This is a genomic window from Aequorivita sp. IT1282 (assembly GCF_058068205.1).
The window spans coordinates 346,029-403,699 of sequence record NZ_JBYRHR010000001.1 but is presented as its reverse complement, the minus strand read 5'-3'; the positions used below and the strand labels follow the sequence as shown (position 1 = coordinate 403,699).

Here is a 57,671-nt window from a genome sequence, read left to right as displayed (position 1 = left end):
GCGCTCATTAGTTCCTTGGTGGTTTGCGCTCAAGAAACTGGAACCATTAAAGGATTAATTACAGATGCTAACGGCGTGCCTTTATCTGGAGCAACTGTATCAATAAAAAGTTTAAATAAAGGCACAATGACCGATTTTGATGGAAAATTCAACATCGACAACGTTGAAGTAGGCACGTATAATGTGGCTATTACATATATTGGCTATTCATCTTCTAGCCAGAGCATTTCGGTATCTTCAGGAAAGGTAACCCAATTAAATACCTCTTTAAGTGAATCAGACACGGTTTTAGATGAAGTTATTTTAACCGCAAACAAACAACCCCAAAAAATTACAGATGTACCAGCAACGGTAAATGTAATTACCTCCCAAGATATTCAGGAATTTTCAAGTTTCAATATTGGCGAACTTGCAGCAAGACAAAAAGGTGTTGATTTTGTAAGAAGTGGTGTTTTAGGTACTGGTATTAATATTCGAGGATTTAATTCAGCCTTCAATTCTAAAAACCTTCAATTAACAGATGATAGATTATCCACATTGATCGCAACAGGTTTGCCAATGGGTTCTTTTACCACTGTTACTAAAGATGATATTGATCGTGTTGAAATTTTATTGGGACCAAACGGAACGCTTTATGGCCCTAATGCGCACAATGGTCTTGTGAGCACCATCACAAAAAATCCAAGAACTTCTGAAGGAACAACTTTTGCTTTAGGAGCTGGAAATCAAAACGTGCTAACTGCAAGGTTGAGACATGCGCAAGTAATTAATGACAAATTTGCCTACAAGGTGCATTTTGAAAGATCTCAAGGTACAGAATACGATTATGTAGATAGTGTATATGTTGGAACGAAGGCATACACAGAACTAGATTTAGATCGCGACTTTGATACTCAAAAATATGGCGCTTCCTTATTTTATAAGCCAACCTCAAGTTCAGAAATTAATGGATATTATGGACATAGCAATAACAACAACATTGGTATTACAAATGCTGGACGTAACCAAATTAAAGACTGGACTATAGATGTCGCACAATTAAAATATGTTTCTAAAAACTTTTTTGCTAATACCTACTACACTTGGAGTAAAACAGATGAAACCTATGCAATAAACCAGAGAACACAGAATTATGTGTCTTTTATTGAAAATGGTTTTTCTGAAGAAGAAGCACGCGAACGATCGCTTGCAGAACAATGGTTCCCAACTGGTCCTGACACAGGAATTTCACTAAAACGGGGCGCTCTTTTTAGAGATGATTCACAACGTTTTAACGCAGAAGGACAGTACAATAATAACTGGAGCAATTTCTATTTAACATTGGGTGCACAGTATCAACTGGACATGGCAGATTCTAAAGGCACTTACCTTTTAGATGAAGACGGAATAGATTTAGGTCAGACAGGTATTTACACACAATTAGAATATAAACTCCCACAGACTGGATGGGGATTTTTAGCTGGAGGACGAGTTGATAACCACGATTTATATGGTACCAACTTTATACCAAAATTAGCCGTTACTAAAAAAGTAAATAGCGGCACCTTCAGAGTAACTTACGGTAAAGGGATTGCAGTACCATCTATTTTAAATCTTAAAGGAAACCTATTTGGTGGATTAGTACTAGGTAATGGAGAAGGATTTACACTAACGGATGGTACTAAAATCTCAAAATTAGACGTAGAAACCATTGACTCATACGAAATTGGTTACAAAGGAAAACTATCAGATAAATTATTTATCGATGCGAATGCCTACTACAATCAATCTAACAATTTTATTAGCCCATTGCGTAACATTGCAGATGCTGCCAACGGAAATTTTGTAACTCACATAGGCGATCAACCTATTGGTGACGTTGTTGAAGGTTCCGATGGTTCTTTTATATTAACCTATTTAAACTTTGGCCACGTAGATACTTATGGAGTTGATGTTGGGTTAAATTATTATTTCAACGACGATTTTAGAGCCGTATTTAACTATTCATATTTTGGTCGCAATCTTGATAAAAATGATCTTGGTAACGATGGTAATTTAGATGGTAAAGTATTAGAAAGTGAATTACCAATCAATACGCCAAATAACAAATTTAGTTTAGGATTTCACTACAATAAAGGCAAATTTTATGGCGCTATGTATGGAAGATATGTAGAGAACTATGATTTCTTCTCAGGAATAAATGTTGCTGCAAAAACGCAAGATTTAGATGGAGACGGCGTTAATGAAATTGTTGAAAATGCTCAAAATGGAAGAACTTGGAACTACGGCCAATTAGGTGGATTTACAGTTGATGCAAATGCAGGATATAATTTTAATGATAACCTTTCATTAGGTCTTAGTGTTACAAACCTATTTAATGCTAAAATCAGAGAATTTGTTGCTTCGCCAATAATTGAAACACTAGTTTCCTTTGAGTTGAAATATCACATGAATTTCTTCAAAAAGAATTCAACAAGTATTAATTAAGCTTCCAAACCATGTCAATAATACAAGTTAATGAAATTGAACTTGACTATGAAGATTATGGAAAAGGAAACATTCTTCTATTTCTTCATGGATTAGGATCCACAAAAAAGGATTGGGACTCACAAGTCCCTTTCTTTTCTAAAAAATATCGTGTTATCACATTAGATTTAAGAGGTCATGGAATTTCTACAAAACCATTAAATGAGTTTGGCGTAGCATTAATGACGGAAGATGTAAAGCAGTTTTTAGATCAATTAAATATTAAAAAAGCAACAATCGTTGGCTTTTCTATGGGAGGTGCAGTAGCCTTTCAAATGGCGGCAAGTTATCCGGCGTATTTAGATAATTTAGTAATTGTGAATAGCGGCCCAGACTTTAACGATATGGGTGAAATTGGGGAAGAGCTTTTACATAACAGAACCCAATTCTTAGAAACAAAAGGCTTAGAACCATTAGCCAAAGAAATTGCATTTAATCTGTTTCCCGAAGATCATCAAATAGCCCTCAGAAATGATTTTGAAACCAGATGCAAAAATAATGACTACAATGCGTATTACAAATCATTCGTAACCTTGATGGCTTGGGGTTTAGGAGACAAACTAAAAGATATTATCGCAAGAACACTGGTAATAGCATCAGATATGGATTATACGCCTATTTCGTTCAAGGAAGACTATGTGAAAAATATGCAAAACGCAACTTTAGCTGTAATTGAAAATTCTAGGCATTGCGTTGTAATGGATCAACCGGAAAAATTCAACATAGAACTCGAAAAATTTTTAACACATGAATAAAACAGTACTTATTACAGGTAGCACCAGTGGTATTGGTTTAGGCCTTGCAAACCAGTTTGCCAAAGAAGGTTATAATATTATGTTTCATGGTTTAGAATCTAATGGCGCAGAAATAGCAAAAAATATTGGCGAAAAATACAATGTAAAAGTTGCGTTTTCTAATGCCAATTTATTAAAATCTGAAGCTATAAAGGGTTTGGTTGCAGAAACCATAAAAACCTTTGGAGCGCTACACGTTTTAGTAAATAACGCAGGTATTCAATTTGTTTCGCCCATTGAAGAATTTCCAAATAGTAAATACGAAAATATTATAGCAATAAATATGAACGCCGTTTTCTATGCCTCAAAGGCCGTTTGGAAACAAATGAAAAAACAACAATTTGGAAGAATTATTAATGTTTCATCGGTTCATGGATTAAGAGCATCAGAGTTTAAATCTGCATATGTAACAGCTAAACACGGGGTAATTGGTTTAACAAAAGTGTTAGCCTTAGAAGGAGCACCATTTAATATTACGTGTAATGCTATCTGTCCCGGTTATGTAAAAACCCCTTTAGTTGAAGGCCAGATAAAAGATCAAGCAATAGCACATAATATGACAGAAGACGAAGTTATAGAAAAAGTAATGCTGAAAAAGCAAGCTGCAAAACAATTTGTACCTATTCAAGCAATTGCAGACATGGCACTATTACTCGCCAAAGAAAGCTCAACAACCATTACAGGATCTTCCTTTGTATTAGATGGAGGTTGGAGCGCTCAATAAATTAATTGAAATAGCGGTTTAATTAAAATTAGGCATCAGAGAATTTTTAAGTGTTAATTGAAAATTCTGATGCCTTTTTCACTTAAATTAAAAGGCATTATGCGGTCTTTCCCACCTCGCTAAAGTGGAGTTTACTACAATTTCATTCGCTATTCCACTTTCAGCTTTAAAGCATCTGGTGAGTTAGTTTTTATACCTATCAATCCGTATTTGGTTTCTCCAGCTTTTATCAAAGTGCCGTTAATATTATATACCAACAAATCTGATTTAAAATTCTTATTCGCTGAACTTGCGACAATCATATTTGTACCTGCTATTCCCGGACCTAAAATTAAACCAATGGGAATATTGGTTTCGTCTTGGGTTATGTATCCACCACTGCTAGTAGTTTTAGCCGTAGTCAACATTATTGGTGATAGTAAGAGGTAGAGTAAATACGAAGCTGGACTTTGTTTTAGCGTTTTATAAACCCTATCGTTTTCCATAACTGGGACTTCCGTACTATTTTCGTAGGTTAATTTAATATCCCTCCCAAACATTACATCTTGATCGGAATCGTTAGTTATTTTAACTGCAACCACTTTTACGCCCTTCTTTGCTTCTTTCTTTTCGTACTTCTTGTAAAGTACATCGTATTTATATTCCAGTTTTATTCCTTTATCTGAATTATTAGAAAGAAAATTGATTGTTTTAGGTTGAATAGCTTGATAACTGGAAGCACAGCTTGTTAAAGAAATAATGGCAAGTAAGAGCAAAGTAATTTTGAAAAATTTCATAGGTTAGGTCTTAATATTTTGTTAATATAAAAAACGCTAAAATAGAATAATTTTCAAAAAATCAAAGACAAAATTACTTTTTGAAAATTAATTTTGAAATTCGGTTATTGCCCGAGGCAAAAGCTACACTCTCATTAATAAATTCCAAAGCGAAAAAGCCCTTATTTGAATGTTCTTTTCAGTTTTCTCCCCCGTCGCTACAGTAGGAAATTAATTAGTTCATTCCGACCTACCACTCTTATTGTATCTCAGTTTTTATTAAAAAAAAAGCTGCCCTCAAATGAGGGCAGCTTTAAATTTTAAAAGGTAATATATACTAATTACTTCTTTAAAACTTTGAAGTTTTCAACTTGTCCGCCTTCAAAAGTAACACGGAATAAGTAAGTGCCTGTTGGTAAAGCAGAAACATTTACGCTTCCATTGTCAAAACGATTTTCACCCATTACTTCTTGTCCAAGTAGGTTATAAGCCGAAACCGTCTTAATAACTTGAGTAGCAGAAATGTTTAATACATTTTCCACTGGATTTGGGTAAAAAGTTAAGTTAGATGCTACATAATCATTAACACCAGCTACACCGTCAACGGTAAGAGTGTAATCCTCAGTTTCACCAAACCCTTGTGTTTCATCACAAGACATATCCCAAGTAGCTGTAGTTTCATCTACTGCCGCTACACGAACTCTCATTCTATAATCTCCGTCTACAACAGAGGAAGGAATAGAAATATCTCCAGTTAAAGCTTCGTCGCTTCCCGTTCCAATAAAGTAGAATTCACTTTCTTCAAAAGTTTCACTTCCGTCAAAATCAATCCAAACAGAAACAGACTCGAATGCCCATCCATCACCAACGGATACAGAAATTGGGAACGTCCCACCTGACTGAACAGTAGCTATCATAGATGTATTATCTTCGTATCCATTAGGACTACAAGTAGTAGTATTATCTATTTCTTGGAAAGTAACGTTTGTAATCATATCGTTATCTGTACAATCTAATACAGGTTCACAGTATCCACCAACAACAACTTCTTCAACTTCCACTGTAAAGTCTAATGCTTGTCCAAAGCTTGGAAAAACACCTTGACCGAATGGATTAAACTGAATTCCACAAGGATTAATTTCCACAGGCGAATCAGCATCAAAGTATGTTTTTGTAATTCTAGCACGAGTTTGTCCTAAAACTGCATCTACTGGAACTGTTATATCCATGCTCACAGAAACTCCATCAGCACCTGTACTATTTTCTAAAGTACCAAGCTCGTAAATTTCGCCTGCATCGTCTAAAATTTCATTTTGATTCCAGTCGATAAAAGCAACGATATTGTTTGTAAAATCGCCATTAGTATTACCCTCAACTACTAACGTATAAACTCCAGCAGCGTTAACTGTTACAATTATATCAGTTTTGTTAACCAATACAGAAGTTACATCATCGTTAGTTATAGTTGTTGCAGCAAATTCTACAGAAGTAATTTCCTCAACAGTAACATCATCAGCATCTTCTATTTCACAATAAGGACTTGGGAAACCAACTCCAGCTACTACGTTTACAGTATAGTCTTCAACTTGACCATAGGTATTTGATCCACAAGGGTTGGTTGATGCAGCATTAAAGTTTTTTCTAACACGCATACGTGTTTCTCCTAAAACGGCATCACTTGGTATTACAATATCCAATGTTGCTTGTTGTCCATCTGTTCCGTCAGAACTATTAATAGAACCAATTTCATAATATTCAGTCGCTTCAAATTCACCGTTGTTATTCCAATCTATCCAAGTAGAAAAGAAGTTCGTGAAATTTCCATTAGTATCACCTTCAGCAGTAAAGCTGTACGTGCCATCAACTTCAACTTCTGCAATAATTGCAGTGAAATCTTCATATGCGTCTGTGCTTGCTACTGGAGAAGCATTATCAATTCCAGCAAAAACAATTCTAGTAATAGCTTCAATTGTATCGCTATCAGCATCACAATAGGAAATTACTGTAGTAAATGTTGCCACATCTGAAAATGATGTTTCACTAGAAGCAGTACAAGTTAAAGCTAATCTCCATTCTACTTCAACTCCAAGGTTCATAGGTGCTGTTGCAGCGAATGAGGAATAAGTAGCTGTTGCAGTACCTTCATCTACCCAACCTGCGCCATCAGTATTTGATTGCCATTGAAAAGACATTGCAGTTGCAACAGTATACCCTTGAGCGCTTACGTTATACATTGCACCTGGATTACCAGACGCTGGATTAACTAAAGCAATTCCTGCATCTGGAGTACCAGTACAATCTAATGGGTAAATTACTTCGAATTTATAATCTTCAAATTCACCATAAGTGAAGCCAGTTTCACAAGGATCAATATCTCCTGAATTACTTAACCAGTGGCTCACAATTCTCATTCTAGTTTCTCCTTCCAGAGCATCTGCAGGAACTTCAAAAGAACCAGTGTGTGCAGCACTATATGCAGATGAGCTATAAGCAACCTCAGTAGTTGCGTCAAAAATATCATCTTGATTCCAGTCAATCCATATTCTAAACCCCGCTGTTCCTCCTACAATATCAACTGAAAAATCAATTGACTGTACTAGACTTTGGGAAGCAGTCTGGGTATCATAAAAATCACCATATCCAGCTACAGAAAAACCACTAGCAAGGTTTGCAATATTTGTAGCGCCCGCAGTAGTAGTAAAGTTATTAATATAACGAGCCTGATTTGTAGCCTCAGGTACGCAATATTGTGCATTCATAGTTTGAGTAAAAGCTAAACACATTGTTAATGCTACTAGCAAAGACCCTTTTTTAAGTAATCTGTTGTTCATAATTTATTAGTTTTTGTTAAGATTTCGCCAAACATACCTAAAATAAAATCTAACTACAAACCTCCGAAGTCTAGGTTTTGCAATAGATGACGCCAATATGCGACCAATAAAATTATTTAAAAATACAAGATATCACAGACAACATTCTTTGCCTCAAATTCTTATGGCTCCCTTTTTTAAGAACAACTGTTTTATTAAATGCTGAGTTTTTAAACTCAAAATATTTTTAAAAAAACTTATCTAAGAAATTACTGGATTAGATTAGTTCTTTACAGAAAAATAGATCCAAAACAAAAACCCGACTACAAAAAGAAGGTCGGGTTTTAGTGTATTTTATTGAAGAATTTCAAATATTAAAATTGAGTCTAATTGAAATTAATAAAAACTATGAATTTTTAAATATTCTATTGGGCTAACTTAAAGGCATTTGGTCCCTCCCAACATCAAAAGTCTGTGCGCAGCGAAACCACCTACTAGAAAATATTCGTGTATTCGTAGTGAAATAATTACTTCTTAAAAGTTAATTTTGAAATCCGGTTATTCCCTGAGGCAAAAGCTACACTGTCGTTCACAAATTCAATTGCGAAAAAGCCCTCTTTTGAAAGCTCTTTCCAGTTTTTTCCGCCGTCGCCGCTAAAGGAAATTCCCGGTGAACCAATCGCTACAATCCCCTGCCCTTCTGTGCCCGGAATATATTTAACTGAAGAACGATACCCAGGTTCTTCACCATTTGCAATAAGCTTCCAAGATTTTCCACCGTTTTTTGTTATCGCTTTATTGCCTTCGTTATATGCTTTGTCTTCCCAGTTTCCACCGAAAATAATACCGTTTTTATCATCCAAAAAATCGATGCTATAAATACCCGTCATTGCTTTTCCTTGCACGATTGGTGTATCAAAAATCTCCCATGTTTTTCCTTTATCGGCAGTATGCATTACTCGCGATTTCTTTCCTCCCGTTGCTACCCAAGCATTATCGCCAAATACGGCAATATTACTGTTGCTTGCTGCAAAAGCCGCTTCGCCCTTTTCAACTTTTGGAAGATTATCACACGGCAATTTTGCCCAAGTATTTCCACCGTCGCGGGTAATGATAACAGACATGCAGTTCGCCACTGGATCGCCAATAGCAATGCCTTCGTTTTCATTCCAAAATTTCATAGAATCGTAAAATACATTCTCGCCTTTTTCAGTATAAACCTCTTCAATATTAGTTGCTTCTGTACCGTTGAAACCTATTTTATAAAGAACCGCCGGATTTGAAATACTCAATACAAACACAGCTTCTTTGGTAGTTGCGATAGAACGAAAATGAAGCAGCGAATCGCCGTATTTTATAATTGCAAGTTTTGGAGTGTTGCCATCAACTAGCCCTACTTTACCTTTGTCTGCCGCAAACCAAACTCGGTTTTCGTCCAAAGGCTGTATAGCACGAATGCTTAAACTATCAATAAATACAGGAGTAATTTCTACGGAACTAAATTCCACTTCTGCTTTATTTTCGCAGGATAGAAGGACTAAAACGGCGGCAATGGCAATTATAAAACGCATAGATTCAATTTTTGCCAAAAGTAACAATAACTTTAATTGTGAGAGATGATAATTCGGAAATGAATGATTTTCAATTTTCGTATTTCCTGCTTCGTATTTAGTATTTTGTATTCAAAATTCTAATTTTAAAAAGATACCTTTGCAACCGCAAAATGCAGACAATGAAACTACACAGAAATTTGGTATTCGCCACCATAGATTCCCTTCACTTGATTTTTAATGAAAACAAGCAGGCAGACAAAGTACTTAAAAATACTTTGAAGCGCGATAAACGTTGGGGAGCTCGCGATAGAGGCTTTATTGCTGAAACCACCTATGATATTGTACGATGGAAACGCTTGTATTCTGAAATTGCTGAAGTGCGCGAACCGTTTGACCGTCCTAATCTTTTTAGATTATTTACTGTTTGGGCAACTTTAAACGGAATTGCAATCCCAGAATGGAAACAGTTTGAAGACACGCCAACCCGCCGTATTAAAGGTAGGTTCGACGAACTTTCTAAAATAAGAAAAATGCGCGAATCTATTCCAGATTGGTTGGATGATTTAGGACATAAAGAACTCGGCAAAAAATGGGACAAGGAAATTGCGGCCTTAAATAAGCAAGCCGATGTAGTTTTGCGCGTAAATACTTTAAAAACTACTGTTGAAAATCTGAAGAATGAATTAGCAGATTTAGAAATTGAAACCGAAATCATTAAAGGTTATCCAACCGCATTAAAGTTGAAAGAGCGTTCAAATGTTTTTACTACTGATGCTTTTAAAAATGGATTTTTTGAAGTGCAGGATGCTTCTTCGCAAAAAGTAGCAGAAATACTTAACGCTAAACCGGGTGAACGCATCATTGATGCTTGCGCTGGAGCTGGCGGAAAAAGCCTTCATATTGCAACAATGATGGACAATAAAGGTCAGTTGATTGCAATGGATATATACGAAAACAAGCTAAACGAATTAAAACGTCGTGCACGCCGAAACGATATTTTCAATATTGAAACTCGCGTAATTGATACCACGAAAGTGATAAAAAAATTAATCGAGAAAGCAGATAAAGTTTTAATCGATGCTCCTTGTTCGGGCCTAGGTGTTTTAAGAAGAAACCCAGATGCCAAGTGGAAATTACAACCTGAATTTTTAGATAGAATTCGCGCCACTCAAAAAGAATTGCTAGATAGCTACTCGCGTATGGTTAGACCAGGTGGGCAGTTAGTTTATGCTACTTGTTCTATACTTCCTTCGGAAAACGAAACACAAGTAAAAGAATTTCTTAAACGAGAAGAAGGAAAAGATTTCACACTTGTAAATGAAGAAAAAATAATGCCAAGTAAAAGCGGTTTTGACGGCTTTTACATCTCTCTTATGCAGAAAAAAGAGTAATGTAATTATAAGTTTATATCAATAAAAAAGAGCGGGCAAATGCCCGCTCTTTTTATTTTTAAAATGTTTATAACCTAGAATTATTTTACAATAATTCGTCCGGTTTGGTAAGATTTAGCGTCTTTTCCACCAATTCTAACAAGATAAACGCCGCTTGAAACTTCGCTCATATCAAGTCTTGCTTTAAACGAATCGCCCATTTTGTCCAGCAATTTTATTTTAAGTTGTTGACCCAACATATTGTAAACTGCCAAGTAAGCTATGCCTTCATATTTTGTAATAAAGTTTACATCAAACTCTTTGTTGTTTTCTGAAGTAATAATCAAGTCGCCTTTTCTAATTGAAAAATCATTAACACCAAGTGTACCGATGTTCGCTGTATAATCTTCAGTTTCACCGAAACTTGTTTCTTCGCAAGCATCTGCAGGCACAGGACCATTCCAATTTGACTTAGCTCTCATTCTGTGAGCTCCATTAGCAACGCCAGCAGGAATAACTAAATCCATTGTTTCAGTAAATACACCCGCACCTTGTCCCGGAGCAATTTGAAAATTATTTACTACAAGCTCGTTAGCCGAAAAAGTAGAATCATCATTATAATCAATCCACACTTTTATATATTGACTTCCGTAATTAGTTGTAATAGTCAATGCGTTTGTACTGTTAGGTGCTAAATTTGCTACCATATTTGTAAAATCACCATAACCCTCACATCCAGATGGATTGTTTATTTCGGCTATAGATAATAATCTGAAACCATCACCAAGAGTACAATTAAGATTCGGTTGACATAATAGATTTTCTATAACTGTTGAAACAGCATCATTAGCAGCATTTCCGTCGCCCACCAATGAAGTAGATACAGTAACATTGTAAGTACCCAATGCACTAAAATCTGCAGTTTGCGTAAAACTGTAGTTTAGCTCCTGTTCTGAAGCAATTGGTCCAGCAAATGTTTCAACCACTGCAGTACCACCATTAACCACATACTGCACATTAAAATTTGATTGGGTAGTAGCACCAAAGTTTTTAATCGTAGCAACAATAGTTTCATTTCCTAATCCAGACCCTGAAACTGGCGCAGTAATTTCTGTAGCTCCTACATCATTTGCCAACAGGTTCGTAATATTCTTTGTATAGGCATCATTCGCTGGAAATTCATCTCCAGCCAAGTTGGTTTTTATTTGAAGAGAATATGTTTGTCCAGGATTGGAAAGATCTACGGTTTGTGCAAATGTGTATGTTGCCGTGGAATTCGCAGCTACACTTCCTGCATAAGTTTCTGAAGCCACTAAATTGCCATCAACTCTTAGTTCTAATGGAATATTTGCTTGTGCTGCAGATCCAAAATTTCGGATACTTACTTCTACTGTTTCAGCATTGGTTAAAATTCCGTTTACAGGTTGAATTAATGCATTCACACCCACATCCTTCGCAAAACCGCTAGATAATGTAAAGGCTGCTATTTGTGTTCTCCAGTTATCATTTGAAGAAAAGTATTCTGCAGTATGCCAAAAAGTGAAATTATCTGGATCCATTGTTAAATTTGAATAATCTCCAAATCTATTAGTAAATGTCTGCACACCCACACCTTGAATTATTTCAGTTTCAGCGACTGTCATTTGCCCAATCGGATCACCGTCATACCTTCCAGTATAGCGTATTGCAGCTTTAAGTGTTCCGCTGGCAACATTAAATGCCAAACCTATATTACCGGCTGCATCCATTCCGGCACTTCCCATAAAACGGCTATGGCCATCTGCTGGTGCATAAGTACCTTCTTGAAAAATAGACCACGGATTAGCTGCATCATTCCTCAGTTCAATCCACCTAATTCCAGAAGTATCGTTATTATCAATATCTGTATTAAATGTAATTACCCAACTGTTATGACCTCCAAAACTTCTATAATTAGGGGCGTATGAAATTATACCACCAATCATATCTATTTTTTGATTCGTTCCGGGTTGAGCAACGTCACCACTTCCAAAAGGAGCAAATACTGAATTAAAGGGAGCTGTAGGTATTTCTAATGGCGCCGATATTGTAGAATTATTTGTAGTAACCCAATCTAATTCTATTTCCCAAACTTTTAAATGATCGAAAGTAACTCCAGCCCAGCCATCATCTTGTAAATAGGTAACGTAACCCGGAACGTTTGCAGGAAAAGTAGTTCCTAAAAGGTTTGCTGGTTCTGGACTTAAAACGGTATTATTATTTTGAACCATTCCTGGAAGTGGAAATCCAATTATTTTCGGACTTGCGCCTCCTGCAAGCATTACATCTCTTTCAACGGCATAAGCCTTATTTGTAGTTCCGATGTTTGCAGTAAGATAATACGCATCGTGCCATACACTATAATGAGGATAATCAGGAAAACTTCCGAAGGTGTATTGATACACATTGAAAGCACCCGTAGGATCATTTGTCTCAGAGACTCCTATGGCTAATGAATTATTAGAAGACCCAAACTGGCTTACAAACCAACGGTCTGCCAGCTGATCGTACATTATAATTGGATCTCCAGAATTGGTCCCTATGCCTAAAAACGCTCCCAAAGAAACCGGACCAACTAATAAAGTTCCCGTTTTATCGAATATTTTAACAAGTGAATTTACAGCGTGTACGTAGTGATTAGGTCCAGCCGCTCCTGTAGGATCTGGTGGAACAAATCCTGATTCTGAAGAGGACGAACCAATAAAATTTTGCTCAATGGCGCGGGTCTGAACTACACCAAATTCGTTTTGAACGGTTTGGTCTAAACCATTTGGCAATGCAGAAAAGTTTACTTGCTCCTGAACACGCGAGCGGTTTTGCACAACTTTAATTTCTTTTACACTTTGATTTTGGTCATCTTCTGAAGTAACAAAATCGCGTAATGGGATTGTTTTACCCATAAAAGTTCCAACAATAACTTCATCTGGCGGAAAAGTTTCTTGTGCATACACGCCCAAACCAAAGAGCGATATTGTGGCGAATAGTAATGTTCTAATTTTCATGTTTTAATTTTTAAATTTCGAAATGGAAAGGTAATTTATTAAGATTAAATTTTACCCGCACAGAACCAGAAGTTTACAATGATGCAATAAATTGGATTGCCTCTAATTTTTATGATTTAAATTCCTTCAAATTTGCTTACTTTTGCACCTTCAAAAAACACCTAATATTCAAAAGATGATTCACTTTTTTGGGAACATTGAAAACACAGTTTTCGCAGTCCAGACCCACGGAAATATTTCAGAAGAAAACAGTAAAAAGTTAGAGTGGCTATTCGGCGACCAACCTAAAATAACGCAATCCGTCCTGTCTACAAACGCGACGGATTTTTTTATTGGTCCGCGCGCCGCAATGGTTACTCCTTGGAGCACAAATGCTGTTGAAATCACCCAAAACATGGGTATTCCTGAAATTATTCGAATTGAAGAATTTCATAATAGCACAGTTGAAAAAGGAACTTTTGATCCTATGCTTTCGCAGAAATTTCTAGAATTAAATCAGGATATTTTTGATATTCATGTACAGCCGGAAGCTATTTTGAAAATTGATAATATTTCAGAATTCAACCAAAAGGAAGGCTTAGCTTTAAATGCGGAAGAAGTTGAATATCTGGAAAACCTTTCAAAAAAACTTGGAAGAAAACTAACAGATAGTGAAGTTTTCGGGTTTAGCCAAGTAAATAGCGAGCACTGTCGCCACAAGATTTTTAACGGGGTTTTTGAAATTGACGGCAAAGAAATGCCCTCTTCCCTATTCAAATTAATTAAAAAGACTTCTGCCGAAAACCCAAACGATATTGTTTCGGCATATAAAGACAACGTAGCTTTTGTAAAAGGGCCGACTGTAAAACAATGGGCACCAAAAAGTGGCGACAAGCCAGATTGGTACGAAGAAAAAGATTTTGACAGCGTAATTTCCATAAAAGCTGAAACACACAATTTCCCAACAACAGTTGAGCCTTTCAACGGTGCTGCAACTGGAAGTGGTGGCGAAATTCGCGATAGATTGGCTGGCGGAAAAGGTTCATTGCCTTTGGCTGGAACTGCGGTTTATATGACTTCCTATTCACGATTGAACGAGGAACCCTTCGACTCCGCTCAGGGCAAGTCTTGGGAAAAAGGAATGAAAGAGCGCGAATGGTTGTACCAAACGCCGCTCGATATTTTAATAAAAGCTAGTAATGGCGCTTCCGATTTTGGAAATAAATTTGGGCAACCTTTAATCGCTGGTTCAGTTTTAACTTTTGAACACGAAGAAGACGCGCGCAGATTAGGATACGACAAAGTAATAATGCTAGCTGGTGGAATTGGTTATGGAAAAGCGAGTCAAGCCATAAAAGACAAACCAAAAGAAGGTGATAAAATTGTTGTTTTAGGTGGCGATAATTACCGAATTGGAATGGGTGGTGCTGCGGTTTCATCTGCAGATACTGGTGCATTTCACAGTGGGATTGAATTAAATGCAATTCAGCGTAGTAATCCTGAAATGCAAAAACGTGCCGCAAACGCTATTCGCGCAATGGTTGAAAGTGATGAGAATCCAATCGTATCTATTCACGATCACGGTGCTGGTGGACATTTAAACTGTTTAAGTGAATTAGTTGAAGATACCGGTGGACGCATTGAATTAGATAAACTTCCCGTGGGCGACCCTACCCTTTCTGCAAAAGAAATTATGGGTAACGAGAGCCAAGAGAGAATGGGCTTAATCATCAATGAAAAAAACATAGATAAGCTGAAAAAAGTTGCAGATCGCGAACGTTCCCCAATGTATGAAGTTGGACAAGTTACAGGCGATCAGCGTTTCTGTTTTGAAAATAAGAAAGGCGAAAAACCAATGGATTTCGCTTTGGAAGATATGTTTGGCAGCTCGCCAAAAACCATAATGAAAGACAAAACCATAAACAGGAATTACAAAAATCCTGATTATGAGGTTTCAAAAATAAAAGATTACGTAACACAAGTACTTCAATTGGAAGCCGTAGCCTGTAAAGACTGGCTTACAAATAAAGTAGACCGTTGTGTTACAGGTCGCGTGGCAAAGCAACAAACTGCTGGACCGTTACAATTGCCATTGAACAACTGCGGTGTAATGGCGCTAGACTACCATGGTAAGGAAGGCGTTGCAACTTCAATTGGGCATTCGCCATTAACAGCTTTGATTGACCCTGCGGCAGGTTCGCGCAATGCAATTACCGAGTCTTTAACTAATATTGTTTGGGCGCCGTTAAAAGATGGTTTAAAAAGCATTTCACTTTCTGCAAACTGGATGTGGCCTTGTAATAACGAAGGCGAAGATGCACGATTATACGAAGCTGTAAAAGCAGTTTCTGAATTTTCAATCGATTTGGGAATCAATGTTCCTACTGGGAAAGATTCGCTTTCTATGAAGCAGAAATACAAAGATGGCGAAGTAATTTCTCCGGGTACTGTAATTATTTCGGCGGCTGGAAATTGTAACGATATTAAAAAGGTTGTTGAACCAGTTTTACAGAAGGGCGGCGGAACTATTTACTATATAAACATTTCGCAGGACGCGTTTAAATTAGGTGGATCTTCTTTCGGCCAAATTTTAAATACTGTTGGAAATGAAGCGCCAGACGTAAAAAGTGCGGCTTACGTAAAAACTGTATTCAACACTTTACAGGAATTGATTAAAGACGGAAAAATCCTTGCTGGGCACGATGTTGCTTCGGGTGGATTGATTACCACTTTATTAGAAATGTGTTTTGCAGATGTGAATTTAGGCGCCAATTTAGATCTTTCAGGTTTAGGTGAAAGTGATTTGGTTAAATTACTATTTGCTGAAAATGCTGGGGTTGTAATTCAAGCTTCGGATGATACTTCAGTTGAAAAATTACTTAATTCAAACAATATTGATTTTAAAAAGATTGGAACCGTTTCAGAAAATGAAACGCTTTCAATAAAGAATAATTCCGAAGAACTTAGTTTCAGCATTTCTGAAATGCGCGATGCTTGGTATAAAACTTCGTATTTATTAGATAGAAACCAAAGTGGCGCCACGCTTGCAAAAGAGCGTTTTGATAATTATAAAAATCAGCCGTTAAAGTTTGAGTTTCCGAAGGATTTCACCGGCAACCTCTCGACTGCGCTCGAGGGGACAATGTCAGGTCGAGCGCAGTCGAGACCTAAGGCTGCGGTTATCCGTGAAAAGGGAAGTAATAGCGAGCGCGAAATGGCTTATATGATGCACCTTGCAGGTTTTGATGTGAAAGATGTGCATATGACCGATCTTATTGAAGGTCGCGAAAATTTGGAAGACATTAAACTGCTTGTTGCCGTTGGTGGTTTCAGTAATAGTGATGTTTTGGGAAGTGCGAAAGGTTGGGCCGGCGCATTTTTATACAATGAAAAAGCCAACACTGCATTAAAGAATTTCTTCGCAAAAGACGATACGCTTTCACTTGGTGTTTGTAACGGATGCCAACTATTCGTGGAACTTGGATTGTTAAATCCGGAAGATGAAGAAAAGCCAAAAATGCTTCATAACGATACTAATAAGTTTGAATGTGTGTTTACATCGGTAAAAATACAGGAGAATAATTCTGTGATGCTTTCTTCAATGGCGGGAAGTACGTTGGGAATTTGGTCTGCGCACGGGGAAGGAAAATTCAGTTTCCCGAATAAAGAATCGCATTACAATATTGTTGCAAAATACGGTTACGATGCTTTACCAGCAAACCCGAACGGTAGTGATTTTAACACTGCAATGATGACCGATAAAACGGGTCGCCATTTGGTAATGATGCCGCATTTAGAACGTTCTACCTTCCCTTGGAATTGGGGAACCTACCCGAAAGACAGAATGAACGACGAGGTTACTCCTTGGGTTCAAGCTTTGGTGAATGCTAGAGAGTGGATTGAAAAGAAGTAAAAAATAGATTTATAATTTATAAAAAAACCGTTCACGATTATTGTGGACGGTTTTTTGGGTTTTAATTGGGGGATGATTTATTTATGGGTGGGATGGTTGTGTTAGCGGGGGTAATATCTTCTCTTGGTTCATTTTTCAAATTGTAGTCAACATTTGTGGATTAGGAATGTTGCGGTTCTGTTTAAGCTAAATTATGCAATGTCTTTTAAACCATGTTGGAAGTAGTCTTTATTTCGGTATTCCTAACAACGTAGCTATTTCGTCTATTGTATTTCTAGATAGATTGGATTTAATTTTTTTAGCTCGATTGTCAATATAAATTTGGTAAGGTGTAAATTTATTTGGTAGATTTCTATAATCTTTTATGAATTCTAGATAGCCATTAAACAAATTATTCAATTTTATTTTTTTGTCTCTAAATAAATCTTGGTATTTAATGAAGTCGTCCAAGTCTATAATGATTAGATTTTTAATTTTAGTATTCAAATCTACACTTTGACTTTCTAGAAATTCACGAAATTCTTTATTAAGCATATAATTCACACAAGCTGTATTAAATGAATAATCAGTAAAAACTATTACTGGATAAATAATTGTTTCATCGAAATTATAGTCGTCAAATTTATTAAACTCCTCATCTCTAATTTTCTCAATAACTGCAGTTAATTGTTTAATTCCTTTAGGACTACCATTTTTGTTTTCTACAAGTTTTTCATAAATTCCGTCTTTAATTTTTTCATAATCTAGAGAGTGTTTAATTTTTCCGGCAAGAAAAACGTTTTTGAATTCAAAAAGATAAACTTTTGCTTTGTCTCGAATATAATAATCTGGCTCTCCGTCAGTAATTATTTCCTTTATTTGATTACCATTAAATATAGTATAATTTAATTTTTCAAAACATTCTTGCATTATGTTATAAAACAAGCCTGATTCTGAAAATTCATCTCCAAAGATGCTTAAGAATTGTACTCTTGATTTAATTTTTTTACCTTTAAAAGTAGCGGTATTGTCAACTAATACACGTGCAAAATCAAATTGAATTCCTTGATATATTTTGTCGACAAAAAAATTGAGATTTAAAAAAACAAAGTGAGTTTCATTTAATCTATAAATTGGTTTTTCACGAAGCTGAAGAAAATCATCTGTTTTAGAAAATCCCTCGATTTCGATACTTAATAGTGCAAGAAAGTTTATTTGTTCTTTATGTTCAGATTCAATTTTTATTACCGAAGGTGTTTTAAGCCTTTCAAATTTTCTAATGTAAAGAGAAAGTATATTTTTTAAGTATGTAGCCCAGGAGTCTAATCCATATTCTTTTAAAAAAATATCTAAATAAACTTTGAATTCTTCATCTGTTTCACAAAATTGGAAGAAGTGTTTTGCTTTTATAAATTGCGTTCTGAAATCTTTAACTGTATGAAATTCATCAATGGCTATATGTGATGGAAGATACGTTTTGACAAAATCCATATCATTTTCAAAAGGCTTGATATTGAAAAGAATTTTACCTTGTTTATCAATCCAAGTTTGCGTGGAAATTAAATAAGCTTTAAAGAAATTTAATTCTTGTTCAGGTGTTAAGTCGTCTAAAGGTTCTAATTCGTTGTAATTTTCTAAAATTGTTTCTATAAATATTAGACCAGATAAATTATTAATAAAAGTGAATTCCGTTTTTTTGTCTTTTACAGTTTGTATTGTAAATTCTTGGATTCGTGATTTCAAAATTGCAGGCAGTCTTTGAGACCAAAATTCAATTAATTCAACTTGTAATTTTTCGTCTATCTTTTCTAAATGTATTTGTGCTAAAAAATATCCAATTAATTTGACAGAATTTATAGTAGGTATGTCGGCAAGTAGAGCATTCACATCTACAGTACAATAGTCATCAAATAAATCTTTGTAAGTGATTGAAACACTATATTTCATATGATGAATGTGGTTTTTTTAGATTACTGCCAACATAAACATATCAGCCATCAAAAAGTTAAACATAGTTATAAATATACTTCACTATAAATTTTTAAAACAACCAATCTCACAGAAGCCATAACAGCCTTCGAGGTTTAAATTAAAAGGGGAGAAAAAAAGCGCTCGGCTTTAAAACCAAATATATTGATTTACTTTAGGTAATTAACATTTTACCCATAAATAACTTCAATTTTTTTCAAAATATATAACAACATATTTAACTTTTACTTATTGTTGTTTCATATAAATTAATATCTTAGTCCTGTATCCCCAAACCTAACCGCTCCATGAATAATGAGATTGAAAAGCTTAATTCTGTATGGAAAAATTCGCAACAAACTGCTACTCAGAATACCTAACTGCCTACCATAAAATTCGAGGAAATTATTGGGTCGCTTATTAGCACCGGGCCTTTCTACTACTACATTGTCGATTTTTATGATATGTCGCTTTCCAATGTAAGTCCCACTATTACAGAAATTCACGGTTTGGATCCGAAAACCGTAACTTTTTTCGATATTTTAGATACCATCCACCCAGACGATATGGAGTTTGTTGCCCAAGCAGAAAAGGCAAATATTCAATTTCTGTATGGCACTTTGGGAAGAGGCAAAATTTTAGAATACAAGTCAAATTTTTCATTTAGAAGTAGAATGGCAGATGGCGAATACGCCATGCTAAATCACCAGGCATTGGTTTTAACGCTAGACGATAATGGCAATTTTGGAAAGTCGCTCAACATACATACCCGAATAGACCATTTAACCAAAAGCAACACCAATCAGGTTTCATTAATAGGCTTAAATGGGCTTCCTTCTTTTATGAATATTAAATTAAATGATGGTTTGGTGGAATCTACAAAATACACCAAAAGGGAAATAGCAATTCTAAAATTAATCTCTGATGGAAAAACAAATGAAGATATCGCCGATAAACTTTTTATTAGTCCGCTTACTGTAAAAACGCATCGCAACAACATTCTTAAAAAAACGGAATGTAAAAACACTTCGCAATTAATTAAACAAAGTATTTTACAGGGATTGATTTAAGGTGCAATAAATACTCCTTTTGGTGTATGTTCTACGCCATTTTTAATGATTTTATTTGAAAAAATTGAATTAAATTTACTAGACTCTGTTCGTCAATTAATTCACATTATGTATGAAAGCTTTCAACAGTAAACTTTTCATATTTCTTGCCTTCATAGTAGCAAGCACTACCTTATCTGCCCAAGACGAAAACAAGCTATTTGGAACATGGCAACTACAGGAAATTTCATATAAAAATACAAGGGTCAATGCGGCAACGAGTACAGATTCTATATTGGCCATTTTTAATGAAGCCCTTTACAGAAAGCTTTCGGCAGAAGAGCGATTGTCTATGGGTGCGTTAGAGCAATCTAAGATAGAAGCAGAATCACTGCTGAATAAATATTATAAAACTACAATAGAATTTACGGCCAATGGCGCTTTTTATAATAGCTCACCTTTGCTTGATAACAGCCTTTCTGGTGAATTTCTTCAGCATAAAAAAAAGTTATTCATGGAATGGGAAACAGCTGAGAAAAGCACTTTTAAAATTATAAAAATTAATGCTTCGGAACTCGTCTTGAAAGACGTGGATTTGAAGATTACCTATCGTTATACTAAATCATAAAATAATTAAATTATGAAACACACATTAGTAATTTTGCTGCTATTTACTTCTGGATTATTTGCACAGATCAATACTAAAGCAATCGCAGGCTATAGTGATTGGGACACGTTTAAAAATCCTTTTGAAGCCTTGCAAATACGCTACAAATTAGAAAAACAAGATGGCGATATAGGATATTTTTCGGCACAACTTAGAATAAATTATGATGAACCTACTCGTTGCGTTGAAGCCAGATGTAAGGGATATGCATTATCTTTTGGTCTGCCTCAATTAGACGGTAAAGATGTAGTCTATCTGCACTACAAAATTTATTATCCGTATAATGAAATACATACCATCCCAGAATTAATCCCTATGCAAATGTCTTTTCTAGATGGGTCTAAAAGAATGCTAAAACAGGATGGGTTTTATTTTGCTGTTAATGATACTGCCGAGCCCGTGTATTTACAATACTTCTTTATTAAATCAGCCGATTTAATATTAGATGGCTCGCCTTTAAGGTTCAGAGATTTTGTTGAGGCGGAAGCGGTTACTTTAAAATAGAAATTACACTAAAGCAATTTAGAATATATAGATGCTATCTAAAATTAGACTCTATATATCAATTTCCAAACTAATGATGACTTTCGAAGAGGCCTATAAAACCTATATAAAAGACAAAAAGATCATCTCTTGGGGCTTTCAGCAACCGGTAAAAACGTTATTGCCCAATGGATATTATGCCTACCCTGCCGGGTATTATACAGAGTTCGAAAACAATTATCGAATGATTTTTAACGGCGCCTCCCTTGAAAAAGCTGATGTACAAGAGGCTATGATTTTAGATCCAAAGGGGTTGCCAGTTGCAAGAGATACAGAAACTATTTATTATTTTGAGTAAATGTATATTAGCGTAAACATTCTATAATGAAACTCTCCAAAGACGAAAAAAAATTCTGGCAACGCCATTTTGATATATCTGCACTTTCAGCCATTCCTACAGAAATGAAAGGATTTAAGGCAATTGATGAAAGTACGGACGATGAATTTTTCTACTATCTAACAATGAGAGTATCCACCATTTTTGAAATTCATTTAAAAAGAACACTAGTTACCGATGCAGGGGTAGCCCACATTTGCAAGATTCAGCAGTTAAAAGAACTTACCTTGCGCAGTCACCCAAATATTACCAAAGCCAGCATCCCCTACTTCAACGAGATGCCGCATTTAGAAAGGCTAAATATTACCAGAACTCAAATTACGCTTTCCCATTTATGTGAAAGCTTAAATAATCAGAATTTAAAAGAAGTCTTTTTAGATTCCGAAGAAGATGATACAGAGGATGAAATTCTTAAAAAAGGTTTTCTACTAAAAGAGCGCATGCCCAATTGCAATATTTATTTAGACGTTTCGCATACCGAATATATTCCGGGTGTCCCTGAAAAACCTATTTTTTAAGAAATATTGCGCATTAAGTTTATAAAGCTTTAACGGGACATCCAATAGCCTTAGTAAAATTGGGGTCAGGTTTTTTACCGTTATCTAAAGCGTTTATAGCTTCTTCTACGTACTTCACCTTAACATCTGCGGCAGCTCTTGCATTATCGTCAATAGTGCCTATGTATTGTACCTCTTTGTTACTATCCAATAAAAATACATGTGGCGTTCTAACGGCTCCGTATTTAGGGAATACACTATGCTTCTCATCAGCTAAATAAACGAAGGGAAAATCTTTTTCTGCGGCTCTTTTTTGCATTGCTTCAAAATTTTCAACTTCATTATCTTCACTCACGTTAGGATTAATGGCAACCACAGCATATCCCTTTGGAGCATATTTATTATGAAGTGCTATTAAACGGTCTTCATACATTTTAGAAAACGGACACTCATTGCACGTAAAAACAACAATATATCCCTTGGCATTTTTAATATCGGAAAGAGAAAATATTTTCCCATCAACATTCTTCAATTCAAAATCTGTAGCTACATCTCCAATTTTATAACCGCCAATTTCTTCTAATGTTTTAGTTTGCTCCGGACTGTGATTTCCTTTTGGGGGTCCTTTTCGATCACCACTTGGTGGAGGTCCATTTCTATCTTGGGCCAATGCAGAATTGCTTAGAAATAAACCGCTTAGCAGTATCATTGAGGCGAAGAATATATTACTTTTTTTCATAGTTGTTTTTATACTTTAAATTTTTAATTTCATTTTCAAGGTCATTGATATTTTCAAACATTCGTTCATGGTAAGAACGCTTTTTATTGTTGAATATAATTGTAAACGGTATTGCCCCGGACCAATTAGGGTCTATCTTATCTATCCAACTGTTGGAGTCTGGATCGTCCAAAAGAACCACCTTTAAATTAATTCCCTTCTTCAATAAAAATGGTTTTAGTTTTGTTTCTATGTCTTCAGGAAAATCAAGACTTACCAGAGTAACTTTTACATTGGGATTATTGTTTTGATATTCCTGCAGTATTGGCAACTCTTTTACGCAAGGCGCACACCACATAGCCCAAAAGTTGATAATTTGAATTTCTTCGGAATCTGTATAAAGAAGCGGTTCTAAACTTTCAAAATTTAAAATTTGAATCTCTGAATTGATAGATTTTACGCTTGAAATATTTGACTCACTTTCGGTTGTAAAACCAAAAAATAGAAAGGGAATTATTAATAATATACTTCTATACATCATCATATTTGACCGACTTTAATTTTGATAGTTTAAAGGTATTTTTAGTTCTTTTATCAACTATCTGAAATAGACGGTTAGCTGGATTTTATCGAGGAATGTACATTCTCAATAGATGGAGAATATTCTTACCGAGATGCATCGAACCAAAAATCAATTGTCTTTAAATTTTGCTGTATACTTTGCCCTTGGGTTCTTTCACCATTATTTTGTCCACCTCTTCCTCCTCTGCCTCCTGATCGTTGTCCACCGCCTCTCGACTTTGATCCAGACCCTTTTGAACTACTATCGCCTTTCGGTCTTGCATCTTCCATTTGGCCAGTTTTTACTCCAATAACCAATTTTGAGAAGTCTTCTTTTACGTTTGCATTTATTCTATTCTTAGGTATTTTTAACCGATATTCAAATAGACCTTTTTCAACATTGTAATTATAAGAAAGTGAAACATCTAAGGAATTTAAAAAAATATTAAACCGCTCTTGCGATTCGTAATAATTATATAATGCCTCTTTAGGTAAATCGCTTTCAACACGTGTGGCTATATTCTGTTTCAATTTAACCTCATCTTCCCAGGATTCACCGTTTGTAGAAGGAGCTTCCTCTTTATTAAAACTTGGTTTAACAGATTCAAGCGGATATTTTAAAAAAACATCTTCATTCTTTTTTCCTTTAACATCAAAATATACCGTTAGCCCTAAACGAAGCATCGATTGTATAATGTCATTATCTGTTGTACTTATATTAATATGCAGGTTTGTTTTGTCTTGAAATACTTTGAACACTACATTTTCATTATCAATGCTTATGGTATCAGATACAATTGTAGTTTTTGAATTTTTTGCACTTAAAGAAAATACACTGCAAAGCAAGGCTAATATTATTACTGTTTTTTTCATAATTAATTCATTTCTATAATACCAACAACTTCATACGCTCTAGTTCCATCTATTTGAACTTTTTCATATAGAATATTGGCGTATTCATAATAATTTTGACCGTCTATTGTTACTTTTTCATAATCTTCTGGAAGTTCATAGACAATGGTTCCCACCTCAGGGTCTACCACTTCATATACATTATTTGTATAGACATAAAAAATACCTTGAACATTATAATAATCATAGGTATTATAGCGTACCCTTTTGTAATTAGTTGGTATCTGTTTTACTTTAAAGCCTACCTTGGGCGCAATTGGTATATAACGTCCTCTAGATTGCGTGTAATACTTATTATTAGCGTAATAATAGTTTTGGCCACTATATTTTACGACGGTTTTGTTTGGAACATTTCTAACAGAAACTACTTTTTTCTGCGGTGTTTTATAAGTTACTTTGGTACTCGACACCCTACTATTTATTGTATTTTTAGTAGTTGTTTTTGATGTTCTATCGGTTGTTTGTGTCGTTTTATTAATTGTGGCTGAACTTCTATTTGTTTGGGAAGTAACCTGTGCGGTAAATGCCATTATAAATAATGATGGCAATACAAATGTTTTAATGAATGCTTTCATAATTTCTAAATTTTAATAATTGAAAACTCTTTTCGCTAAAAACAGAATACGTTTATTAGCATTGATAGTTTAAAAGTAATTCGATTATTATGGCGAAAAAATGAATATAGAAGATCTCCTAGATTGTATCTACAAATACCGTGATTTTATAGATTTGAAAAAATGTAGCTTAAGAATCAAGCGAATTATTATTTACAAACTCCAAGAATTTAGGTTTGTATTGTTCTGAGACTGTAATGCGCTGCTTATTGATTATGATTTGGCTACGCTCAATGGTTTCCACATTTTTTAAGGAAACAATAAAAGAACGATGTACACGCATAAAATGAGCTTCGGGAAGTTCTTCTTCTAATGACTTTAGGCTCATTAACGTTAAAATAGGTTTCGGATTATCCTTCAACCAAATTTTAATATAATCCTTAAGGCCTTCAAAATACAATACATCGGCTAGTTTAATACGCAATTGTTTGTATTCAGATTTTACAAATAGAAAATCTTTTTCTTGTACCTCCGCTAAAGCTTCGTTCGACACGCGGGCAGAAATGGTAGCTTGCTTCTTCCCTTTTGTCAATTCAAACCAAGTATGAGCTTTGTTAGCTGCGGCAAGAAATTCAGCATAATCAAAAGGTTTTAAAAGATAATCTAAGGCTTCAACTTTAAAACCTTCTAAAGCATATTGATCAAAAGCTGTTGTGAAAATTACCCTCGTTTCTTTGGGAAGCATTTTTGAAAATTCAATCCCTGTTAAATCTGGCATTTGAATGTCTAGAAATAGTAAATCGACGGTTTCGGATTTTATAAACTCCATAGCTTCTATAGCGCTACTACACTTCTTTTTAAGCACCAAAAAAGGTGTTTTATTTACATAGCTTTCAACTAGATTTAATGCCATTGGCTCATCATCTACTATAACACAACTTATCTTTAGGTTACTCATAACTTATGTGGTTTCAATTTCTAAATGCGCTATATAACGATTGTTTTCTACTATCGTTTTAAAATTATATTTTTCTGGGTATAATAATTTCAGACGTTTTTTATTATTAGGAAGTCCAATTCCAGAACCACTTTTATCGTCTGTTTTTTTAGGAAAATTATCGTTTTCAATAGTAAACACTACTGTTTTCTTTACGTAATTCATATTTATTTGAATTGTACTTTCTTTACTTGCAGAAACCCCGTGTTTAAAGGCATTTTCAATTAATGATATGAATAATAAAGGTGCAATTTTAATACCTGTTTCTTCTGAAGGAAAATTATAATTTATCACCGTTTTATCTGAAACACGCAATTTCATCAAATCGATATACTTTTTCATGAAATCGATTTCTTTAGTTAAAGGGATTGTTTCAACATTGGTTTCATATAACATATAACGCATCAGTTTACTTAAACTATGGATAGAGGTTTTAGCTTGCTCTGGCGAAATATCTACTAATGCATAAATGTTATTCAATGAATTAAAAAAGAAATGTGGCTGCAACTGGTAATGCAAATGTTGTAATTCTGATTGTAGTTTAAAATTAGCAGCTTCCTTGCGTTCTGCCTCTGTTTTTACCCAGCGTTTGGTGCTTTTTACAGCTATAGAAAATAATAATGGTGCCAAATATGATAGGGTCTGAACATAAAGAAATATTTTAAAAGGGGGACCATTACTAGTATCTCGATTAGTACGTTTTTCAATGAATTCGGCAAAATATGAAGTTTCTATAAAGTCTTTTAGCATTAAAAAAAGAACAATAATTGCAGCATTTATTAGTATAAATGCAAGCATTTTTTTTTGAAATAAAAACGTATCTATCAGCACAAAATAATTAAGATAAAATAGTACTGCCGAAAACAATAATGGAATCCAATAGTGAACAAATAAACGGTTAATTTCCTGCTCTTGTCCGTAAGACAAAAAGTACGGCATGCTAAAGAGTACTAACCAAACAAGGAAATGCGAAAAGAGGGTTATTTTTTTGTTTTTTTCCATTATTAATTTATTCATAACGCAAAGCGGTTATAGGATCTAAGGCCGATGCTTTTCTTGCAGGATACCATCCAAAAAAGATGCCTGTTACGGCACATACAGCAAACGATATAACAATAGAATACAATGCCACACTTGTAGGCCAATTTAAGAATTTCTCAATAAATACCGTAGAAGTGAGTCCTAAAAGGACGCCTAAAGCACCACCAGTTACACTAATTAAAATAGCTTCTATTAAAAATTGCATTAAAATATCAGCTCCTTTTGCTCCTACAGCCATTCTTAATCCAATTTCTTTGGTCCGTTCTTTTACTGAAACGTACATAATATTCATAATTCCAATACCTCCAATTAATAACGAAATACTAGCAACTGCCACTAATAATAAAGTTAACATCTCACTTGTAGAACTAAAAGTAGAAATAAGCTCTTCCATAGACTGTACACTAAAATCGTCCTTACTTGGATGAGATATTTGATGTTGAATTCTCATAATTTCTGAGACTTCAGTAACAGCATTTGGCGCATCGTCTTCACTTATTGCCGAAGCCATAATTTGACTGATATAATCAATAGCCAAAATACGTTTTTGTACGGTTGTATATGGTGCAATAACCACATCATCTTGGTCTTGACCAAAGGTGTTTTCTCCTTTTACTTCTAATACACCAATCACTGTAAATGGAATATTATTAAAACGAATCATCTGTCCAATAGGATCTTGCCCATCAGGAAACACGTTGTCCACGACCGTTTGCCCAATAAGTGCCACTTTAGAAGCCGTTTGTACTTCGGCATCTGTAAACATACTACCACTTTGCAAATCGACTACTTTAATTTTGAGATAATCTGGATTTACGCCATATATATTTGATGGCCAGTTGTTAGAACCATTTATAACTTGTCCTTTACCAGTAACCAATGGTGTTGCATAACTTAAAAAGGTGGCTTGATCTTTAACGGCTTCATAATCTTTAAGGGTAAGTGTTTGCATCTCATCTGCACTTGCGCGAACACCACTACTTGAAGCAGAAGCAGGTCTAATAGTAATAATATTAGAGCCCATACTTGAAATGTTTTCGCGAATACTTTCTTTAGAGCCTTCACCAATAGCGAGCATTGCAATTACCGATGCCACACCTATAATGATGCCTAACATAGTTAGTAAAGTTCTCATTTTATTAAGAACGATGGCTTTAAAAGCGATTTTAAATAAATTTAATAGTCTCATAATTAATCGTCTTGTTTAGGTAATTTTGCTAACTCTACTTTTGCCGATTGTACATTTTCATTTTTGTAATCTTGAATGATATTTCCATCTTTTAAAACAATGGTTCTACTACTAAATGTTGCAATATCTTCTTCGTGTGTTACAAAAGCGATAGTAATACCTTGTTCGTTTAACTCTTGAAAAATGGACATAATTTCATAGGCAGTTCGTGTGTCCAAGTTTCCTGTTGCTTCATCGGCAAGTAACATAACAGGATTATTAACTAATGACCGTGCAATGGCAACACGTTGTTGTTGCCCTCCAGAAAGTTGTGAAGGTGTATGGTCTAATCTTTCGCCCAAGCCTACTTTTTGCAAAGCTTCAATAGCACGTTTTCTGCGTTCTTCTGTGGAAACTTTACTATTATATAATAGCGGTAATTCTACATTTTCGATAGCAGATGTTCTTGCCAATAAATTATAGGATTGAAAAATAAATCCGATTTTTTCATTACGTATGGTTGCTAACTGATTTTTAGTAAGGTCTTTAACCTTAACACCATCAATTTCAAAGTTGCCAGATGTAGGTTGGTCTAAACAACCCAAAATATTCAACATAGTACTTTTTCCAGAACCAGATGAACCCATAATGGTTACAAACTCGCCTTCTTTTATATCAAACGAAATACCTTTTAACGCGCGTACCGTTTCGGATCCCATGGTAAATTCGCGTTTTAAATCTTCTATTTTTATAATTGCTTTGCTCATAGTATTATCTTTTTCCTCCACCTCTTGTGGTTGATGGCATAAATGGATTTTCGCTTTTATCTGTTGTTTTTGTTCCAGAAGCACTTACGCCTTCTAAGCTATATACTAATTTGTCACCTTCAGAAATTCCTTCTAAAATTTGAACGTTAACACCATCGCTTGCACCCAAAGTGACTTTTTGAGATTTTATTTCTCCATTGCTACTGTAAACCCACACAACGCTACCTTTGTCTTCATATGTTGGTCTTTCTGTTGATCTTTCTGTTGATCTTTCATTTGTTTGTTGTGCCGTAAGATTGTGTTGTTCATTATAAGCTGTTAACTCTAGACGTGTTGGTTTAAAGTTAATGGCTTTGGCTTCGGCAGTTAATACATCATTTAATTCCAAAGTGTAGATTGAAATGATTGCTGTTAAGCCTGGTTTTAATTTTAAATCTGGGTTATCTGCTTTAACCACTACCGTATAGGTTACCACATTTGAGGTTACCGTTGGGTTTAATCGTACTTGTGTAACAACGCCTTCAAATTCTTCTCCTAAATAAGCATCAACAGTAAAACTAACACGTTGCCCTTCTTTTACCTCTCCTATGTCTGCTTCATCAACATCAGCTTCTACCTGCATTTCTTTTAAGTCTTGAGCAATTGTAAACAAGGTTGGTGTGCTTAAACTTGCGGCTACAGTTTGACCTTCGTCAATGGCTCTCGATAATACCACACCATCAATTGGCGAATAGATATCGGCATAACTTAAATTGGTTCTCGCTTTTTGTAAATCAGACAAACGTTGAGTCACTGTGCTTTTTGCAGTTTCATAATTGAAGTTTGCATCATCAAAATCAGACTTACTTATTACTTGACTGTCGTATAATGTTTTTTGACGGTCATAAATAGTTTTGGTGTAGTTCTTTTGATTTACAGCATTATCATAAACAGCTTGTGCCTGCGATAACGTAGCTAACAGATTAGTTTTGTCTAATTCGGCAATCAGTTGTCCTTCGGTAACCACACTGTTATAATCCACATATATTTTTTCGACTACACCAGAAACTTGTGTTCCAACCTCTACTTGGGTTATAGGTTGAATGGTTCCTGTTGCCGTAACCATAGTGGTTACGCTCCCTTTTTTTGCTGCGACTGTTTTTGCTTCTATAACAACGGCATCTCCGCTATTTAAAAAGCTGTATCCTACAACGGCAAGAACAACCAGTATAAAGCCTCCTATTATAAATTTCTTTTTATTTTTCATGATTGTATTGATTAAAGTTTAATGTCGTTTCCTTGATAAAATTGTAATAATTGATGGTATAGAATATTTAGGTATTTGGCCTGCAAATAGTTTTGTTGGGTATTGGTATAAGTATTTTGGCTAATCACTAAATCTGTAGTGCTTAAACTTCCCAACTCATACTTTTTTTGCGCGAGCTTGTACGATTGTTCTGCTGCTGCTTTTGAAGACTCCGCAGCAATTACTTGCTCTTGGGCGGATAATGCATTTTGGTAAGCTGTTTCTACTTTTTTATAGACTTCCTTTTCAGTGGCTTGCTTTTGTATCTCCGCTTTATCAATATTTATAGTTGCAGTTTGGACGGCAGCTTTGGTTTGATTTCTATTGAAAATGGGGATGCTTAAAGACAAGCCCAATCTTTGATTAAAATTAACATCAAACTGATCTGTAAAAGTATTATCGTTAATACTTGTATATCCTGAACCAATGCTTCCAGTTAATGATAGCACTGGTAAATAACCGCCTTTTGCTATATCTAATTCCTTTTCGTTTGCAGCAACATTTAGACTACTCGCTTTAAGCTCTGGTAAAAACCCCAAAGCATTGTTATAAACCTCGTTTTTATTAAGTTCTAGGTTTATTAAATCCATATTTTCATCTATGGTTTCAATTTCTAAAGTGTCAAGAGGTTGGAGCTCTAATAATTGTTTTAGAACAATTATGTATTGTTCGTAATTATTTTTAGCTGCAATTACATTGTATTTGTTAGTCGCGGCTTGACTTTGCGCTTCTGTATAATCACTCAATGCAATTGTTCCGGCGTCTAAACGAGCTTTAGCCCTTAATACTTCTTTTTCTGAAACTTCTAAATTATTTTCAGCAATAGTGATGCTTTCTTTACTGTATAAAGTTTGTAAATAGGTCTCTAAAATGTTTAGCACGATGTCATTTTTCGCTACTTCCTCTTGAAAAACACTTTGTTGTAATCGAATTTCATTTTGCTTAATTTGATTGGTGATTTGGTTTCCTTGAAATAGAGTCATATTGCTGTTAATCCCAACATTTGTACTATGTATCTGGTCTGTTACATAGCTACTTGTAATAGGATCTATTGAATTTCCATTAGAAAAATTTTGGGAAGCGCTACCAAACAAATTGGGCAATCTTGAGGATTTAGCCTTGCTATAATCTACTTCTGCACTATTTGTATTTAATGCAGCGTCTTTAACCGTAATGTTATTTTCTAACGCGTAGGTTATACAATCTTCCAAAGACCATATTTTTTTTGAAGCATTAGTAGCTTCTTGTGCGAAAGAAAATTGCACTAGTAAGAAACTTGCTATGATTAGGAATGGTTTCATTTTATGAGTGTTTTTAATTAACACTTCAAAGGTGAAACTATATACTACCTTATTAAACTGTAATAGATGTTTGAGGGAATTGCCTATATAAAAGACGTTATTTTATCGATGAGAATTTTTCGTTTTTAGCTGATATGTTTCATTACACCACTATAGACTTAATTTCACAAAAAAAGGAACCATCTTTTATTGATGGTCCCTTCTAAGTTTTTTTTTGCAATAACAGAGGTTATTGTAGCTATGATTTACTCAGTTTTCAACGTTTTGATATCTGTAACCAATTGCGCAATCGAAGCTCTATTTAAACCATTATAAATTCCTCTAATATGCTTGTTTTTATCAATAAGCAAAAAGTTTTCGGTATGTAGAAAATCATCTATACTTTTTGTAACTCCAAAATCATTTTCAACAAAATATTGATTTCTGCCGAGTGAATAAATTTCATTTTTATCACCAGTTACAAGATGCCATTTATTAGCTATCGCATCATGGTTTTCAGCATACTCTTTTAAAACCGCTACCGTATCTGTAGATGGCATTACCGAATGTGAAAGCAGAAGTACGTCATCATCCTCTTTAAATTTATCTTGTAACTGAATCATACTTTCCGCCAACTGCGGACAAATACCTGGACAATTTGTAAAAAAGAAATCTGTAACATAAATTTTATCTTCAAAAGTTTTTTGAGTAACCGTATCGCCTAATTGATTGATCAATTTGAAATCTAATATTTTATGAAAACTCTTTTCTTCTGGAGAACCGGGAGTTAACCAATTTGGCGTAAACGATTCATCGTTATAATAGGGTAAGTGATCCACTCTGCTGGTTTCAACAATTATGATATCTTCCTTTTTTTGCTCATTTTTACAGCTCGTACTTAAAAATACCAGCATTAAAATTAAAAAAGAGCTATATTTTTTTATCTTTAATAACAACTTCATTTTTTAGTTTATAACATGAATTAGCTTTCCGCATCCCAAAAATGCGTCCGTTTTTGGCTTCATAATTAACATATAAGGTTCCGTTTAGCAACCAAGCTTTCTGCAATCCCTGCTCTTGCCCATCTATAAGATATCGCTGTTTAGCTATTTGTCCCGTGGGGTACCATTCTTCTTCAATACCTTGCTTAATACCATCTATATAATTTGATTGTGACGATAATGCTTCATTATCCCACCAAGTTTTATAAATGCTATCTAAACGGTTATTCTTATAATAAGATTCTACACGAAGTATTCCTTGTTCTGACCACTTTCTTGCAATACCCTCTCTTTTGCCATTAATAAAACCAAGTCTTTCTGATAAAGTATCGTTTGCATAATAGCTAATCGAATAGCCGGAAAATGGTTTGCTCTTGTAGTACCATTTTCCTTCTATTTGATTTAAAATTAACTCCTTTTTTAGTACCTCAACATCTTCAATAATAAGAACATTTTTAGAAGGAACAGTCTCAACAAGTTCTGAAGTATTCACTAAATTGTTAGTACAATTAGTAAAAAGAGAAAATACGAGAGGTATAAAAAAAAGAGTTTTCATTGTTTAGTATTAATATCCTTGGTAAGGCCCTGCGAATGCTAAATATGAACCTGTATTAGAATATAATTCATTTATAATATGATAGTGATATTCTTGTTCACCTAAAGTATATTGTGTAGTAGTTGTGTGCCCACCTGAGGCATCCAAGTCGGTTGGATAAGTACCTGTGGCGTTACATTTTCTTCCGTATAAAAATACGCCGTCAAGCAAGATTCCAGCTAATTTGTCATCATCATCTGTAAAAGCTTTTGGCTCTAAATGATAATGGTATACGCCTGGGCCAATGTGTGCTCCAGTCCAATCTAAACTTGCAGCTGCCTGATCTAAAGGCCCACCACCTTCCTGATCGTTAAAAATTGAAGCACCACTTACGGCAATTCCAATAGTATTTAATTGAGTAGCCACCGTAGCGCCAGTTAAATTAGGAGTAGCATCCACAGTTATAGTCGTTGCATTATTGTTGCTGGACATAATGGATGGGGTTACTTGAACATCGGGCTCTTCTCTATATAATGGATGGCCCTCTCCCCAATACACTGTTTCGTGATTTGGCAATCCTGTAGTTTCTATAACCACCTTAGTTCCATCTAAATAAATTGTGGTTGCTTCTGAATTAAATGCCGCAAAGGCTGCGTGTAATACTGTTACAACTTCTTCGTCTTCTACTTCTTCTGTGGTTGAATCATCGCTTGAACAAGCCATAAAAGCAGAAGTTGCGATTGTTGCTAAGGCGAAAATTTTAAGTGAATTTTTCATAGTTTTTATTTTGAATTATTAAATATGTGTAAAGGTTTTGTTTTAGGTTCATTTGCCGAAAAACCAGACCCCGCCGAAACGAAATGGTTGTTAATCGATAATGGTTTTGCTAGTTTCATAATTTTATATTTTTCTATATAGCATCAAATGTAAGCACCATATAAACACCAAAATTTTCTATTCAACGGATACCCATAATATTTCAGTGAATTAAGGGTTTTGTTCAGTAAGTTGAAATTAACGAACTTCTAAAAGCCGCATTTTTCGGCGTTTAAAGATGTTTATTATTAAAAACCCAATCCCTATAATACCTAATAATGAAGCCACCATTATTGAAGAAAATAGATTTGCGTTTTGTTCCACTACTTGCGTAAACTCATTATTATTTACTTGCAGAGCCACGAAATAATCATTCGTATTATTTAAGATAAAATGCTTTTTTTCGAAACCATCTTTTAATAATACTACAGCACCCTGACTATGGTGTATATCTTTAAATGAAGTGTTTTTAATTTCTACCGAATGTATTGAAGTTGGAATTCCAGTTACTTCAAAAACAACGTTGGTTTCGTGCCCTAGTTTTACAAGCCCTTTACTAAATGTTACGGCTTCTTCTCCATTGAAGTTTATTTTAAGATTGTTCTTTATGTGTTCTAGTACCATTTGCTGAAACTCTTCCGGAGTTTTATACGGTGTTTCAGAAAAATGGGTTCGTATTTCTTGCTGAAATGCCGTTAATGAGGCACTTATTTGCAACACCCAAACATTATTTTCTTTCTCAACCAACATTGTGGTTGAAACATCGGGATTATGCGCAAAACTTGCCATAGAAAACAATCCAGCTAGTATTAAAGTGATAAATTTTTTCATAATTTCTATTATTTAGTTTACGTAAGCGCCTTTTAAACCATTTATAAAATTGTTGTTTCCTGCTTTATCTACGTGATAATGGTATCCGCGAGTTTCATCGGAATGGCCACGTAATTCATCCAAATCTGTGGCTGAATTTCCGGCTGCATCTTCTAATTCATATATTCCCAGACCGTCTAATGCATAGCCTATCAAGGCTGCGTGTCCATCTGTTTGAGCTACTTGGGTGCCAAATCCTGTTGCGGCGTGATAGTGATAACCTTGATGTACATTAATGTGTCCACCAGCATCATCAACAGGGGCTAATGTGTAAGCAGCAAGAATCATATCTGTAGGCGCTGGTGCGGAAAATTCTATACCATTAAGCGCTATACCACGCGTTGATGGAGCATCACTTCCTGGGCCACCTGGACCTCCTGGGCCTGTTGCAAAAAGCACGGAATTGCTTTGAAGCACAGGTGTTATAGGTATTAAAAAGGTTTGCGTTAAATCTGTTATATATGCAGGTAAGCATTCTACACAAAAGTTTTCATATTCTTCGCCCACGTCTGGATTTGCAGCGTTTATACAATCTTCTTCGGTTTCGGTAACATACACATCTCCATTGGCATCATACATTAACCAATTATTGTCGTTATAAAAAGTTGCCATATTTGCAATGAAAGCTCCATCTACATCATATACTTCTCCGCCTTCCATCCATAGACCACCAGCTTCCGCACTATCGGTTATGTTTTGTGGACACCAAGGCCCCATTTGGTGATCTGAAGGTGTGCTGCTCGTAACAATTTGATAGCATTCAGTAACTGTACCATCAGATAGTGTACAAGGAACTGTAGTTATTGTTACAGAACCTGATGTGAAATTGCTTTTTTCAACATTTACAACCATTCCTAAATCAGTTTCTGTTTCAGCGGCGGTATCATCGCTTGAACAGGAATTACAACTTAGCAATCCCATAGAAAGGATGGCTAACCCTACAAAAGATAATTTTGAAATTTTCAATTTAGTAATAGGTAAATATTTGTTTTTGAATTCGTGAAACATAGTTTTCATAATTTTAATATTTAGTGAATAATATTTGCGTTTTATCTAATAACTTTTTTCAGCTTGAAGTTGAATTAACTCCTTATTTCAGGCTTCAATTTAATAGCTAATGATTCTGTTTTTTTACGAAGTTTTTTCGCTAGCGTTAATTGAATTTCAGTTTGTAATAATCTGTCAATAACACTGTTTTGATATTCTCTGCTATTCAGTAATTCGGCATAATTTGATTGTTGTCCGAATGTTTTAATTTGAGAGTATTTTATATTCTTTTCTGGAAGCATATCTATTAACGAAATGTGTTTTTCGATAACTGGCTGCAAGCGATTGGCTACGATATTCTTAATCTTCATTTCTTGATTTTTGAATACGCTTATTTCATTTGGATAGCTAGCAATTAATTCTTTCAAAGTTTCATTTTCTAGAAATTCAAATTTGTTTGTATTGTTAATTGAATTCAGCGCATCGTCTCTCAAATTGGAATCGCTAAATTTTACCTCCACAATTATATCCTTTGCTTCCTGTGTTAATTGGTCTGGCTGTAATCCAACAGAGTGAAGAGAGCTTTGCATTGCTAGCACACTAGTGTCGTATCTAACAATGGCACTGTCTAAAACATTAAGGTTTGTACGTAACTCTTCGTATAGACTCTCATATATTTTTACCTCAACTATTCTGTTCTTTCTAATTTCGTTTAGATTGCTGATCTTCCACGCAATTAATATCCCGATCGTAATTAGTAGAATTTCACCAAATGCATACAAGAGGTAATTTTTAACCTTCCCTGAATCAACTAATTTTCTTCTAATGTTTCTGAATAGCCTCATCGCGTATGGTTTTGTGCTTTCGTTTTAAATTTTTGGTTAAAAAAAAGCTTCGCAAGGAACTACGAAGCTTTCATTAACACTGCTAATTAACCAACCAAAATTATTATCTATTCTTTTTTCGCTCTCTTGCTTCTGGTTTCGGAGCTTTTTTAAATTCCGCTTCTGAAATAAAGCCGTCTTCATCTGTATCAATCTTACTAAAGCTATCTTTCAAAGGACCTTTTACTTCATCCTTAGCAAGTTTACCGTCGTCATTTGCGTCCATCTTTTCCATCAGTTCGCTAAATGTTGGCGGTTTTTGTTGTTTATCTCCTTTTGACTGTGCGTTTGAAAGTGTAATTCCGAAGCACATTACTACTGCTGTAAAAACTATCTTTTTCATAATATATTTGTTTTAAATTCATACTTATGACCTCAAAGGTAGAGCATAGATTCTTGCAAAAAATGGGTTTTAAGCGAACTAGCCCTGCTATTCAGTCAGTGGATGTTTATAGTCTGTTAAGGTCTTACGGAGCTATTAAAACATAGGGTTATTTCATTAAAATCCCGTGATCGCTTTCGTGTAATCAGCAATGAAACCGCTATTCTTGATTGCTTATTGAGTGACAAAAAAAAACTCCGCGAAACAAATCGCGGAGCTTTCATCAACCATTATTGATATCAAAAAAGAGATTAGGGATTAATCTTTAAGTATCTTAATAACGGCACTATTATTTACGGAAACAAAATAAGTTCCTTTTGCGAAATTTGAAAAATCTACTTGTATTGTTGACGAGTCATTATAGGTTTCTGAAAACAACAATTGTCCTGTAACTGCAACCACTTTTACTGAGGTAATACCGCCATCAGAATTGGCTATATTTAAGATGGATTTTGTTGGATTTGGGAAATAATTCAAATACTGTTCGGTATCAAAAGAATTAACAGCTAAAATGGATTCATTATCTTCTCCAAAAGTTGGTCGCTTAATAACGAAGTCGCCAGTACCGTTTGGTATTCTTGAATAGCTCAAATCTGTTTCCTGTTGGCCAAATTCAATATTCTCGATAATGGTTCCATCTGCATAAGATAGAATAGCACTTTCACCGCCAGCAGAGAATTTTATATCTGCGTGTAATCCATCTTGATCTAAATCTTTATCGCACCAAACTATTAAATAACTATTGGGAGCTAAAGTAAGTCCATCAGGAAATTCCCACTGTAATAAATCTGATGGATCGTCAGATAAATATAAGCCATCAAGGCTTAAAGTTGTATTTGTGTTATTGTAAAGTTCTATCCAATCTTCGTATTCTCCATCTTGATCTGTTATAATTGTTTCATTATCGGCCATTAATTCATTTATCACTAAATCGCCAACAGATAATGGAATATATGATGCGTTAAGCGTATAATATTCGTGTTGTGCCCGTGCTGGTGAAAATGCGCCTATGTTCGTATTTTCTGCGTAAACGTAGTAATGTGTGTAGTCATTGGTTATCGTTAAATCTATTCCGTAAACATTATCACCCGCCGCGCCATCGTTATGGACACCGTCATCAAACATTTCAATTTTTGTGAAGGGTGCATTTTCGTCTGTTCTATAACCAAAAAACACTGCATTTCTATTAATTACAGTAGCAGTAAATGTAACAGCATCGCCAACTTCGGGGTCATTGCTTGAAGGAGTTACGTTCGAAATTGTAGGCTGAGTAACCGTAAAATCTGATAATGCAGACAAGTAGCTTCCGCGTGCGTTCATTAAGTTAGCGATACCCGGCGCTGTATTCTGGCCAAGATTATAATCTGTATTAATATTCCCAACAAATTGTGCGTAGGTGTAAAACTTATTATTGTCTGCTTGTACTGCGGCAGAAATAAGGTTTTGGTAGTCATTAGCCAAAGTCAAGTAATTTGATGTGGTAATATTTTCCGTTAAAATAGTTTTGTAATGGGCTAAGTACATTTTTTTGTAACGTGGAACTGCCAATAATTTTGAAATCAATGGAAATTGAGAACTATTTAAATGCAATAAATGGCTCACTTGTGCCTTTTGTGTAGTAGAGTTTAATGGTTGTCCTTCTCCTGTCATATTGAAGGTTCCAAAAGACATATTTAAATCCCAAACCACTGAATTAAATACTCCAGAGTCGGTTTGATACAAATAATAGTTTTGCTTAAACTGCCCAATATAGCTGTCAATATTTACAATAACATTATCAAAAGCTAGCATCCATAAAGCTCTGTCAACATCAAGAACAGTCTCAATGTTTGTAACATCGTTGTTAAGGATGTTTGTTAATTCAATTAACTCATCCCAATCGTCGGTACCATCAGATTTAATTTCATAAGCATCCTCATAGCTGCTGCTGTTAGTTCCTAAATATTCCAAGTTAGGATAAGCATTCGATCCTGGACCAGCTCCATCTGGAGGGCTACAGCTAAAAAAAGCATTTGTTTTGGAACCAAACCTGTTGTCCACAAATGTTTTGGTAATTGCCTCGGTATTTGTGTACAAACCAATCAATGTTCCGTTTACATACACGTTAGTGTAATTTGCTTTTGGCGCATCCATATACTGCCCAGCAATATTGTATGAAATCGTTTCACGAACAAATGACGGATCAAAAATTACGTTTGCCAACTTGATATCTTTATAACCTTGGTAATCCTGATCTATATAAGTATCCAATTCTATATGAAAAGGATTCTTGGTATAATTGGGGTTATAAGAACTATTCCCTTTATATTTCACGCCTACTGTTTCAAAAAGTTCTCCGTTAATGGTAACAGATTCAGCTTGGGTGTAATTATTATCGCCTGCCATTTCAATATCTAAAAGCTCATCCCAGTTAGATTGTGCAAACACAATTTCAATAGTCTGTATGGTGTTGATATCATAAAAATCTTGCGAAAATGATTTCTCACTTGCTACAATGGTCAAAAGCACACTTAAAGCAAGTGTCCATAATTGGTTTATTTTAAGTCTTTTTAGCTTCATGTTTCTTTATTATTAATTGAATTTCTGTAGCAAAGGTGCCATTATCGACTTTATTGATTTTATGTTTTAAGCGAAACGGTCAAAGTTTTAAGCGAATGCCCTTTTGGTGAAGGTCAATCGTACTTATCTCCCCTCCCAAAACAGGTTAAATTGAAACAGAATGAAAAAATTTGTGTTTTATTTGTGGAATGAAAATTAGATTTCACATTATAGTCCAAATATTATTATGGGCTTTGGTATGGTTTATAATGAGCCTAAACCAACAGAATACCGCCCAATTTCTAATTAGAAATTCAAGTGCCTTTGGATTCCAAGTTTTTGCAATATTAGCGGCATCCTACTTTGTAGCACCAAAATTATTATTTAAAAAGAAGTATGTAATTTTTCTATTTGTTTCAATAGCGTTTATAGTTGTGAGTGCCTATCTCTCTTCTGAATTAGCTATGAAACCACCCCGACGAATAGGACCTCCTGGCCCCAATGGACCTACTCCGCCTTCAGCTTTTTTAATTCAATTGCTACTAATTTCGGTGAGTTATATTTTAAGTGTATTGGCAGAAACCTTTCTCTTTGCACAAAAGAAGGAAGAAGCCATCGCTAAACAGACAGCGGCACTCGCAGAAAGCGAGCTTAAATTTCTTAAAATGCAGATTAATCCACATTTTCTATTTAATTCTCTGAATAATATTTATGCGCTTTCTATTTCAAATTCAGAAAAAACGCCAGAAAGCATACATTCACTTTCAGAAATGTTGCGTTACGTAATATATGACTGTGAAAGACCGAAAGTGCCAATAGAAAAAGAAATACATTATATTGAAAACTTCATCGAATTATTTAAGTTGCGAAGCAGTAAACCCTTCAATATATCTTTTATAAATGAAGTGGAAAACACTTCAATAGCGGTTGCACCTATGCTTTTTATTATCTTTATTGAAAATGCTTTTAAACACAGCGGAATTGAAAAAAGAGGCGACTCTTTTGTAGCTATTAAATTACAATCTGTAAACAATAAAGTGATTTTTAGTGTTGAAAATAGTTTGCCGAAAGAAAAGATCAGTAAAGATAAAAGCAGTGGTATTGGATTGCAAAATGCTAAAAAGCGTTTAGAGATAAGTTATCCAAACCAGCATGATTTAGATATTGAAAATGGCGCTACTTTTAAGGTCCTTTTAAAACTTTACCCAGATGCATAAAATAAAATGTGTAGTTGTAGATGATGAAGAATTGGCCAGAGAGCTAATAAAAACCTATATCCAAAAAGTAGATTTTTTGGAATGTGTTGCAACCTTTGAAAACCCACTAGAAGCACTAACGCTATTAAAGTCTTCTAAGATTGACCTGTTGTTTTTGGATATACAGATGCCCGATATAAAAGGCACTGAATTTGCCGAACTCATAAATACAACGGACACGCGCATCATTTTTACAACAGCTTATTCGGAATACGCCTTAAAAGGATTTGAACTAAACGCCCTAGATTATTTGGTGAAACCTATAGCCTTCAAAAGATTTTTGAGTGCAGTAGAAAGATTCCCGAAACAAGAAGGAAGTGAAGAAAATTTCATTGTTATAAAATCTGGCTACGACCTTCATAAGGTGCTGTATCAAGATATTATTTATATAGAAAGTGATAGTGAATATGTAAATTATCATCTTGAAAGTGGGAAGAAAATAATGGCAAACCAATCACTGGGAAAGTTGGAATCCTTATTGCCAAATACATTTTTAAGAGTTCACAGATCTTATATTGTGAATAAAGAAAAAGTAACAGGTTTAAAAAATAGAGAGCTTTTACTTACAGACGAAAAAATTCCTGTGAGCGACAGTTATTATAACGCTGTTAAAAAAGATTTGTTCAATAATTAATTGGCAATTTTACTTTTCGATCATAAATATTGACAAGCAATAATAATTTTCACACTTATAAGAAAGTTATCAATAAAGTAATATCTTAGACATAGATTCCCAAATCATACTCCCCCATGAAGTCTGAGATTGAAAAGCTTAATTCGGTATGGATAAATTCGCAACAAACTGCTACACAGAATACCCAACTGCCAAAAATAAAGTTTGAAGATATAATCAGTTCCCTTATTAGCACTGGTCCTTTTTACTATTACATAGTAGATTTTTTTGATATGTCGCTCTCCAATGTAAGTCCGTCTATTGCTGAAATTCACGGTTTAGATCCAGAAACGGTAAGCTTTTTTGATATTTTGGATACCATTCACCCAGACGATATGGAATTTGTTGCCAATGCGGAAAAGACAAATCTCGAATTTCTTTATGGCACTTTGGGAGTAGACAAACTTTTAAGTTACAAATCTAGTTTTTCATTTAGAAGTAGGATGAAAGATGGCCAATATGCCATGTTAAACCACCAAGCACTTATACTGACCTTGGACGAGAACGGGAATTTCGGAAAATCGCTAAATATACATACCCGCATAGACCATCTTACCAAAATAAATACCAACCAAGTTTCGCTGATTGGGTTAAATGGGCTGCCTTCGTTTATGAACATTCAAGTAATTAATGGCATAGACGAATCTGTAAAATATACCAAACGAGAAATTGATATTCTTAAACTGCTTTCAGACGGACAAAGCAATGCTGAGATTGCCGAAAAATTATTCATTAGCCCACTTACGGTAAAAAAACACCGCAACAATATCCTTAAAAAAACAGATTGCAAAAACACTGCCCAATTAATTAAACAGAGTATTTTACAGGGATTGATTTAATCTGAAAAAATACTCCCTTTGGTGTATTGCTCACGACTTATTAATTGAATTTATTTGAAAAAATTCTATTAAATTTATAAGTGTTTAGTCATCAATTAACTCCTACGATTTATGAAAGCTTTAAGCAGTAAACTTTTCATATTTTTCACAATCGCATTAGTAAGCACTACCCTATTCGCCCAAAAAGATAACAGCCTTCTTGGAAGGTGGCAATTGCAGAAAATCTCCTTCAAAAATACTACAGTCGACGCTGGAACTAATAAAGAATTGGTACTTGCCATTTTTAATAAAGCCCTTTATAAACAGCTTACAGCAGCGCAACGATTATCGTTGGAAGCGCTAGAGGAAAGCAAGGCGGAAGCTGAATCACTACTTTATAAATATTATCAAACTTCAATTGAATTTAAGGCCAAAGGTGCTTTTTACAACAGCTCATCACTTCCAGATAAATCTCTTTCCGGTGAATTTCTTAAAAACAAAAAGAAATTGCTGTTAGAGTGGGAAACGGCTGATAAAAATAAATTCAAAATTTTAAAGAACACATCGGATACGCTTGTTTTAAAAGATACTGAATTGAATATTTCGTACCATTATTTAAAGTTCTAATAATGAAGAAATATCTTCCCCACATCTTAATTTCTTGGGTTTTCACAAGCTCTGCCCAGCAGACAGAAAATTTGCAGCAAGCCGTTAACTATATACAGGATTACTATTCCTCCTTTACAACTGGCTACGACTATAATGGCAGTTATGTTGCACTTACCGAAAATTATAGGGCAACCTTTTCCGACTCCATTTTTACCCAAAGTTATGATATAGTGGACGCAGACAAAAAGTATAAAAACCATACTGTAACCATTAACCTAAAAAATGTGCTACGTATTGAGCCCTACGGTACAGATGTGGTAGAAGTTTTGGGCAATGATCCGCTGATACTTCCCGTGTGCGGCAAATTAGCCTTTATAACGAACACTGAAATTTTTGAAATTAATATTTATTACGAAGTAGATGCCAATGTTGAAGACTCGGAAATCTACAAATCCTTTAACCAATTAATTAAAACCTATAAAAACTGATACTCATGAAAAAAAACAAAATCGCGCTATTGGTAGTTTTCCTCCTTATAGCAACCCTGGCTAAAGCCCAAAATGGAAATTCTTCAAATAGCTTTCCTCCTATTCAAAAATATATGGATAAAATTAAATTTGCAGATAATTATACAGAGCCCACCAAAGTTTCGCAAACGCTTACTGCCACAACATATGTTGTTACTTTAGAATCTGTTGATATGAAATGGAAAGAAACCTATTCTGGCATCGATTGGAGCGATTTTTCGCAATATAGATATAACGAATTTAAAGACTATTTCGTGGTCGAATTCTATTTTTATGAAGATATAGCCTACAAAATGGATGATGAGGAATTTGGTATTACAAATGAAGAAGTAGATTCCTTTAAATGTAAATTTTTGCCAGAAGATAAAGATAAAGTTTTGGAAGTTTTGGAAGTCTGGGAAGATAATCGCTAGGATTAAAAGAGGAAGATTTCAATGCTAATAATGCCAATTAAAATTAGGGATATGAAAACAAAACTAACCGTTGTAATTATAGCGCTTTTTTGCAGCATACAGGTAAATTCACAAACAAGGCAGGAAGTTTTTGGCAGTATCCAAAAATTGGTAAGCAAAACCGAAGGCCAAAAAGTAAAGTCCAACAATGTATTCGCAAAAAAAGACGATAAGCTGGGCAAACAGGTATTTAATGAAAAAGTGATAAGTGTAAATAAAATACCCGAGGGAAAAAGCAGTTATGAATGGGTATACCGCGCAACCGAAATTTCGTGGAATGATTTTTTTGATTATTTAGTCTATACCGAATTCAACAATGACAAGCTTCAGGTTGTAAGGCTCAATTTCAATAAATCTTTTAAGAAAGAACACTTTACAAACGATAATGACAGCGATACTTCGCCATCAACTTCTGATTATTTCGAGTTTTATGTTTTAACCAGCGACGAAGATGAACTTATCCAATTGTTGAAGCGCCTTGAAAGTTTAAAGGAAAAGAAACCAGAATCTGAATTCAATAAAGAGATTGCAAAATTCAGTAAAGAACAAACCATTTCCTGGTTAACCGAAAAATTAAAGAAAAATATTGCTGGCGATAGTTATACTAGGGGTTTAACTCTTGTAGATATAGACGCTTGCAAGCTAGTTTTCGATTATTCAAATATGGTTGGGAGAAAATATCGGGAAATTATACCTACCGATATAGCGTCTATCAATAAATACAGTCAATTTACGTACAATGATGATGTCTGTATTTCAAAATCGTACGCATTTGGAATTATTCAGCATGAGGATGAAATAACCTATAAGAACATATCTTTTTTGAATATCGATACCACCGATGAAGATTTAGTATCAAACATAAACTTCGCCATGAAGCATTTGGCGGGGTTTTGCAATGGGACGCATTCCACTAAAAATACAATATCCACAGCCACTAATAGCAGCTCTAAAAAAAATGAAGACCAGAATGTTAATCATGTTTTCGATTTAATTGATGTTGACTCTGCATTAGCATTTTATAATGCAATGAATAAAGACACAAATTCATTTTTTGTTGGCAATACTAAATATTCCATTGAAAATGCTACCGATTTCGCGAATTTCCTAAACAAAAACTGCTATGCAGCACTTCATTGGCAGGGAAACGACCATTATCAATTTGATGAAGTTGGAAAAACGGATTTCAGTAAAAAATCTATAGAACTCACCGTTAAAAATGACCGGCTTCATTTAAAATCAAACATTCCCTTAAATGGAAATTGCGATTACGGATTGAAGGAATTTCCAGTGGTTGACAGCAATAGTTCTGAAACTCGCGAAACAACGGAAACAAAATATTACTATTTCACCTTGAATTTTGAATACGAGTGTAAGGGCGTAAATTATAAGTATCTAACTATATTTATAGAAGATAAAACATTGAGTTCTTACGCTAAAGTAAAGGAGTTATTTACTACTTATAGCAAGGGCTAATTTCAATTCGGCATTTAAATTTTTAGTTGCAAAATGAAAATAATTGCGTTTGAGCAATCTTTCAAAATAAATCCTGATAAAATAATAGTACTTTTTTAATGACCCACACAAACCGCTTTCAAGACGAAAATCTCACGCTAAACGATTTCTATAAGGAAACTTGGGTAGTTTGTCCATCCTGTGAAAAAAAGGCTTTAGCCAAAGCAGATTTCGAAAGTAACACCGTTCGCATATTCTGTGTACAATGCGGTTATAATAAGGAAACTTCAACCGCTTTAGCGCCAAGCGGAACAATAAAAATGGCAGCCCATCACTATTTTAATGCGGAACTTTGGCTTCAAGCCAATTTTAAGAATGAAGTTTTTTGGGCTTTAAATGGTGCGCATTTGGAGTATTTGGAACGCTACATTAGTGCTAGCTTACGGGAACACAAAAACAGAACCCATTTTACCCTTTTGGAAAAACTTCCAAAATTTTACCACGAAGCAAAAAACAGGGAAGATCCATTGAAAATTATTTCAAAACTTAAGAATAAATGAATTTTTCCAAAGAAGAAAAAAAATTCTGGCAACGCCATTTTCGAATCGAAAAACTGGAAGATATCCCAAAAGAATGGGGCACTTTTAAAAGAATAGATTCGGAAGAAGATGATGAATTTTTCTATTTTCTTAGCTTACGTGTTACTTCCATTTTAGAAATTCATCTAAAGCAAACCCGCATTACTGATGAAGCTATTAAGCATATCAGCAAATTTCAAAATTTAGAAACCCTTTATTTAAGAAGCCACGAAACTATCACCAAAGAAAGTATACCGTATTTCAATACAATGGAATCTTTAGAAAGTTTAAACATCACAAAAACAGCTATTACCTTACCGCATTTATGCGAAACATTAAACAATCAAAGTCTTAAAGAGGTTTTTTTAGATTCAGAAGAAAATGAAAAAAACATAGACGAAAAGGCCATTATTCTAAAAGAACGCATGCCAAATTGCGACATTTATTTAGATTCAAATTTTACAACAGACGTCTTTGGCAATCCAGAAAAACCAATCTTTTAAATAGTTCGAATTCTACAAAGGATTTAAAGCCATTGGAATAGAAAGTTGAAAAGTTTCTTTAATTTTATAGGCACGGCATTGGGACCATTCCTTTTTTCTTTTCAGAAGGAAACTGAATTAATTTTGTTATTTTCACTCACTCAACAATACTATCATGACAGATCCAAAAAGACTCTTCGATTTTCCATATTATCAATTGGAAAAATATCCTCAGAAAAAAGCATTCAACACTAAATATAACGGAACGTGGAAGGCTACTTCTACCCAAGAATATATAGATAAAGCCAATGCAATGAGCAGGGCTTTAATAGCAATGGGCGTAAAACCCAATGATAAGGTGGCGATCATCTCTACCAACAACCGCACAGAGTGGAATATTTGCGATATTGGTATTATGCAAACTGGCGCGCAAGATGTGCCCGTTTACCCAACAATCTCCGAGTCTGAATACGAATACGTTCTCAACCACAGTGAATCAATATATTGCTTTGTTTCCGACAAAGACGTTTATGATAAAGTGATGGCTATAAAAGCTAATGTTCCATCTTTAAAAGAAGTTTACACTTTTGATGAAATTACTGGCGCAAAAAACTGGAGCGAAGTGTTAGAAAAAGGAAAGGATGAAAGCAACCAAGAGGTATTAGATAAACGCAAAGAAGCAATTACTGAAGATGATATTGCTACGTTAATATATACTTCTGGAACAACCGGAAAGCCAAAAGGCGTAATGCTTTCACATAAAAACATTGCCACAAATGCTAAATATAGTGCAGACAGATTACCGATTGTACTTGGCAAATCATCGTCTTTAAGTTTTCTTCCCGTATGTCATGTGTATGAGCGCATGTTGCTTTATATGTATCAATATTGCGGCGTAGAAGTTTATTTTGCAGAATCATTGGAGACCATTAGCGACAACTTAAAAGAAGTGAAACCAGAAGTAATGACGGCTGTGCCGAGACTTTTGGAAAAAGTATACGATAAAATTTATGCAAAGGGTACCGAACTTACTGGTATAAAGAAAAATCTCTTCTTTTGGGCGGTAGAACTTGGTTTAAAATATGAACCATACGGCACAAATGGCTGGTGGTACGAAACGCAACTTAAATTAGCAAACAAACTTATTTTTAGCAAATGGCGCGAAGCTCTTGGCGGTAATTTAAGAGCTATTGCCTCCGGAAGTGCGCCGCTACAACCACGTTTGGCAAGAGTTTTCAATGCTGCACAAATTCCTGTTATGGAAGGTTATGGCCTAACTGAAACTTCACCTGTAGTATCGGTTAACGATATGCGCAACCACGGATTTAAAATTGGTACCGTAGGGAAACCTTTAAAAGATACCGAAATTAAAATAGCCGAAGATGGTGAGATTTTAGTAAAAGGCCCACAAGTAATGCTTGGCTATTACAAAAATCAAGAACAGACCGACGAAGTTATAAAAGATGGCTTTTTTCACACAGGTGATATTGGAGAGATTGATAGCGAAGGATTTTTAAAGATCACCGATCGTAAAAAAGAAATGTTTAAAACCAGCGGTGGTAAATATGTAGCGCCACAGGTTATTGAAAACGTAATGAAACAATCGCGCTTCATTGAGCAAATGATGGTTATTGGCGAAAGCGAAAAAATGCCGGCAGCACTTATACAACCCGATTTTGAATTTTTAAAAGATTGGGGCAGTAAAAAAGGACGCAACCTACCTTCAGACCCGAAAGAAATTATAAAAAACCAAGCGGTGATAGATCGCATTCAACAAGAAGTAGATTTTTATAACGAACGTTTCGGTCATTGGGAAAGAGTTAAAAAGTTTGAATTAACTCCAGAAGTTTGGAGCATTGAAGGCGGACAATTAACTCCTACTATGAAAATGAAACGTAAAGTGATTAAAGCGGAGTATATAGATCTGTACAATAAAATATACGAGCATAATTCTTAATCAATAATGAATTGGATTCTCCTAATAATCGGCGGGCTCTTTGAAGTTGGCTTCGCAGCTTGTCTAGGTAAAGTAAAGGAAACCACCGGCATGGAGTCTAAACTCTGGTTCGGTGGTTTTATTATTTGCCTTTTTATCAGCATGTATTTTCTTATAAAAGCATCACAAACACTTCCTATCGGTACGGCTTATGCAGTATGGACAGGTATTGGCGCTGTGGGAACTGTGCTAGTAGGGATTTTTTATTTTAATGAAGCAGCTACTTTTTGGCGGGTATTTTTCCTGGCAACGCTGATTGCTTCCATAGTGGGGCTTAAATTTGTAAGCTCGTAAAGTTTAAATAAGTCTTCCCAAAATATTGATTTCGTTTAAAATCTGCTTTCCTCAACCTTAAATCTTATCCAGAATTAAGAGTAGTAATTCAGTTGTTGATGTATAATCTAAATTATCCCGTTTCGCAACTTCAATGGCATCCTTGGCCTTTTTTATAGCCGCTTCATACCTTCCTGTTTTATACAGTAAGGCTGCATAAGTATCTAAATTGTGATAATTTTCATCTAAGCTTATGGAACGTTTTACAATTTCAATAGCTTTAAGCAATTCATCAACTAGATTATGTTCCTCATAAGCGTGCCACGCCAAGGTATTTAACTTGCTCCAGTCATTCCATATTTTTTTTGTTACAGAATCATCAAATTCAGAAGCATTTGGATCCACTTCTTCCGCAACAGCATTGTTGCTACTTGCGTTATTCTTAATTAATATGGCCTCAAAATCTTCCTTACTCATCGCCCCTGCTGCTACTTCTAATGTTTCACCATTTCTTATAAACAGATAGGTTGGTATAGATTCAATTCCTAGATAATCATCCATTTCATTTTTATCTACATCGAATTTATAAAAATCGACACTGCTGGAATATTCCTTTTTCAATTCAGCTAAAATGGGATCCATGCGCTTACACGGAGCGCACCATGTTGCAAAGAAATCCACTACAACCAGTCTATCGTCTTCAATAAGTATTAAGTCTTCAATATTACTGTCATAAATTTCCGTTTGGGAGAACCCGGAAAAATAACATGCGATGAATAAAAGTGTTAATTTTAGGTGCATATGTATGGTTTTAAATCAAATATATACTAATTATTTTAACAAAAACATCTTGCACAAAATAAAAATACACTAAATCGTCCTATGGTATTACTATTTCGTTTAAGTTTAAAAAGAGTACAATATACTATGCGTGCATAATAAAATTTTTGTATCTTTGGTAATCTACTTTTTCAAAATCTATTAATGAAGGAAAAAACAATCGATTACATTTTGCGATCCACTTGGATGAATGTGTCCAAAATGTACAATGAAGAAGCAGGTAAAAAAGGAAGCACCATGGCAACAGGTTTTGCACTAATAAGCATCGATCCTGAAGAAGGAACACCTTCTACTGCCCTTGGACCCAAGATGGGAATGGAGGCCACTAGCCTATCGCGAACTTTGAAATCTATGGAACAAAAAGGCTTGATAGCTCGTAAACCCAATCCTGTAGATGGGCGTGGCGTGTTGATTCATTTAACCCCTTTCGGCAAAGAAATGCGCGAATTTTCTAAAGGTGTAGTGTTGGGCTTTGACGAAGCTGTTCAGAAGAACATTTCCGCAGAAGAGTTGCATACTTTTAGAAAGGTAGCTAATACAATTAACGAGTTAATCAATTCAAAAAAAATATACGATTCTGAGTAAAAAATTCAGAATTAAGAATTTAGAATGAGGAAAATTCTGAATTCATAATTCATAATTCATAATTCATAATTAAACAATATGTCAAAAAGAAGAATTAACAAAGTAGCGGTAATTGGTTCCGGAATTATGGGAAGCGGTATTGCCTGCCATTTCGCCAATATAGGCGTGGAAGTGCTATTGCTAGATATAGTTCCTCGCGAACTGAACGATGCCGAAAAAAAAAAGGGTCTTACTCTTGAAGATAAAGTAGTGCGTAACCGGATTGTAAACGACGATCTGCTTAAAGCTATAAAAAGCAACCCTGCCCCACTCTATCACAAAGATTTCGCAAAACGCATATCGACCGGAAACTTGGATGACGATATTGCTAAAGTAAAAAATGCCGATTGGATTATTGAAGTGGTTGTGGAACGTTTGGACATTAAAAAGCAGGTTTTTGAAAACCTAGATAAACACAGAACGCCCGGAACGCTTATTACTTCGAATACTTCCGGTATTCCTATTAAATTTATGAGCGAAGGTCGCAGCGAAGATTTTCAAAAACACTTCTGCGGAACGCACTTTTTCAACCCACCACGATACTTAAAACTTTTTGAAATCATTCCGGGCCCTAAAACTTCAAATGAGGTTTTAGAGTTCTTAAATGGATATGGTGAAAAATACCTCGGAAAAACTTCAGTAGTTGCAAAAGATACTCCTGCATTTATAGGAAATAGAATTGGAATCTTCGGAATCCAAAGCCTCTTTCACCAAGTGAAGGAAATGGGTTTAACCATTGAAGAAGTAGATAAATTGACCGGTCCAGTAATTGGCCGACCAAAATCTGCAACCTTTAGAACGGTAGATGTAGTTGGTCTTGACACCTTAGTACATGTTTCAAAAGGAATTTATGACAATGTTCCCGAAGACGAAGAACACGGAATATTCCAAATTCCGGGTTTCATCGATACAATGATGGAAAAAAAATGGTTGGGAAGCAAAAGCGGACAAGGTTTTTATAAAAAAGTAAAAAACGACGATGGCAGCAGTGAAATTCTCTCCCTCGATCTTGATACTTTAGATTACCGTAGTGCAAAAAAAGCATCTTTCGGAACTTTAGAAAAGACGAAATCAGTTGATAAAGTCACCGATCGTTTCCCAATTCTTGTTGCGGGTGAAGACAAAGCTGGCGAATTCTACCGAAAGAACTTCGGCGCAATGTTCGCTTACGTTTCAAAACGTATTCCTGAAATTACAGACGAGCTTTATAAGATTGACGATGCGATGAAAGCAGGTTTTGGCTGGGATAATGGACCATTCGAAATTTGGGATGCCGTTGGCGTTAAAAAAGGGATTGAGCTTATAAAAGATTTAGGAAAAGAACCTGCAGCTTGGGTTAATGAAATGCTGGAATCTGGCATCGAATCTTTTTATACTGTAAAAGACGGAAATACGTATTATTACGATATTCCGCAGAAAAAACACTTAAAAGTTCCGGGACAGGATTCTTTCATCATTTTAGATAACATTCGCAAAACTTCTGAAGTTTTCAGAAATAACGGTGTTGTGGTTGAAGATTTAGGTGATGGAATTTTAAATGTAGAATTTATCAGTAAAATGAATTCTGTTGGCGGCGACGTATTGGCTGGAATCAATAAAGCGATCGATATGGCCGAAAAGGATTACGATGGTTTGGTGATTGCCAACAACGGAAAAAATTTCTCCGTTGGTGCAAATATCGGTATGATATTTATGATGGCAGTAGAGCAGGAATATGAAGAACTAAACGCTGCTATTAAATATTTTCAAGATACGAGTATGCGCCTTCGCTACTCCTCTATTCCAGTAGTTGTTGCTCCGCACGGAATGACCTTGGGTGGTGGTTGCGAGTTTACCCTACACGCAGACAGAGTTGTGGCTTCTGCTGAAAGTTATATTGGTTTAGTAGAGTTTGGCGTTGGAGTAATTCCTGGCGGTGGAGGTTCAAAGGAAATGACCCTTCGAGCAAGCGATTCATATAAAAAGGATGATGTAGAGCTCAACAGATTACAAGATTACTTTTTAACAATTGCTATGGCTAAAGTGTCAACCTCAGCATACGAGGCATACGATACCGGAATTCTTCAAAAAGGAAAAGATATTGTAGTTGTAAACCAAAACAGACAAATTGCCGCAGCTAAAGAAGTAGCGCGTATGATGGCAGATCAAGGTTATACAAAACCAATACAGAGAACAGATATTAAAGTACTCGGAAAGCAAGCAATGGGAATGTTTTTAGTAGGAACCGACCAAATGTACGCTGGAAAATACATTAGCGAGCACGACAAAAAAATCGCAAACAAGCTTGCCTACGTAATGGCCGGTGGCGATTTAAGTGAAGCTAGCTACGTGAGCGAGCAATACTTACTCGATCTCGAAAGAGAAGCATTCTTAAGTTTAACCGGAGAAAGAAAAACTTTGGAAAGACTTCAACATATGATTCAAAAAGGGAAACCGTTGCGTAATTAAAAAGACGTAAGACGAAAAGACCTAAGACATAGGACGTAAAACACTTTAAAATATGGCCGCAAAACATAATTTTAGAAAACTTACAATTTGGAATGAAGGTATTGAATTGGCGAAAGAGACATATGCCACAACTAAAATATTTCCAAAATCAGAAACTTATGGATTGTCTAATCAGATGCAGCGATGCGCAGTCTCTGTACCTTCAAATATTGCAGAAGGAACTGCTAAAAGCTCCGATAAACATTTCCTTCAATATTTAGAAACAGCTTTAGGCTCAGCCTTTGAATGGGAAACGCAACTAATTATTTCTTATGAAATAGGATATGTTTCGGAGGAAACATTTAAACATTTAGAAACTAAAATTCAGAAAATCCAAGGAATGTTAACGCGTTTTATGGAAAGTCTGTCAAACCACTAATATAACTTTAAGATATAAAATAAAGGAGTATTCAATTTAGTCTTACGTCCTACGTCTTACCGTCTTAAGTCAAAAATTAAACTATGAAACAAAGAACTGCATATATTGTAAAAGCTTATCGCACAGCTGTCGGAAAAGCCCCTCGCGGAGTTTTCCGCTTTAAACGTCCTGACGAACTCGCTGCGGAAACCATTAAATATATAATGAACGAATTACCGCAACTCGACAAAAAACGAATTGACGACGTAATCGTTGGTAATGCAATGCCCGAAGCCGAACAAGGCTTGAATATGGGTCGATTAATTTCATTAATGGGGCTTGATATTGTTGATGTTCCTGGAATGACGGTGAATCGTTATTGCGCATCTGGTTTGGAAACTATTTCCATCGCTGCGGCTAAAATTCAAAGTGGAATGGCAGATTGTATTATTGCCGGTGGCGCAGAAAGCATGAGCTATATCCCTATGGGTGGTTACAAGCCTGTACCCGATTATAAAATGGCAAAAGAAGGCCACGAAGATTATTATTGGAACATGGGTCTTACGGCAGAAGCAGTTGCCAAAAAGTACAACGTTTCTCGCGAAGATCAAGATGAGTTCGCTTATACGAGTCAAATGCGCGCTTTAAAAGCACAAGACGAAGGTCGCTTTCAGGATCAAATAGTTCCAATTGAAGTGGAACGCACCTTTGTAAATGAAGCTGGCAAAAAAGTAACCGAAAAATATACGGTGAATAAAGATGAAGGCCCAAGAAAAGGAACCAGTGTAGAAGCACTTTCAAAGCTACGCCCTGTATTTGCTAATGGCGGGAGCGTAACCGCAGGAAACTCTTCACAAATGAGCGACGGTGCAGCATTTGCAGTTGTTATGAGTGAAGAAATGGTAAAAGAACTAAATCTTGAACCAATAGCCAGACTAGTAAGTTATACGGCTGTAGGCGTAGAACCTAGTATAATGGGTATTGCTCCACTTTATGCAATACCAAAAGCCTTAAAGCAAGCAGGATTAAAACAAGACCAATTAGAATTGATTGAATTAAACGAAGCTTTTGCCTCACAATCATTAGCGGTTATTCGCGGACTAGGTTTAGATAAAGAAAGAGTTAACGTAAACGGAGGCGCAATTGCTATGGGGCACCCATTGGGTTGTACTGGCGCAAAACTTTCTGTTCAATTATTTGATGAAATGCGCAAGCGAAACCTACAAGGAAAATATGGAATGGTAACAATGTGTGTTGGTACTGGACAAGGTGCTGCGGGAGTATACGAATTTTTGAAATAACAACTTAATACAATTATAGAGTAATGGAAACTGAAACAAAGAATAACGAATTGCTTCGCGGCGGACAATTCCTAGTAAAGGAAACAAAAGCAGAAGATATATTTACTCCGGAAGACTTTACCGAAGAACAAAAAATGATGCGCGACTCCGTTAAGGAATTTGTAGATCGCGAAATCTGGCCGCAAAAGGCACGCTTGGAGCAACACGATTATGCTCTTACCGAAGAAATAATGCAAAAGGCTGGCGAAATGGGCCTCCTTGGAATTTCTGTTCCGGAAGCATACGGAGGTCTCGGAATGAGCTTCGTGACCACTATGTTAGTATGCGATTATATTTCAGGTGCCAGTGGTTCTGTGGCTACAGCTTTTGGAGCGCACACCGGAATTGGAACAATGCCAATCACACTTTACGGAACAGAAGAACAAAAGAAAAAATATGTTCCAAAACTCGCCACTGGCGAATGGTTTGGTGCATATGCTTTAACTGAGCCGGGAGCAGGTAGTGATGCGAACAGTGGAAAAACAAAAGCGGTTCTTTCTGAAGATGGAAAAACATATTCCATCAGCGGACAAAAAATGTGGATTTCGAACGCGGGATTCTGTAGTACATTCATCGTTTTTGCGAGAATTGAAGACGACAAAAACATTACCGGCTTTATCGTAGAAAACGATTCTTCAAACGGAATCACATTTGGCGAGGAAGAAAAGAAATTAGGTATCCACTCCTCTTCTACTCGTCAGGTTTTCTTTAGCGAAACCACAATCCCTGCAGAAAATATGCTTGGCGAACGTGGCGAAGGCTTTAAAATAGCGATGAACGCCTTAAACGTTGGAAGAATTAAACTAGCCGCTGCAGGACTTGATGGACAACGTAGAGTTATTTCAAAAGCTGTTGAATACGCTAACGAAAGAATTCAATTTGACGTGCCAATTGCATCTTTTGGTGCCATTAAACTTAAATTGGCTGAAATGGCAACCAATGCCTATGTAGACGAAAGTGCTTCCTATAGAGCTGCAAAAAATATTGAAGACAGAATTGCGCTTCGTATAGCAGCTGGCAACACTCACCAAGAAGCAGAGTTAAAAGGTGTTGAAGAATACGCCATTGAGTGTTCTATTTTAAAAGTAGCCGTTTCTGAAGACATCCAACATTGTACAGACGAAGGTATCCAGATTTATGGTGGAATGGGTTACAGTGCAGACGCACCTATGGAATCTGCATGGAGAGATGCGCGAATCACTCGTATTTATGAAGGAACCAACGAAATAAACAGAATGCTTTCGGTAGGAATGCTTGTGAAAAAAGCAATGAAAGGTCAAGTAGATCTTTTGAATCCAGCACAAGCCGTAGCTTCAGAATTGATGGGAATCCCTTCTTTTGAAACCCCAGATTTTACTGAATTGCTTTCCGAAGAAAAAGCGATGATTGCTAAATTGAAAAAAGTATTCTTAATGGTTGCAGGAAGCGCCGTTCAAAAATACGGAACCGAACTTGAAGAGCACCAGCAAACGCTACTAGCCGCTGCAGATATCTTAATTGAAATCTATATGGCTGAAAGTGCAATTTTACGTACTGAAAAGAACGCAAAACGCTTTGGTGAAGTCACTCAAAAAGAACAGATAGCAATGTCGCAATTGTATCTTTACCACGCGGTAGATATTATTACTGTGAAAGCAAAAGAAGCAATTCTATCTTTCTCTGAAGGTGACGAGCAACGCGCAATGTTGATGGGGCTGAAACGTTTCACCAAATACCAAAATATGCCAAATATTGGCGAATTGCGTAAAACAATTGCACACAAAGTAATTACTGAAAATAAGTATCCGTTTTAATTCAAAGTTTACATAACGTCCAATAAATTGTATTGGCTTTTAGCACATTAGATCTGACAAGTTTTTAAAACTCGTCAGATCTTTTTTTTTGTGGTTATAATCCTTAAATTTAAATTCTATATATCCTTTAGGGAAGATGAAAAAAATTCTTTTTATTATATCACTTTCTTTTCTTTGCCTTGCTTTTACGTTAAGTGAAAATTCTGGATTGAAACTCTTAATTCTCAATCGGCTAAAAGAATACACAACCGAACATTTTCCCGAAAAAATCTACATCCAAACAGATAGGCCTTATTACACTGCTGGTGAAAGTATTTGGTTTAATACGTATCTCGTAAATGGTGTTACGCATAAAAAAAGCACAAAAAGCAAAGTGATTTATGTAGAGCTTATTAACGAACAAAACGAAGTAATCAGCGACCGAAAACTATTTACAGAATCCTTAAGCGCCGACGGAGACTTTAAGTTGCCTGTCAATCTGCCCGAAGGCGTTTATATGTTACGTGCATTTACCAATTATATGCGCAATCAGTCACGGGATTATTTTTTCAAAAAGGAAATTCCAGTCTTTGCTTTAAATTCAGATCTATCAATATCAGAAGACGATAAAGATTCCAAGAATCTGGAATTACCAGACATTGGGTTTTATCCCGAAGGTGGATATTTGGTTAATGGAATAAATAGTAAAGTAGCTGTAAAAATTAAGGATGCCGAATTATCGGCAAGTCCCGTTGTTGGCTTCATTGAAGATACGGAAGGCAATAAAATAACCGATTTTAAAACACTTGAGTTTGGGCTTGGATCCTTCTTTTTAAAACCTGAACCAGGCAAAGAATACCGTGCTGTAATAAGTAATGGTGACGAAAATATTCTCTACCCGCTTCCCCTTCCACTTTCCGAAGGGTATGTTATGAACACCACTCTCAGCGATAAAGAAGTAATAATTAATGTTTCTACAAATAAAAAAGAAGGATTAAAGAATGCGTTAATCATAGGCCAACAAAGAGGCTTAGCCGCTTTTGATTATACGCTCAATAACGACACAAAGTCGCTATTAGTAAAAATTCCTACGGTAGATTTGGTTGAAGGCGTTTTAGACATTGTACTCTTCAATGAATCTGAAAAACCTGTTGCGGAACGTTTGGTGTATATTAAAAAAGAAAACATGCTTTCACTTTCAGTTAATAAAACAAATGGCTCAACCACAGGTCTTCGCGACCGTATAAATCTGGAAATTGCGGTAAATAACCAAGCAGGTAGATTGGTACCAAATACGCTTTCCATTTCGGTAACAGATGCAACTTTAATAAAACCGAATAACAACGCCGAAAACATTAAAACCTATTTGTTG

At 35.3% G+C, this 57,671-nt stretch carries 51 protein-coding genes (2 of these 51 cut by a window edge); 27 read left to right on the top strand and 24 right to left on the bottom strand.

From position 1 onward, the window contains the following. The 3 genes in view from AC3RVG_RS01915 to AC3RVG_RS01905 are tightly spaced (at most 11 nt apart) and all read left to right on the top strand, a layout consistent with a single transcriptional unit that may run on beyond the window. Positions 1 to 2,466, top strand: partial view of a TonB-dependent receptor gene (locus AC3RVG_RS01915; protein WP_489689739.1) — the 3' portion only. 24 nt of this gene lie to the left of the window's left edge; only the last 2,466 of its 2,490 coding nucleotides appear in the window; its start codon lies beyond the left edge, outside the window; the stop codon is at positions 2,464 to 2,466. Positions 2,467 to 2,477: 11 nt separating this feature from the next. Then, a complete protein-coding gene (locus AC3RVG_RS01910; protein WP_489689738.1) occupies positions 2,478 to 3,260 on the top strand; it encodes an alpha/beta fold hydrolase in 783 nt (260 codons plus the stop codon). After that, entirely contained in the window at positions 3,253 to 4,023 is a 771-nt protein-coding gene (locus tag AC3RVG_RS01905; protein ID WP_489689737.1) for a 3-hydroxybutyrate dehydrogenase, read from the top strand. Before AC3RVG_RS01910 ends, AC3RVG_RS01905 begins: the two co-directional genes overlap by 8 nt. A 149-nt stretch (positions 4,024 to 4,172) precedes the next feature. On the opposite strand, the gene AC3RVG_RS01900 is transcribed toward AC3RVG_RS01905, so the two are convergent. From AC3RVG_RS01900 to AC3RVG_RS01890, 3 genes are all read right to left on the bottom strand, one after another. Next, positions 4,173 to 4,799, bottom strand: coding sequence for a hypothetical protein (locus AC3RVG_RS01900; RefSeq protein ID WP_489689736.1), 627 nt, complete (start codon positions 4,797 to 4,799; stop codon positions 4,173 to 4,175). A 320-nt stretch (positions 4,800 to 5,119) separates the two neighbouring features. Further along, complete coding sequence (locus AC3RVG_RS01895; RefSeq protein ID WP_489689735.1) at positions 5,120 to 7,609, bottom strand: GEVED domain-containing protein; 2,490 nt, start codon at positions 7,607 to 7,609, stop codon at positions 5,120 to 5,122. 506 nt (positions 7,610 to 8,115) lie between these two features. Next, positions 8,116 to 9,159, bottom strand: a complete 1,044-nt coding sequence (locus AC3RVG_RS01890) for a WD40/YVTN/BNR-like repeat-containing protein (RefSeq protein ID WP_489689734.1) — start codon at positions 9,157 to 9,159, stop codon at positions 8,116 to 8,118. Positions 9,160 to 9,320: 161 nt separating this feature from the next. On the opposite strand from AC3RVG_RS01890, the gene AC3RVG_RS01885 reads away from it, so the two are divergent. Beyond that, a complete protein-coding gene (locus AC3RVG_RS01885; protein WP_489689733.1) occupies positions 9,321 to 10,532 on the top strand; it encodes an RsmB/NOP family class I SAM-dependent RNA methyltransferase in 1,212 nt (403 codons plus the stop codon). 80 nt (positions 10,533 to 10,612) lie between these two features. Here AC3RVG_RS01885 and AC3RVG_RS01880 read toward each other — a convergent pair whose 3' ends face one another. Continuing rightward, positions 10,613 to 13,531 (bottom strand): GEVED domain-containing protein, encoded by a 2,919-nt coding sequence (locus AC3RVG_RS01880; RefSeq protein WP_489689732.1) that lies wholly within the window; start codon positions 13,529 to 13,531, stop codon positions 10,613 to 10,615. A gap of 175 nt (positions 13,532 to 13,706) precedes the next feature. On the opposite strand from AC3RVG_RS01880, the gene purL reads away from it, so the two are divergent. Then, positions 13,707 to 17,423: a phosphoribosylformylglycinamidine synthase gene (gene purL, locus AC3RVG_RS01875; protein ID WP_489689731.1), complete on the top strand. Its 3,717-nt coding sequence runs from the start codon at positions 13,707 to 13,709 to the stop codon at positions 17,421 to 17,423. Positions 17,424 to 17,651: 228 nt separating this feature from the next. Here purL and AC3RVG_RS01870 read toward each other — a convergent pair whose 3' ends face one another. Beyond that, a complete protein-coding gene (locus AC3RVG_RS01870) occupies positions 17,652 to 19,349 on the bottom strand; it encodes a hypothetical protein (RefSeq protein ID WP_489689730.1) in 1,698 nt (565 codons plus the stop codon). A 485-nt stretch (positions 19,350 to 19,834) separates the two neighbouring features. Here AC3RVG_RS01870 and AC3RVG_RS01865 point away from each other — a divergent pair, with 485 nt between their 5' ends. The 5 genes from AC3RVG_RS01865 to AC3RVG_RS01845 all read left to right on the top strand — a co-directional run bounded on the left by AC3RVG_RS01865 (position 19,835) and on the right by AC3RVG_RS01845 (position 22,484). After that, positions 19,835 to 20,440 carry a LuxR C-terminal-related transcriptional regulator gene (locus tag AC3RVG_RS01865; protein ID WP_489689729.1) on the top strand — a complete coding sequence of 202 codons (606 nt, stop codon included), beginning with the start codon at positions 19,835 to 19,837 and terminating at the stop codon, positions 20,438 to 20,440. A 112-nt stretch (positions 20,441 to 20,552) separates the two neighbouring features. Continuing rightward, positions 20,553 to 21,047: a hypothetical protein gene (locus tag AC3RVG_RS01860; protein ID WP_489689728.1), complete on the top strand. Its 495-nt coding sequence runs from the start codon at positions 20,553 to 20,555 to the stop codon at positions 21,045 to 21,047. A gap of 12 nt (positions 21,048 to 21,059) precedes the next feature. Beyond that, on the top strand, positions 21,060 to 21,590 hold the full coding sequence (locus AC3RVG_RS01855) for a hypothetical protein (protein ID WP_489689727.1): 531 nt from the start codon (positions 21,060 to 21,062) through the stop codon (positions 21,588 to 21,590). 73 nt (positions 21,591 to 21,663) lie between these two features. Beyond that, positions 21,664 to 21,927 (top strand): hypothetical protein, encoded by a 264-nt coding sequence (locus tag AC3RVG_RS01850; protein ID WP_489689726.1) that lies wholly within the window; start codon positions 21,664 to 21,666, stop codon positions 21,925 to 21,927. A 26-nt stretch (positions 21,928 to 21,953) separates the two neighbouring features. Further along, positions 21,954 to 22,484, top strand: coding sequence for a hypothetical protein (locus AC3RVG_RS01845; RefSeq protein ID WP_489689725.1), 531 nt, complete (start codon positions 21,954 to 21,956; stop codon positions 22,482 to 22,484). Positions 22,485 to 22,503: 19 nt separating this feature from the next. Here AC3RVG_RS01845 and AC3RVG_RS01840 read toward each other — a convergent pair whose 3' ends face one another. The 18 genes from AC3RVG_RS01840 to AC3RVG_RS01755 form a co-directional block, all read right to left on the bottom strand. Then, on the bottom strand, positions 22,504 to 23,202 hold the full coding sequence (locus tag AC3RVG_RS01840; RefSeq protein WP_489689724.1) for a thioredoxin family protein: 699 nt from the start codon (positions 23,200 to 23,202) through the stop codon (positions 22,504 to 22,506). Beyond that, complete coding sequence (locus tag AC3RVG_RS01835; protein WP_489689723.1) at positions 23,189 to 23,725, bottom strand: TlpA disulfide reductase family protein; 537 nt, start codon at positions 23,723 to 23,725, stop codon at positions 23,189 to 23,191. Before AC3RVG_RS01835 ends, AC3RVG_RS01840 begins: the two co-directional genes overlap by 14 nt. 122 nt (positions 23,726 to 23,847) lie before the next feature. Continuing rightward, positions 23,848 to 24,615, bottom strand: coding sequence for a hypothetical protein (locus tag AC3RVG_RS01830; protein WP_489689722.1), 768 nt, complete (start codon positions 24,613 to 24,615; stop codon positions 23,848 to 23,850). 2 nt (positions 24,616 to 24,617) lie between these two features. After that, positions 24,618 to 25,229, bottom strand: coding sequence for a DUF6515 family protein (locus AC3RVG_RS01825; protein ID WP_489689721.1), 612 nt, complete (start codon positions 25,227 to 25,229; stop codon positions 24,618 to 24,620). Positions 25,230 to 25,398: 169 nt separating this feature from the next. After that, positions 25,399 to 26,166, bottom strand: coding sequence for a LytR/AlgR family response regulator transcription factor (locus AC3RVG_RS01820; protein WP_489689720.1), 768 nt, complete (start codon positions 26,164 to 26,166; stop codon positions 25,399 to 25,401). A 3-nt stretch (positions 26,167 to 26,169) separates the two neighbouring features. Continuing rightward, on the bottom strand, positions 26,170 to 27,207 hold the full coding sequence (locus AC3RVG_RS01815; protein ID WP_489689719.1) for a sensor histidine kinase: 1,038 nt from the start codon (positions 27,205 to 27,207) through the stop codon (positions 26,170 to 26,172). 7 nt (positions 27,208 to 27,214) lie between these two features. After that, positions 27,215 to 28,435: an ABC transporter permease gene (locus AC3RVG_RS01810; RefSeq protein WP_489689718.1), complete on the bottom strand. Its 1,221-nt coding sequence runs from the start codon at positions 28,433 to 28,435 to the stop codon at positions 27,215 to 27,217. A gap of 2 nt (positions 28,436 to 28,437) precedes the next feature. After that, positions 28,438 to 29,181 (bottom strand): ABC transporter ATP-binding protein, encoded by a 744-nt coding sequence (locus tag AC3RVG_RS01805; RefSeq protein ID WP_489689717.1) that lies wholly within the window; start codon positions 29,179 to 29,181, stop codon positions 28,438 to 28,440. A gap of 4 nt (positions 29,182 to 29,185) precedes the next feature. Further along, on the bottom strand, positions 29,186 to 30,427 hold the full coding sequence (locus AC3RVG_RS01800) for an efflux RND transporter periplasmic adaptor subunit (RefSeq protein ID WP_489689716.1): 1,242 nt from the start codon (positions 30,425 to 30,427) through the stop codon (positions 29,186 to 29,188). Positions 30,428 to 30,438: 11 nt separating this feature from the next. Beyond that, positions 30,439 to 31,767 carry a TolC family protein gene (locus AC3RVG_RS01795; protein ID WP_489689715.1) on the bottom strand — a complete coding sequence of 443 codons (1,329 nt, stop codon included), beginning with the start codon at positions 31,765 to 31,767 and terminating at the stop codon, positions 30,439 to 30,441. Positions 31,768 to 32,012: 245 nt separating this feature from the next. Next, positions 32,013 to 32,708, bottom strand: a complete 696-nt coding sequence (locus AC3RVG_RS01790; protein WP_489689714.1) for an SCO family protein — start codon at positions 32,706 to 32,708, stop codon at positions 32,013 to 32,015. After that, positions 32,677 to 33,303, bottom strand: a complete 627-nt coding sequence (locus tag AC3RVG_RS01785; protein ID WP_489689713.1) for a toxin-antitoxin system YwqK family antitoxin — start codon at positions 33,301 to 33,303, stop codon at positions 32,677 to 32,679. The genes AC3RVG_RS01790 and AC3RVG_RS01785 overlap by 32 nt, the downstream gene beginning before the upstream one ends. Before the next feature lie 9 nt (positions 33,304 to 33,312). Continuing rightward, on the bottom strand, positions 33,313 to 34,059 hold the full coding sequence (locus AC3RVG_RS01780; protein ID WP_489689712.1) for a YHYH protein: 747 nt from the start codon (positions 34,057 to 34,059) through the stop codon (positions 33,313 to 33,315). A gap of 237 nt (positions 34,060 to 34,296) precedes the next feature. Continuing rightward, positions 34,297 to 34,929, bottom strand: a complete 633-nt coding sequence (locus tag AC3RVG_RS01775; protein WP_489689711.1) for a DUF6702 family protein — start codon at positions 34,927 to 34,929, stop codon at positions 34,297 to 34,299. Positions 34,930 to 34,941: 12 nt separating this feature from the next. Then, complete coding sequence (locus AC3RVG_RS01770) at positions 34,942 to 35,985, bottom strand: YHYH protein (protein WP_489689710.1); 1,044 nt, start codon at positions 35,983 to 35,985, stop codon at positions 34,942 to 34,944. Positions 35,986 to 36,050: 65 nt separating this feature from the next. After that, positions 36,051 to 36,800 carry a hypothetical protein gene (locus AC3RVG_RS01765; RefSeq protein ID WP_489689709.1) on the bottom strand — a complete coding sequence of 250 codons (750 nt, stop codon included), beginning with the start codon at positions 36,798 to 36,800 and terminating at the stop codon, positions 36,051 to 36,053. Positions 36,801 to 36,903: 103 nt separating this feature from the next. Then, the gene (locus AC3RVG_RS01760; protein WP_489689708.1) at positions 36,904 to 37,182 is read right to left on the bottom strand and encodes an EF-hand domain-containing protein; all 279 of its coding nucleotides are present in this window, start codon (positions 37,180 to 37,182) and stop codon (positions 36,904 to 36,906) included. A 297-nt stretch (positions 37,183 to 37,479) separates the two neighbouring features. Continuing rightward, positions 37,480 to 39,780, bottom strand: a complete 2,301-nt coding sequence (locus AC3RVG_RS01755; protein WP_489689707.1) for a CotH kinase family protein — start codon at positions 39,778 to 39,780, stop codon at positions 37,480 to 37,482. 188 nt (positions 39,781 to 39,968) lie between these two features. On the opposite strand from AC3RVG_RS01755, the gene AC3RVG_RS01750 reads away from it, so the two are divergent. From AC3RVG_RS01750 to AC3RVG_RS01700, 11 genes are all read left to right on the top strand, one after another. Next, positions 39,969 to 40,976, top strand: coding sequence for a sensor histidine kinase (locus AC3RVG_RS01750; RefSeq protein ID WP_489689706.1), 1,008 nt, complete (start codon positions 39,969 to 39,971; stop codon positions 40,974 to 40,976). Further along, positions 40,969 to 41,649, top strand: a complete 681-nt coding sequence (locus tag AC3RVG_RS01745; RefSeq protein ID WP_489689705.1) for a LytR/AlgR family response regulator transcription factor — start codon at positions 40,969 to 40,971, stop codon at positions 41,647 to 41,649. The genes AC3RVG_RS01750 and AC3RVG_RS01745 overlap by 8 nt, the downstream gene beginning before the upstream one ends. A 116-nt stretch (positions 41,650 to 41,765) precedes the next feature. After that, entirely contained in the window at positions 41,766 to 42,527 is a 762-nt protein-coding gene (locus AC3RVG_RS01740; RefSeq protein ID WP_489689704.1) for a LuxR C-terminal-related transcriptional regulator, read from the top strand. Positions 42,528 to 42,638: 111 nt separating this feature from the next. Beyond that, the gene (locus tag AC3RVG_RS01735) at positions 42,639 to 43,133 is read left to right on the top strand and encodes a hypothetical protein (protein WP_489689703.1); all 495 of its coding nucleotides are present in this window, start codon (positions 42,639 to 42,641) and stop codon (positions 43,131 to 43,133) included. 2 nt (positions 43,134 to 43,135) lie between these two features. Beyond that, a complete protein-coding gene (locus AC3RVG_RS01730) occupies positions 43,136 to 43,603 on the top strand; it encodes a hypothetical protein (RefSeq protein WP_489689702.1) in 468 nt (155 codons plus the stop codon). Positions 43,604 to 43,608: 5 nt separating this feature from the next. Next, the gene (locus AC3RVG_RS01725) at positions 43,609 to 44,055 is read left to right on the top strand and encodes a hypothetical protein (RefSeq protein ID WP_489689701.1); all 447 of its coding nucleotides are present in this window, start codon (positions 43,609 to 43,611) and stop codon (positions 44,053 to 44,055) included. A gap of 51 nt (positions 44,056 to 44,106) precedes the next feature. Then, complete coding sequence (locus tag AC3RVG_RS01720; RefSeq protein ID WP_489689700.1) at positions 44,107 to 45,570, top strand: hypothetical protein; 1,464 nt, start codon at positions 44,107 to 44,109, stop codon at positions 45,568 to 45,570. A 98-nt stretch (positions 45,571 to 45,668) separates the two neighbouring features. Beyond that, the gene (locus tag AC3RVG_RS01715) at positions 45,669 to 46,109 is read left to right on the top strand and encodes a hypothetical protein (protein ID WP_489689699.1); all 441 of its coding nucleotides are present in this window, start codon (positions 45,669 to 45,671) and stop codon (positions 46,107 to 46,109) included. Beyond that, the gene (locus tag AC3RVG_RS01710; protein WP_489689698.1) at positions 46,106 to 46,630 is read left to right on the top strand and encodes a hypothetical protein; all 525 of its coding nucleotides are present in this window, start codon (positions 46,106 to 46,108) and stop codon (positions 46,628 to 46,630) included. Before AC3RVG_RS01715 ends, AC3RVG_RS01710 begins: the two co-directional genes overlap by 4 nt. A 154-nt stretch (positions 46,631 to 46,784) precedes the next feature. Then, positions 46,785 to 48,566 (top strand): AMP-dependent synthetase/ligase, encoded by a 1,782-nt coding sequence (locus AC3RVG_RS01705; RefSeq protein ID WP_489689697.1) that lies wholly within the window; start codon positions 46,785 to 46,787, stop codon positions 48,564 to 48,566. A gap of 6 nt (positions 48,567 to 48,572) precedes the next feature. Beyond that, on the top strand, positions 48,573 to 48,899 hold the full coding sequence (locus AC3RVG_RS01700) for a DMT family transporter (RefSeq protein WP_489689696.1): 327 nt from the start codon (positions 48,573 to 48,575) through the stop codon (positions 48,897 to 48,899). Between the two features lie 57 nt (positions 48,900 to 48,956). On the opposite strand, the gene AC3RVG_RS01695 is transcribed toward AC3RVG_RS01700, so the two are convergent. Continuing rightward, entirely contained in the window at positions 48,957 to 49,679 is a 723-nt protein-coding gene (locus AC3RVG_RS01695) for a thioredoxin family protein (RefSeq protein ID WP_489689695.1), read from the bottom strand. Positions 49,680 to 49,862: 183 nt separating this feature from the next. On the opposite strand from AC3RVG_RS01695, the gene AC3RVG_RS01690 reads away from it, so the two are divergent. The 6 genes from AC3RVG_RS01690 to AC3RVG_RS01665 form a co-directional block, all read left to right on the top strand. Next, entirely contained in the window at positions 49,863 to 50,303 is a 441-nt protein-coding gene (locus tag AC3RVG_RS01690) for a MarR family winged helix-turn-helix transcriptional regulator (protein WP_489689694.1), read from the top strand. Between the two features lie 78 nt (positions 50,304 to 50,381). Continuing rightward, positions 50,382 to 52,790 (top strand): 3-hydroxyacyl-CoA dehydrogenase/enoyl-CoA hydratase family protein, encoded by a 2,409-nt coding sequence (locus AC3RVG_RS01685; protein WP_489689693.1) that lies wholly within the window; start codon positions 50,382 to 50,384, stop codon positions 52,788 to 52,790. Between the two features lie 52 nt (positions 52,791 to 52,842). Beyond that, the gene (locus AC3RVG_RS01680) at positions 52,843 to 53,208 is read left to right on the top strand and encodes a four helix bundle protein (protein ID WP_489689692.1); all 366 of its coding nucleotides are present in this window, start codon (positions 52,843 to 52,845) and stop codon (positions 53,206 to 53,208) included. Between the two features lie 83 nt (positions 53,209 to 53,291). Further along, entirely contained in the window at positions 53,292 to 54,488 is a 1,197-nt protein-coding gene (locus AC3RVG_RS01675; protein WP_489689691.1) for an acetyl-CoA C-acyltransferase, read from the top strand. A 23-nt stretch (positions 54,489 to 54,511) separates the two neighbouring features. Beyond that, positions 54,512 to 56,320, top strand: coding sequence for an acyl-CoA dehydrogenase FadE (locus AC3RVG_RS01670; protein ID WP_489689690.1), 1,809 nt, complete (start codon positions 54,512 to 54,514; stop codon positions 56,318 to 56,320). Between the two features lie 208 nt (positions 56,321 to 56,528). Further along, positions 56,529 to 57,671, top strand: the 5' end (the start) of a protein-coding gene (locus AC3RVG_RS01665) for an MG2 domain-containing protein (RefSeq protein ID WP_489689689.1). 1,257 nt of this gene lie beyond the right edge of the window; only the first 1,143 of its 2,400 coding nucleotides appear in the window; its start codon is at positions 56,529 to 56,531; its stop codon lies off the right edge, out of view.

Excerpts from the sequence above, each read along its gene's own strand:
- AC3RVG_RS01820 (WP_489689720.1), bottom strand. The coding sequence starts at position 26,166 with ATGAGTAACCTAAAGATAAGTTGTGTTATAGTAGATGATGAGCCAATG.
- AC3RVG_RS01715 (WP_489689699.1), top strand. The coding sequence starts at position 45,669 with ATGACCCACACAAACCGCTTTCAAGACGAAAATCTCACGCTAAACGAT.
- AC3RVG_RS01785 (WP_489689713.1), bottom strand. The coding sequence starts at position 33,303 with ATGAAAACTCTTTTTTTTATACCTCTCGTATTTTCTCTTTTTACTAAT.
- AC3RVG_RS01865 (WP_489689729.1), top strand. The coding sequence starts at position 19,835 with ATGTCGCTTTCCAATGTAAGTCCCACTATTACAGAAATTCACGGTTTG.
- AC3RVG_RS01880 (WP_489689732.1), bottom strand. The coding sequence starts at position 13,531 with ATGAAAATTAGAACATTACTATTCGCCACAATATCGCTCTTTGGTTTG.
- AC3RVG_RS01845 (WP_489689725.1), top strand. The coding sequence starts at position 21,954 with ATGAAACTCTCCAAAGACGAAAAAAAATTCTGGCAACGCCATTTTGAT.
- AC3RVG_RS01860 (WP_489689728.1), top strand. The coding sequence starts at position 20,553 with ATGAAAGCTTTCAACAGTAAACTTTTCATATTTCTTGCCTTCATAGTA.
- AC3RVG_RS01835 (WP_489689723.1), bottom strand. The coding sequence starts at position 23,725 with ATGATGATGTATAGAAGTATATTATTAATAATTCCCTTTCTATTTTTT.
- AC3RVG_RS01760 (WP_489689708.1), bottom strand. The coding sequence starts at position 37,182 with ATGAAAAAGATAGTTTTTACAGCAGTAGTAATGTGCTTCGGAATTACA.
- AC3RVG_RS01775 (WP_489689711.1), bottom strand. The coding sequence starts at position 34,929 with ATGAAAAAATTTATCACTTTAATACTAGCTGGATTGTTTTCTATGGCA.
- AC3RVG_RS01830 (WP_489689722.1), bottom strand. The coding sequence starts at position 24,615 with ATGAAAAAAACAGTAATAATATTAGCCTTGCTTTGCAGTGTATTTTCT.
- AC3RVG_RS01770 (WP_489689710.1), bottom strand. The coding sequence starts at position 35,985 with ATGAAAACTATGTTTCACGAATTCAAAAACAAATATTTACCTATTACT.
- AC3RVG_RS01885 (WP_489689733.1), top strand. The coding sequence starts at position 9,321 with ATGAAACTACACAGAAATTTGGTATTCGCCACCATAGATTCCCTTCAC.
- AC3RVG_RS01790 (WP_489689714.1), bottom strand. The coding sequence starts at position 32,708 with ATGAAGTTGTTATTAAAGATAAAAAAATATAGCTCTTTTTTAATTTTA.
- AC3RVG_RS01900 (WP_489689736.1), bottom strand. The coding sequence starts at position 4,799 with ATGAAATTTTTCAAAATTACTTTGCTCTTACTTGCCATTATTTCTTTA.
- AC3RVG_RS01750 (WP_489689706.1), top strand. The coding sequence starts at position 39,969 with ATGAAAATTAGATTTCACATTATAGTCCAAATATTATTATGGGCTTTG.
- AC3RVG_RS01745 (WP_489689705.1), top strand. The coding sequence starts at position 40,969 with ATGCATAAAATAAAATGTGTAGTTGTAGATGATGAAGAATTGGCCAGA.
- AC3RVG_RS01910 (WP_489689738.1), top strand. The coding sequence starts at position 2,478 with ATGTCAATAATACAAGTTAATGAAATTGAACTTGACTATGAAGATTAT.
- AC3RVG_RS01810 (WP_489689718.1), bottom strand. The coding sequence starts at position 28,435 with ATGAGACTATTAAATTTATTTAAAATCGCTTTTAAAGCCATCGTTCTT.
- AC3RVG_RS01905 (WP_489689737.1), top strand. The coding sequence starts at position 3,253 with ATGAATAAAACAGTACTTATTACAGGTAGCACCAGTGGTATTGGTTTA.
- AC3RVG_RS01855 (WP_489689727.1), top strand. The coding sequence starts at position 21,060 with ATGAAACACACATTAGTAATTTTGCTGCTATTTACTTCTGGATTATTT.
- purL (WP_489689731.1), top strand. The coding sequence starts at position 13,707 with ATGATTCACTTTTTTGGGAACATTGAAAACACAGTTTTCGCAGTCCAG.
- AC3RVG_RS01850 (WP_489689726.1), top strand. The coding sequence starts at position 21,664 with ATGATGACTTTCGAAGAGGCCTATAAAACCTATATAAAAGACAAAAAG.
- AC3RVG_RS01710 (WP_489689698.1), top strand. The coding sequence starts at position 46,106 with ATGAATTTTTCCAAAGAAGAAAAAAAATTCTGGCAACGCCATTTTCGA.
- AC3RVG_RS01740 (WP_489689704.1), top strand. The coding sequence starts at position 41,766 with ATGAAGTCTGAGATTGAAAAGCTTAATTCGGTATGGATAAATTCGCAA.
- AC3RVG_RS01730 (WP_489689702.1), top strand. The coding sequence starts at position 43,136 with ATGAAGAAATATCTTCCCCACATCTTAATTTCTTGGGTTTTCACAAGC.
- AC3RVG_RS01695 (WP_489689695.1), bottom strand. The coding sequence starts at position 49,679 with ATGCACCTAAAATTAACACTTTTATTCATCGCATGTTATTTTTCCGGG.
- AC3RVG_RS01815 (WP_489689719.1), bottom strand. The coding sequence starts at position 27,207 with ATGGAAAAAAACAAAAAAATAACCCTCTTTTCGCATTTCCTTGTTTGG.
- AC3RVG_RS01800 (WP_489689716.1), bottom strand. The coding sequence starts at position 30,427 with ATGAAAAATAAAAAGAAATTTATAATAGGAGGCTTTATACTGGTTGTT.
- AC3RVG_RS01765 (WP_489689709.1), bottom strand. The coding sequence starts at position 36,800 with ATGAGGCTATTCAGAAACATTAGAAGAAAATTAGTTGATTCAGGGAAG.
- AC3RVG_RS01890 (WP_489689734.1), bottom strand. The coding sequence starts at position 9,159 with ATGCGTTTTATAATTGCCATTGCCGCCGTTTTAGTCCTTCTATCCTGC.
- AC3RVG_RS01870 (WP_489689730.1), bottom strand. The coding sequence starts at position 19,349 with ATGAAATATAGTGTTTCAATCACTTACAAAGATTTATTTGATGACTAT.
- AC3RVG_RS01805 (WP_489689717.1), bottom strand. The coding sequence starts at position 29,181 with ATGAGCAAAGCAATTATAAAAATAGAAGATTTAAAACGCGAATTTACC.
- AC3RVG_RS01780 (WP_489689712.1), bottom strand. The coding sequence starts at position 34,059 with ATGAAAAATTCACTTAAAATTTTCGCCTTAGCAACAATCGCAACTTCT.
- AC3RVG_RS01685 (WP_489689693.1), top strand. The coding sequence starts at position 50,382 with ATGTCAAAAAGAAGAATTAACAAAGTAGCGGTAATTGGTTCCGGAATT.
- AC3RVG_RS01680 (WP_489689692.1), top strand. The coding sequence starts at position 52,843 with ATGGCCGCAAAACATAATTTTAGAAAACTTACAATTTGGAATGAAGGT.
- AC3RVG_RS01755 (WP_489689707.1), bottom strand. The coding sequence starts at position 39,780 with ATGAAGCTAAAAAGACTTAAAATAAACCAATTATGGACACTTGCTTTA.
- AC3RVG_RS01705 (WP_489689697.1), top strand. The coding sequence starts at position 46,785 with ATGACAGATCCAAAAAGACTCTTCGATTTTCCATATTATCAATTGGAA.
- AC3RVG_RS01700 (WP_489689696.1), top strand. The coding sequence starts at position 48,573 with ATGAATTGGATTCTCCTAATAATCGGCGGGCTCTTTGAAGTTGGCTTC.
- AC3RVG_RS01840 (WP_489689724.1), bottom strand. The coding sequence starts at position 23,202 with ATGAAAAAAAGTAATATATTCTTCGCCTCAATGATACTGCTAAGCGGT.
- AC3RVG_RS01720 (WP_489689700.1), top strand. The coding sequence starts at position 44,107 with ATGAAAACAAAACTAACCGTTGTAATTATAGCGCTTTTTTGCAGCATA.
- AC3RVG_RS01825 (WP_489689721.1), bottom strand. The coding sequence starts at position 25,229 with ATGAAAGCATTCATTAAAACATTTGTATTGCCATCATTATTTATAATG.
- AC3RVG_RS01670 (WP_489689690.1), top strand. The coding sequence starts at position 54,512 with ATGGAAACTGAAACAAAGAATAACGAATTGCTTCGCGGCGGACAATTC.
- AC3RVG_RS01675 (WP_489689691.1), top strand. The coding sequence starts at position 53,292 with ATGAAACAAAGAACTGCATATATTGTAAAAGCTTATCGCACAGCTGTC.
- AC3RVG_RS01725 (WP_489689701.1), top strand. The coding sequence starts at position 43,609 with ATGAAAAAAAACAAAATCGCGCTATTGGTAGTTTTCCTCCTTATAGCA.
- AC3RVG_RS01735 (WP_489689703.1), top strand. The coding sequence starts at position 42,639 with ATGAAAGCTTTAAGCAGTAAACTTTTCATATTTTTCACAATCGCATTA.
- AC3RVG_RS01690 (WP_489689694.1), top strand. The coding sequence starts at position 49,863 with ATGAAGGAAAAAACAATCGATTACATTTTGCGATCCACTTGGATGAAT.
- AC3RVG_RS01895 (WP_489689735.1), bottom strand. The coding sequence starts at position 7,609 with ATGAACAACAGATTACTTAAAAAAGGGTCTTTGCTAGTAGCATTAACA.
- AC3RVG_RS01795 (WP_489689715.1), bottom strand. The coding sequence starts at position 31,767 with ATGAAACCATTCCTAATCATAGCAAGTTTCTTACTAGTGCAATTTTCT.